The sequence below is a fragment of the Allobosea sp. GW821-FHT09G06 genome (assembly GCF_059416005.1).
Genome location: NZ_JBWKOI010000004.1, coordinates 1 through 52,630, shown reverse-complemented (window position 1 = coordinate 52,630; position 52,630 = coordinate 1). Strand labels below are relative to the sequence as shown.

The 52,630-nt window shown below is 66.4% G+C and carries 68 protein-coding genes, 1 tRNA gene and 1 pseudogene (1 of these 70 cut by a window edge); 15 read left to right on the top strand and 55 right to left on the bottom strand.

Annotation, left to right across the window (positions count from 1 at the left end; all coding sequences use genetic code 11):
- A protein-coding gene (locus AC07NY_RS19455; protein ID WP_494585181.1) for a DUF1489 family protein crosses the window boundary here: on the bottom strand, positions 1–75 show its 5' end (the start). It extends 363 nt beyond the left edge of the window; the window shows 75 of its 438 coding nt (coding positions 1–75); its start codon is at positions 73–75; the stop codon falls past the left edge of the window.
- A gap of 66 nt (positions 76–141) precedes the next feature.
- Positions 142–498, bottom strand: coding sequence for a VOC family protein (locus AC07NY_RS19450; RefSeq protein WP_494585180.1), 357 nt, complete (start codon positions 496–498; stop codon positions 142–144).
- A 34-nt stretch (positions 499–532) separates the two neighbouring features.
- Here AC07NY_RS19450 and AC07NY_RS19445 point away from each other — a divergent pair, with 34 nt between their 5' ends.
- Complete coding sequence (locus AC07NY_RS19445) at positions 533–1,300, top strand: SDR family oxidoreductase (RefSeq protein ID WP_494585179.1); 768 nt, start codon at positions 533–535, stop codon at positions 1,298–1,300.
- Positions 1,297–2,142, top strand: a complete 846-nt coding sequence (locus AC07NY_RS19440) for an aminoglycoside phosphotransferase family protein (RefSeq protein ID WP_494585178.1) — start codon at positions 1,297–1,299, stop codon at positions 2,140–2,142. Before AC07NY_RS19445 ends, AC07NY_RS19440 begins: the two co-directional genes overlap by 4 nt.
- A 190-nt stretch (positions 2,143–2,332) precedes the next feature.
- Here the strand turns inward: AC07NY_RS19440 and AC07NY_RS19435 are convergent, their stop codons facing one another.
- The 3 genes from AC07NY_RS19435 to AC07NY_RS19425 all read right to left on the bottom strand — a co-directional run bounded on the left by AC07NY_RS19435 (position 2,333) and on the right by AC07NY_RS19425 (position 5,904).
- Positions 2,333–4,318, bottom strand: a complete 1,986-nt coding sequence (locus tag AC07NY_RS19435; RefSeq protein WP_494585177.1) for an acetyl/propionyl/methylcrotonyl-CoA carboxylase subunit alpha — start codon at positions 4,316–4,318, stop codon at positions 2,333–2,335.
- Between the two features lie 31 nt (positions 4,319–4,349).
- The gene (locus AC07NY_RS19430; RefSeq protein WP_494585176.1) at positions 4,350–5,003 is read right to left on the bottom strand and encodes a cation efflux transmembrane domain-containing protein; all 654 of its coding nucleotides are present in this window, start codon (positions 5,001–5,003) and stop codon (positions 4,350–4,352) included.
- Positions 5,004–5,142: 139 nt separating this feature from the next.
- On the bottom strand, positions 5,143–5,904 hold the full coding sequence (locus AC07NY_RS19425; protein ID WP_494585175.1) for an SDR family oxidoreductase: 762 nt from the start codon (positions 5,902–5,904) through the stop codon (positions 5,143–5,145).
- A 153-nt stretch (positions 5,905–6,057) separates the two neighbouring features.
- On the opposite strand from AC07NY_RS19425, the gene AC07NY_RS19420 reads away from it, so the two are divergent.
- Positions 6,058–7,143 (top strand): Kelch repeat-containing protein, encoded by a 1,086-nt coding sequence (locus AC07NY_RS19420; protein WP_494585174.1) that lies wholly within the window; start codon positions 6,058–6,060, stop codon positions 7,141–7,143.
- A gap of 10 nt (positions 7,144–7,153) precedes the next feature.
- Here AC07NY_RS19420 and AC07NY_RS19415 read toward each other — a convergent pair whose 3' ends face one another.
- The gene (locus AC07NY_RS19415; protein WP_494585173.1) at positions 7,154–7,606 is read right to left on the bottom strand and encodes a winged helix-turn-helix transcriptional regulator; all 453 of its coding nucleotides are present in this window, start codon (positions 7,604–7,606) and stop codon (positions 7,154–7,156) included.
- A gap of 116 nt (positions 7,607–7,722) precedes the next feature.
- Here AC07NY_RS19415 and AC07NY_RS19410 point away from each other — a divergent pair, with 116 nt between their 5' ends.
- Complete coding sequence (locus AC07NY_RS19410) at positions 7,723–8,997, top strand: MFS transporter (protein WP_494585172.1); 1,275 nt, start codon at positions 7,723–7,725, stop codon at positions 8,995–8,997.
- 69 nt (positions 8,998–9,066) lie between these two features.
- Entirely contained in the window at positions 9,067–9,537 is a 471-nt protein-coding gene (locus AC07NY_RS19405) for a hypothetical protein (RefSeq protein ID WP_494585171.1), read from the top strand.
- Positions 9,538–9,552: 15 nt separating this feature from the next.
- On the opposite strand, the gene AC07NY_RS19400 is transcribed toward AC07NY_RS19405, so the two are convergent.
- The 3 genes from AC07NY_RS19400 to lipB all read right to left on the bottom strand — a co-directional run bounded on the left by AC07NY_RS19400 (position 9,553) and on the right by lipB (position 12,243).
- Entirely contained in the window at positions 9,553–11,160 is a 1,608-nt protein-coding gene (locus AC07NY_RS19400; RefSeq protein WP_494585170.1) for a carboxyl transferase domain-containing protein, read from the bottom strand.
- 112 nt (positions 11,161–11,272) lie between these two features.
- On the bottom strand, positions 11,273–11,473 hold the full coding sequence (locus AC07NY_RS19395; protein ID WP_492286577.1) for a hypothetical protein: 201 nt from the start codon (positions 11,471–11,473) through the stop codon (positions 11,273–11,275).
- Between the two features lie 65 nt (positions 11,474–11,538).
- The gene (gene lipB, locus AC07NY_RS19390) at positions 11,539–12,243 is read right to left on the bottom strand and encodes a lipoyl(octanoyl) transferase LipB (protein ID WP_494585169.1); all 705 of its coding nucleotides are present in this window, start codon (positions 12,241–12,243) and stop codon (positions 11,539–11,541) included.
- 137 nt (positions 12,244–12,380) lie between these two features.
- Between lipB and AC07NY_RS19385 the strand changes: the two genes are divergently transcribed.
- From AC07NY_RS19385 to AC07NY_RS19365, 5 genes and pseudogenes are all read left to right on the top strand, one after another.
- Positions 12,381–12,650 (top strand): FliM/FliN family flagellar motor switch protein, encoded by a 270-nt coding sequence (locus AC07NY_RS19385; RefSeq protein ID WP_257735169.1) that lies wholly within the window; start codon positions 12,381–12,383, stop codon positions 12,648–12,650.
- Between the two features lie 125 nt (positions 12,651–12,775).
- Positions 12,776–12,860: transfer RNA gene (locus tag AC07NY_RS19380), tRNA-Leu, on the top strand.
- Between the two features lie 219 nt (positions 12,861–13,079).
- Positions 13,080–13,853: pseudogene (locus tag AC07NY_RS19375) on the top strand (glycoside hydrolase family 25 protein); the annotation flags it as partial.
- 321 nt (positions 13,854–14,174) lie between these two features.
- Complete coding sequence (locus AC07NY_RS19370) at positions 14,175–15,143, top strand: glycoside hydrolase family 25 protein (protein ID WP_494585168.1); 969 nt, start codon at positions 14,175–14,177, stop codon at positions 15,141–15,143.
- Between the two features lie 95 nt (positions 15,144–15,238).
- The gene (locus tag AC07NY_RS19365; RefSeq protein ID WP_494585167.1) at positions 15,239–16,231 is read left to right on the top strand and encodes a CorA family divalent cation transporter; all 993 of its coding nucleotides are present in this window, start codon (positions 15,239–15,241) and stop codon (positions 16,229–16,231) included.
- A 3-nt stretch (positions 16,232–16,234) separates the two neighbouring features.
- Here the strand turns inward: AC07NY_RS19365 and AC07NY_RS19360 are convergent, their stop codons facing one another.
- The gene (locus AC07NY_RS19360; RefSeq protein ID WP_494585166.1) at positions 16,235–17,848 is read right to left on the bottom strand and encodes a M14 family metallopeptidase; all 1,614 of its coding nucleotides are present in this window, start codon (positions 17,846–17,848) and stop codon (positions 16,235–16,237) included.
- A gap of 110 nt (positions 17,849–17,958) precedes the next feature.
- Entirely contained in the window at positions 17,959–18,450 is a 492-nt protein-coding gene (locus tag AC07NY_RS19355; protein ID WP_494585165.1) for an ABZJ_00895 family protein, read from the bottom strand.
- Positions 18,451–18,680: 230 nt separating this feature from the next.
- Here AC07NY_RS19355 and AC07NY_RS19350 point away from each other — a divergent pair, with 230 nt between their 5' ends.
- Both AC07NY_RS19350 and AC07NY_RS19345 read left to right on the top strand, forming a co-directional pair.
- Entirely contained in the window at positions 18,681–19,853 is a 1,173-nt protein-coding gene (locus AC07NY_RS19350) for an isovaleryl-CoA dehydrogenase (RefSeq protein ID WP_306223973.1), read from the top strand.
- 14 nt (positions 19,854–19,867) lie between these two features.
- The gene (locus tag AC07NY_RS19345; protein WP_494585164.1) at positions 19,868–20,386 is read left to right on the top strand and encodes a gamma-glutamylcyclotransferase family protein; all 519 of its coding nucleotides are present in this window, start codon (positions 19,868–19,870) and stop codon (positions 20,384–20,386) included.
- Between the two features lie 163 nt (positions 20,387–20,549).
- Here AC07NY_RS19345 and AC07NY_RS19340 read toward each other — a convergent pair whose 3' ends face one another.
- The 3 genes from AC07NY_RS19340 to AC07NY_RS19330 form a co-directional block, all read right to left on the bottom strand.
- Entirely contained in the window at positions 20,550–22,349 is a 1,800-nt protein-coding gene (locus AC07NY_RS19340) for an ABC transporter ATP-binding protein (protein WP_494585163.1), read from the bottom strand.
- A gap of 324 nt (positions 22,350–22,673) precedes the next feature.
- Positions 22,674–22,847, bottom strand: a complete 174-nt coding sequence (locus AC07NY_RS19335; protein ID WP_494585162.1) for a hypothetical protein — start codon at positions 22,845–22,847, stop codon at positions 22,674–22,676.
- Positions 22,848–22,856: 9 nt separating this feature from the next.
- Entirely contained in the window at positions 22,857–23,270 is a 414-nt protein-coding gene (locus tag AC07NY_RS19330) for a rhodanese-like domain-containing protein (RefSeq protein WP_494585161.1), read from the bottom strand.
- A gap of 135 nt (positions 23,271–23,405) precedes the next feature.
- Between AC07NY_RS19330 and AC07NY_RS19325 the strand changes: the two genes are divergently transcribed.
- Together AC07NY_RS19325 and AC07NY_RS19320 are read left to right on the top strand one after the other, a co-directional pair.
- A complete protein-coding gene (locus AC07NY_RS19325; RefSeq protein ID WP_494585160.1) occupies positions 23,406–24,098 on the top strand; it encodes a DUF599 domain-containing protein in 693 nt (230 codons plus the stop codon).
- Complete coding sequence (locus tag AC07NY_RS19320; protein ID WP_494585159.1) at positions 24,095–24,364, top strand: DUF3253 domain-containing protein; 270 nt, start codon at positions 24,095–24,097, stop codon at positions 24,362–24,364. Before AC07NY_RS19325 ends, AC07NY_RS19320 begins: the two co-directional genes overlap by 4 nt.
- Position 24,365: 1 nt before the next feature.
- Here AC07NY_RS19320 and AC07NY_RS19315 read toward each other — a convergent pair whose 3' ends face one another.
- The 9 genes from AC07NY_RS19315 to crcB all read right to left on the bottom strand — a co-directional run bounded on the left by AC07NY_RS19315 (position 24,366) and on the right by crcB (position 32,469).
- Positions 24,366–25,154: a YdcF family protein gene (locus tag AC07NY_RS19315; RefSeq protein ID WP_494585158.1), complete on the bottom strand. Its 789-nt coding sequence runs from the start codon at positions 25,152–25,154 to the stop codon at positions 24,366–24,368.
- A gap of 103 nt (positions 25,155–25,257) precedes the next feature.
- Positions 25,258–25,764: a lysozyme inhibitor LprI family protein gene (locus AC07NY_RS19310; RefSeq protein ID WP_492286590.1), complete on the bottom strand. Its 507-nt coding sequence runs from the start codon at positions 25,762–25,764 to the stop codon at positions 25,258–25,260.
- Between the two features lie 50 nt (positions 25,765–25,814).
- Complete coding sequence (locus AC07NY_RS19305) at positions 25,815–26,435, bottom strand: glutathione S-transferase family protein (RefSeq protein ID WP_494585157.1); 621 nt, start codon at positions 26,433–26,435, stop codon at positions 25,815–25,817.
- 47 nt (positions 26,436–26,482) lie between these two features.
- Entirely contained in the window at positions 26,483–28,483 is a 2,001-nt protein-coding gene (locus tag AC07NY_RS19300; protein WP_494585156.1) for an acetyl-CoA carboxylase biotin carboxylase subunit, read from the bottom strand.
- Positions 28,484–28,738: 255 nt separating this feature from the next.
- Positions 28,739–29,191: a hypothetical protein gene (locus AC07NY_RS19295; RefSeq protein WP_494585155.1), complete on the bottom strand. Its 453-nt coding sequence runs from the start codon at positions 29,189–29,191 to the stop codon at positions 28,739–28,741.
- A gap of 278 nt (positions 29,192–29,469) precedes the next feature.
- Positions 29,470–30,147, bottom strand: a complete 678-nt coding sequence (locus tag AC07NY_RS19290; RefSeq protein ID WP_494585154.1) for an HAD-IA family hydrolase — start codon at positions 30,145–30,147, stop codon at positions 29,470–29,472.
- A gap of 68 nt (positions 30,148–30,215) precedes the next feature.
- Positions 30,216–30,716, bottom strand: a complete 501-nt coding sequence (locus AC07NY_RS19285) for a hypothetical protein (protein WP_494585153.1) — start codon at positions 30,714–30,716, stop codon at positions 30,216–30,218.
- A 104-nt stretch (positions 30,717–30,820) separates the two neighbouring features.
- Positions 30,821–32,089: an RluA family pseudouridine synthase gene (locus tag AC07NY_RS19280; protein ID WP_494585152.1), complete on the bottom strand. Its 1,269-nt coding sequence runs from the start codon at positions 32,087–32,089 to the stop codon at positions 30,821–30,823.
- On the bottom strand, positions 32,086–32,469 hold the full coding sequence (gene crcB, locus AC07NY_RS19275) for a fluoride efflux transporter CrcB (RefSeq protein ID WP_494585484.1): 384 nt from the start codon (positions 32,467–32,469) through the stop codon (positions 32,086–32,088). The genes AC07NY_RS19280 and crcB overlap by 4 nt, the downstream gene beginning before the upstream one ends.
- 116 nt (positions 32,470–32,585) lie before the next feature.
- Between crcB and AC07NY_RS19270 the strand changes: the two genes are divergently transcribed.
- A complete protein-coding gene (locus AC07NY_RS19270) occupies positions 32,586–32,930 on the top strand; it encodes a hypothetical protein (protein WP_494585151.1) in 345 nt (114 codons plus the stop codon).
- A gap of 5 nt (positions 32,931–32,935) precedes the next feature.
- Here the strand turns inward: AC07NY_RS19270 and AC07NY_RS19265 are convergent, their stop codons facing one another.
- From AC07NY_RS19265 to AC07NY_RS19110, 32 genes are all read right to left on the bottom strand, one after another.
- A complete protein-coding gene (locus AC07NY_RS19265) occupies positions 32,936–33,115 on the bottom strand; it encodes a hypothetical protein (RefSeq protein WP_492286598.1) in 180 nt (59 codons plus the stop codon).
- A 2-nt stretch (positions 33,116–33,117) separates the two neighbouring features.
- Entirely contained in the window at positions 33,118–34,425 is a 1,308-nt protein-coding gene (locus tag AC07NY_RS19260) for a replication-associated recombination protein A (RefSeq protein ID WP_494585150.1), read from the bottom strand.
- On the bottom strand, positions 34,422–35,858 hold the full coding sequence (locus tag AC07NY_RS19255; RefSeq protein ID WP_494585149.1) for a Do family serine endopeptidase: 1,437 nt from the start codon (positions 35,856–35,858) through the stop codon (positions 34,422–34,424). The genes AC07NY_RS19260 and AC07NY_RS19255 overlap by 4 nt, the downstream gene beginning before the upstream one ends.
- A 260-nt stretch (positions 35,859–36,118) precedes the next feature.
- The gene (rplQ, locus tag AC07NY_RS19250) at positions 36,119–36,535 is read right to left on the bottom strand and encodes a 50S ribosomal protein L17 (RefSeq protein ID WP_061967384.1); all 417 of its coding nucleotides are present in this window, start codon (positions 36,533–36,535) and stop codon (positions 36,119–36,121) included.
- Positions 36,536–36,648: 113 nt separating this feature from the next.
- On the bottom strand, positions 36,649–37,665 hold the full coding sequence (locus tag AC07NY_RS19245) for a DNA-directed RNA polymerase subunit alpha (protein WP_257731996.1): 1,017 nt from the start codon (positions 37,663–37,665) through the stop codon (positions 36,649–36,651).
- A 94-nt stretch (positions 37,666–37,759) separates the two neighbouring features.
- Positions 37,760–38,149 carry a 30S ribosomal protein S11 gene (gene rpsK / locus AC07NY_RS19240; protein ID WP_043237079.1) on the bottom strand — a complete coding sequence of 130 codons (390 nt, stop codon included), beginning with the start codon at positions 38,147–38,149 and terminating at the stop codon, positions 37,760–37,762.
- A 112-nt stretch (positions 38,150–38,261) separates the two neighbouring features.
- The gene (gene rpsM, locus AC07NY_RS19235) at positions 38,262–38,630 is read right to left on the bottom strand and encodes a 30S ribosomal protein S13 (protein WP_112581136.1); all 369 of its coding nucleotides are present in this window, start codon (positions 38,628–38,630) and stop codon (positions 38,262–38,264) included.
- 349 nt (positions 38,631–38,979) lie between these two features.
- The gene (locus AC07NY_RS19230) at positions 38,980–40,179 is read right to left on the bottom strand and encodes an ABC transporter substrate-binding protein (protein WP_494585148.1); all 1,200 of its coding nucleotides are present in this window, start codon (positions 40,177–40,179) and stop codon (positions 38,980–38,982) included.
- Positions 40,180–40,418: 239 nt separating this feature from the next.
- Positions 40,419–41,012, bottom strand: a complete 594-nt coding sequence (locus tag AC07NY_RS19225; RefSeq protein ID WP_492286602.1) for an adenylate kinase — start codon at positions 41,010–41,012, stop codon at positions 40,419–40,421.
- Positions 41,013–42,350: a preprotein translocase subunit SecY gene (gene secY / locus AC07NY_RS19220; RefSeq protein ID WP_257732000.1), complete on the bottom strand. Its 1,338-nt coding sequence runs from the start codon at positions 42,348–42,350 to the stop codon at positions 41,013–41,015.
- A gap of 259 nt (positions 42,351–42,609) precedes the next feature.
- Positions 42,610–43,086: a 50S ribosomal protein L15 gene (gene rplO / locus AC07NY_RS19215; protein ID WP_047582058.1), complete on the bottom strand. Its 477-nt coding sequence runs from the start codon at positions 43,084–43,086 to the stop codon at positions 42,610–42,612.
- A gap of 12 nt (positions 43,087–43,098) precedes the next feature.
- The gene (rpmD, locus tag AC07NY_RS19210; RefSeq protein WP_441470735.1) at positions 43,099–43,293 is read right to left on the bottom strand and encodes a 50S ribosomal protein L30; all 195 of its coding nucleotides are present in this window, start codon (positions 43,291–43,293) and stop codon (positions 43,099–43,101) included.
- A 10-nt stretch (positions 43,294–43,303) separates the two neighbouring features.
- Positions 43,304–43,867: a 30S ribosomal protein S5 gene (rpsE, locus tag AC07NY_RS19205; protein ID WP_047582054.1), complete on the bottom strand. Its 564-nt coding sequence runs from the start codon at positions 43,865–43,867 to the stop codon at positions 43,304–43,306.
- Between the two features lie 245 nt (positions 43,868–44,112).
- Complete coding sequence (gene rplR, locus AC07NY_RS19200; protein WP_492286603.1) at positions 44,113–44,475, bottom strand: 50S ribosomal protein L18; 363 nt, start codon at positions 44,473–44,475, stop codon at positions 44,113–44,115.
- 11 nt (positions 44,476–44,486) lie between these two features.
- Positions 44,487–45,020, bottom strand: coding sequence for a 50S ribosomal protein L6 (gene rplF, locus AC07NY_RS19195; protein ID WP_492286604.1), 534 nt, complete (start codon positions 45,018–45,020; stop codon positions 44,487–44,489).
- 38 nt (positions 45,021–45,058) lie between these two features.
- A complete protein-coding gene (rpsH, locus tag AC07NY_RS19190; RefSeq protein WP_047582049.1) occupies positions 45,059–45,457 on the bottom strand; it encodes a 30S ribosomal protein S8 in 399 nt (132 codons plus the stop codon).
- A gap of 14 nt (positions 45,458–45,471) precedes the next feature.
- Complete coding sequence (rpsN, locus tag AC07NY_RS19185; protein ID WP_199085556.1) at positions 45,472–45,777, bottom strand: 30S ribosomal protein S14; 306 nt, start codon at positions 45,775–45,777, stop codon at positions 45,472–45,474.
- Positions 45,778–45,813: 36 nt separating this feature from the next.
- Complete coding sequence (gene rplE / locus AC07NY_RS19180) at positions 45,814–46,380, bottom strand: 50S ribosomal protein L5 (RefSeq protein WP_492286605.1); 567 nt, start codon at positions 46,378–46,380, stop codon at positions 45,814–45,816.
- Positions 46,373–46,690, bottom strand: coding sequence for a 50S ribosomal protein L24 (gene rplX, locus AC07NY_RS19175; protein ID WP_377838317.1), 318 nt, complete (start codon positions 46,688–46,690; stop codon positions 46,373–46,375). The genes rplE and rplX overlap by 8 nt, the downstream gene beginning before the upstream one ends.
- Entirely contained in the window at positions 46,690–47,058 is a 369-nt protein-coding gene (rplN, locus tag AC07NY_RS19170) for a 50S ribosomal protein L14 (protein ID WP_038365406.1), read from the bottom strand. Before rplN ends, rplX begins: the two co-directional genes overlap by 1 nt.
- 209 nt (positions 47,059–47,267) lie before the next feature.
- A complete protein-coding gene (gene rpsQ / locus AC07NY_RS19165; protein WP_199085553.1) occupies positions 47,268–47,510 on the bottom strand; it encodes a 30S ribosomal protein S17 in 243 nt (80 codons plus the stop codon).
- Positions 47,511–47,520: 10 nt separating this feature from the next.
- Positions 47,521–47,733 (bottom strand): 50S ribosomal protein L29, encoded by a 213-nt coding sequence (rpmC, locus tag AC07NY_RS19160; RefSeq protein ID WP_047582036.1) that lies wholly within the window; start codon positions 47,731–47,733, stop codon positions 47,521–47,523.
- Between the two features lie 11 nt (positions 47,734–47,744).
- Positions 47,745–48,158 (bottom strand): 50S ribosomal protein L16, encoded by a 414-nt coding sequence (rplP, locus tag AC07NY_RS19155; protein WP_492286606.1) that lies wholly within the window; start codon positions 48,156–48,158, stop codon positions 47,745–47,747.
- Between the two features lie 18 nt (positions 48,159–48,176).
- Positions 48,177–48,908: a 30S ribosomal protein S3 gene (rpsC, locus tag AC07NY_RS19150; protein ID WP_149128654.1), complete on the bottom strand. Its 732-nt coding sequence runs from the start codon at positions 48,906–48,908 to the stop codon at positions 48,177–48,179.
- 10 nt (positions 48,909–48,918) lie between these two features.
- On the bottom strand, positions 48,919–49,302 hold the full coding sequence (gene rplV, locus AC07NY_RS19145; RefSeq protein ID WP_047582031.1) for a 50S ribosomal protein L22: 384 nt from the start codon (positions 49,300–49,302) through the stop codon (positions 48,919–48,921).
- A 3-nt stretch (positions 49,303–49,305) separates the two neighbouring features.
- The gene (rpsS, locus tag AC07NY_RS19140) at positions 49,306–49,584 is read right to left on the bottom strand and encodes a 30S ribosomal protein S19 (protein ID WP_265059847.1); all 279 of its coding nucleotides are present in this window, start codon (positions 49,582–49,584) and stop codon (positions 49,306–49,308) included.
- An 8-nt stretch (positions 49,585–49,592) separates the two neighbouring features.
- Positions 49,593–50,435 (bottom strand): 50S ribosomal protein L2, encoded by an 843-nt coding sequence (rplB, locus tag AC07NY_RS19135; protein ID WP_492286607.1) that lies wholly within the window; start codon positions 50,433–50,435, stop codon positions 49,593–49,595.
- Positions 50,436–50,445: 10 nt separating this feature from the next.
- Entirely contained in the window at positions 50,446–50,757 is a 312-nt protein-coding gene (locus tag AC07NY_RS19130) for a 50S ribosomal protein L23 (RefSeq protein WP_047582026.1), read from the bottom strand.
- A complete protein-coding gene (rplD, locus tag AC07NY_RS19125) occupies positions 50,754–51,374 on the bottom strand; it encodes a 50S ribosomal protein L4 (protein ID WP_492286608.1) in 621 nt (206 codons plus the stop codon). Before rplD ends, AC07NY_RS19130 begins: the two co-directional genes overlap by 4 nt.
- On the bottom strand, positions 51,374–52,102 hold the full coding sequence (gene rplC, locus AC07NY_RS19120) for a 50S ribosomal protein L3 (protein ID WP_257732007.1): 729 nt from the start codon (positions 52,100–52,102) through the stop codon (positions 51,374–51,376). Before rplC ends, rplD begins: the two co-directional genes overlap by 1 nt.
- Before the next feature lie 69 nt (positions 52,103–52,171).
- Positions 52,172–52,480 (bottom strand): 30S ribosomal protein S10, encoded by a 309-nt coding sequence (gene rpsJ / locus AC07NY_RS19115; RefSeq protein ID WP_043237115.1) that lies wholly within the window; start codon positions 52,478–52,480, stop codon positions 52,172–52,174.
- Between the two features lie 69 nt (positions 52,481–52,549).
- Positions 52,550–52,630, bottom strand: an 81-nt coding sequence (locus tag AC07NY_RS19110; protein ID WP_082617441.1) for an EF-Tu C-terminal domain-related protein, incomplete at its 5' end; no start/stop codon positions are given.

Genomic DNA, 52,630 nt, shown 5'->3' with positions numbered 1-52,630 from the left:
GCGCTCGGCAATCCAGTCCTCGAGATCGCTGATCGATTCGGCGCCGACGCAGAGCTTGAGCAGGTGAAGGGACATGGCCGCAAAATAGGCCTGTGCAAGCCGCCAAGCCAGTCTCCGCCGCGCTTCTCCACAGGCCGGCTGTCAGCCGCGGTGCGCCAGCACGTTGACCAGCCGGCCGAATGGATCGCGCAGGAAGAAGCGCCTGACGCCCCAGGGCTCGTGGACCGGGCCGTATTCGATCGGAAGTCCGGCGGCCTCGACCTTGCGCAACACGGCGTCGAGATCGTCGACCTCGATCGAGAGATCGGGAACGGGGGCGCCCGAGCCGCCCTCGCTGGCAAAGCTGAGCTGCGGGCCGGCCGAATCTCCATCCGCCGCGCAGGTCTGGATCCAGCCGTGATCCATGACGGGGTGCATATCGAAAATGTCGCCGTAGAAAGGTTTGGCCAGCCCCGGCTCGGCGGTTAGCATGTTCGCCACGATACGCTTCACCGTCATACTCATTTCCCCGACAGGCTACGGACGTTCCATCATGCGCGGACTTGCAGGCAAGGTCATACTCGTCACCGGTTCCTCGACCGGAATCGGCTTTGCGATGGCCGAGCGCCTCGTGGCCGAGGGAGCGAAGGTGCTGATCCATGGCCGCGACGCTGCCGAAGTCGACGCAGCCGTCGCGAAACTCGGCGCTGCGACATCAGGCGCGACCGGCGATCTCGCCGATCCCGCGACCGCGCAAGCCATCGTCGATGCCACTGTCGCCGCCTTCGGTCGCATCGACGGGCTCGTCAATAATGCCGGCATCTATCCGCGCGGCATCCTGACGGAGACCACCGCCGCCTTCTTCGACCATATGTTCGCGATCAATACCCGCGCCCCGCTGCTCTGCGCCGAGGCGGCGATCCGCGCCTTCCGGGCGCAGAAATCGCCCGGCGCCATCGTCACCGTGGGCTCGATCAACGCCTATTGCGGGCTCTCGAACCTCACCGTCTATTCGATGTCCAAGGGCGCGCTGATGACGATGACGCGCAACCTCGCCAATACGCTCGGCCCCGAGCGCATCCGCGCCAACCAGCTCAATGTCGGCTGGACCTGGACCGCCAACGAGGACGCGACGCAGCAGCGCGAGGGTCGCAAGCCGGGCTGGCAGAACCATCTGCCGCTGCGCGACGCCCCGACCGGCCGGATCATGCAGCCGGAGGAGATCGCCGCTCACACCGCCTTCTGGCTCTCGGAGGACAGCGCGCCGGTTTCCGGCCAGATCTACGAGGCCGAGCAATTCCCCGTCATCGGCCGCGGATGAGCCGGATTTCCGGGACGGTCTTCGCACCCTGGCTCGCCCGCTGGGGCCTCGTCGCGGACGGCAGGCCGATCAGGACTCATGCCAGCCACCTCCTGCCGGTCCTGCAAGGCGGCGCACCGGCCATGCTGAAGCTGCTCGAGGTCGAGGACGAGCGGCGCGGCTACCTGCCGCTGGAATACTGGAACGGCGACGGTGCCGCCCGCCTTCTCGCTCGCAGCGAAAACGGCGAGGCGATGCTGATCGAACGCGCCACCGGCACGCGCTCGCTGGCCGCCATGGCGCGCAGCGGCGCTACCGGTGACGACGAAGCCACCATCATCCTCTGCGATGCCATCACGGAGTTGCAGAAACCGCGCGGCCCGGCTCCCGCCCGACTGATCCCGCTCGATATCTGGTTCAAGGACCTGTTTCCGGCGGCGGTCAAGCATGGCGGCCTGCTCGCCCGTGCCGCTGCGGAGGCACGCGCGCTATTGGCCACGCAGCAGGATATCCTGCCGCTCCATGCCGACCTGCATCACGACAACGTCCTCGATTTCGGAGATCGGGGCTGGCTGGCCATCGATCCGAAATCGGTGATCGGCGACCGCGCCTTCGAGTACACGATCCTGTTCTGCGACCCCGATCTCGCCGATCCCGAACCTCCCGTCGCCGTCGCGCCCGGCGCCTTCGAGCGCCGGCTGGAGATCGTGCTGGCGAAATCGGGACTTAAGCGAGAGCGTCTGCTGCGCTGGATCATCGCCTGGTGCGGGCTGTCGGCAAGCTGGTTCCTCGAAGACGAAGACCCACTGGCAGAGATCAACTTGACGGTCCTGGCAAAGGCGGCTGCGGCGCTGGTCGACTAGCACTCCCTTCACCCCAATCCTCGTCATCCCGGATGGAGCGAAGCGGAAATTCGGGATCCATGCCTGAACCGTTCCGGAATGGATCCCGGATCGGCGTGGCTTCGCCGCTTGTCCGGGATGACACGAACAGGGACATCCGAAGCGGAATCAACTCCTCAGCAATCGCCCGCAAGCGATTCAGCCGAATCGCCTATTCCCCCAGCACGACCACCTTCGCGCCCTCGGCCACTTGGGCGCCGGGCTCGCCCGCGACCTCGCTGACGATGCCGTCGCGCGGGGCGGTCAGGACATGCTCCATCTTCATCGCCTCGACGATGGCGAGGCGCTGGCCCTTGGTCACGGCCTCGCCCGGTGCGACGAAGAGCGCGACGAGCTTGCCGTGCATCGGCGCCTTGACCACGCCGCCCGAGCCCGCCGCCGCATCGAGATCGACGCTGAACGGATCGAACAGCGAGACCGCCGTCTGCCGGCCGCGATGCAGCGCGAACCAGATGCCGCCCTCGCCTTCGGCGAGCGCGATCTCGTGCTCGCCCTCGCCGATCTCGTGGCCCGGCAGGCTGACGCGCGCATCGTCGCCATGCCATTCGATGCGGGCGTCGATGCGCTCGCCATCGACATTCAGCGGCAGCCCCAACGGCTGGCGCGGCATCAGCGAGAAGGCGTCGGGATCGAGCCAGGGCGAACGGGATTCGCCCTCAGCCCGGCCCGCCGCCGCGATCATGCCCGCCGCCTGCCGCTCCTCCTCGAGCTGCAAGGCCGCCGCCGCGACGGCCGCCGCATCGAGCGGCTGCGGCTCGGCGCCGAGCGCGCTGATATTGCGGTCGATGAAGCCGGTATCGAACGGCCCCTTCCGGAAGCCCTCCGCCTCAGTCAGCTTCTTCAGGAAGGCGAGATTGGTGCGCGGGCCGGCGACCACCGTCTCGCCCAGCGCCGCGCCGAGCCTGTCGAGCGCCTCGCCGCGCGTCGCACCATGGGCGATCACCTTGGCGATCATCGGATCGTAGAACGGCGTCACGGTATCGCCGGCCTCGACGCCGGTATCGATACGGATGCCCTCGCCTTCCGGAAATTGCAGGGCCCAGAGCTTGCCGGTCGAAGGCAGGAAGCCCTTTTCGGGGTCCTCGGCATAGAGCCGTGCTTCGACGGCATGGCCCTTGGCCGAGACATCAGCCTGCGTGAAGCCGAGCGGCTCGCCCGCCGCGACCTTCAACTGCAACTCGACGAGATCGAGCCCGGTGATCGCCTCGGTCACGGGATGCTCGACCTGAAGACGCGTGTTCATCTCCATGAACCAGAAACCGTCGGCCTTCAGCCCGTCGCGCCCGTCAGCGATGAATTCGACCGTACCGGCCCCGACATAGCCGACGGCCCTGGCGGCCTCGGTCGCTGCCTTGCCCATGGCGGCGCGGACCTCGGCGCTCATGCCAGGCGCCGGCGCCTCCTCGATCACCTTCTGATGACGGCGCTGCAGCGAGCAGTCGCGCTCGTAGAGATGGACGACATTGCCATGGCTGTCGCCGAAGACCTGGATTTCGACATGGCGCGGCGAGAGCACGTATTTCTCGACCAGCACGCGCGCATCGCCGAAGGCGTTCTTGCCCTCGCGTTGGGCGCTGGTCAGGGCGTCCGCGAAATCCTCCGCGCGATCGACCTTCTTCATGCCCTTGCCGCCGCCGCCGGCGACCGCCTTGATCAGCACGGGGTAGCCGATGCGCCCGGCCTCCTTCGCCAGGAAGGCGACATCCTGCTCGGCGCCGTGATAGCCCGGCACGACTGGCACGCTGGCTTTCTCGACCAGCGCCTTGGCGGCGTCCTTCAGGCCCATCGCCCGGATGGCCGAGGCCGGCGGCCCGACGAAGACGATGCCGGCCGCCGCGCAAGCATCGGCGAATTCAGCATTCTCCGAAAGGAAGCCGTAGCCCGGATGGATGCAGGCCGCGCCCGCCTCCTTCACCACGGCAAGGATCTTGTTCGCGTCGAGATAGCTCTCGCGGGCCGGGGCCGGGCCGATATGATAGGCCTCGTCCGCCATCTGCACGAACAGCGCCTCGGCATCGGCGTCGGAGTAGACGGCAATGGTGCGCAAGCCCAACCGCTTGGCAGTGCGGATCACCCGGCAAGCGATCTCGCCGCGATTGGCGATCAGGATGGAGGGCAGCTTGGCGGCGATCGTCATGGCGGCGGCATCCTCAGGAGACGTGCCGCCTTTATAGCCCGCCCGTGGCGTCTGTCTGCGCCTTGTTGCGCAAACCGGTTTGGGACGCTTCCGAATCCACGCTCCGCCGCAGCGAGCGCCAGATCGCCCATGTCGCCTGGAAGCAGATCCCGGCGACGACGAGGTCGAACAGATATTCCGGCCAGCGCACCGGCGCGACGCGGGCGGCGAGCCCGACCAGCGCGAAACCCGTCGTCGAGATCGTGTCGTTGCGGCTCGACAGCCAGGTCGCCTTGATGACCGGGTTCTGCTCGCGCCGGAAGCGCCAGAGCGCACCGACGACGAGGAAGGCGATGACGATGGCGCTCGCCGCCGCGAAGCCGAGCGTCCAGACCTCGATCGGCCGCGGCCGGACGATCTTGTCCCAGAGATCGTAGAGCGTATGCAATCCAGCGACCGCCATGACGGCGCCGATCGCGACGGCAGCCAGCCGCTCGATCCGCGCATCGCGTCCGAACACGACCGCGGCGATGCCGTAGAGCGCGACGTCATAGACCCAGTCGATGCCATCCTTGAAGAGCTGGGCATTGCCGATGGCAAGCGCCCAGACGACGGTCGCCACCGCCTGGACCAGGATGCCGAGCGCGATGCCCCAGATGGTCAGCGTGTAGGCGCGGGCGACGGCGGGCTCTGTTGTGACGCCCACCGCGCTATCAGGAGCATTCTCGATCGCCGCCATACGGCTCCCTGTCATTCTCGGGCACAGCGAAGCGGAGGCCCGAGAATCTCATCATCCATCTGGACGAGATGCCCGGGTCAAGCCCGGGCATGACGGGCCTGTCCGATCAGCCCCGCCCGACGAGCGGAGCCTTGGTCGCCATCACCGTGACGAACAGCACGTTCGCCTCGGGCGGCAGGCCGGCCATGTGCAGCACGGTCGTCGCAACATGCTCGACATCCATCACCGCCTCGACCTTGATCGAGCCGTCCGCCTGCGGCACGCCGGTGGTCATCTTGCGCGCCATCTCGGTCAGCGCATTGCCGATATCGACCTGGCCGACGGCGATGTCGTATTTGCGCCCGTCGAGCGCCGCCGTCTTGGTCAGGCCCGAGATCGCATGCTTCGTAGCGGTGTAGGCGACGGAGTTCGGCCGCGGCGCATGGGCCGAGATCGAGCCATTGTTGATGATGCGCCCGCCCTGCGGCTGCTGGTCCTTCATCGCCTTGAAGGCGGCCTGGGTGCAGAGGAACGGCCCGGTCAGATTGGTGTCGACGACCTTCTGCCAATCCTCCAGCGAGAGATCCTCCAGCAGCACGCCGCCCGGCGCGTTGACGCCGGCATTGTTGAAGAGGACATCGACCCGCCCGAACGCTTCCTTCGTCCTGGCGAACAGGTTCTCGACCGAGGCCTTGTCGGTGACGTCGGTTGAGACTGCCAGCGCCTGGCCTTTGTCGACGCCTGAGAGCGCGATCGTCTCCTCCAGCGCGTCCGCCCGGCGGCCGGCCAGCACAGTGCGATAGCCGTCCTTCAGGAAGGCGATGGCGACCGAGCGCCCCACGCCCGAACCGGCGCCGGTGATGATCGCGACCTTGTTATGTCCCGCCATGCGTTTCCTCGTATTTCCCTGGGCCTAAATCGTTTGAGATGGCGCCTGACCATAACTGGCGAAACCGCCCGGGGGAACCATGAGGCGGCCGGTATTCCATGCGCTTGCCGCCCGCCATCCGTGACGTATCGTTGTAGTCGGGAGGACGACGCGATGACCAGCCTGAACCGCCGCCATCTGCTTGCGGCCGGAGCCGCCGCGTTGGCCAGCCCGGCATTGGCCCAGCAGCAGGGCCACGAGCACCACGGCCCGCAATACGAGCGCCTGAACCAACCGGGCCGGATCGGGAAGCCCGAGCTCGCCGCAACGCAGAACGTCTTCGATTCGCCGGCCCCGAAGGCCGCCACACCCGGCCGCTGGAGCGCCAAGGCTCCCTTGCCGCTGCCGCGCTCGGAGATGGCCTGGGCGACAGCCTTCGAGGACAGGATGCATGTCGTCGGCGGCTATGGCGAGCAGCGCACGGACCGGGCCTATCACCATGTCTATGACGGCAAGGCCGACAAGTGGAACGACGGCGCGCCCCTGCCTCAGGGCGCCAACCATGTCGGCGTCGCCTTCCTCGACGGCAAGCTTTTCGCCATCGGCGGCTTCCTCGAGCAGAACCGCAAGCCGCACCCGCGCTGCTTCACCTATGATCCGAAGGCCGATCGCTGGGCCGAGATCGCGCCCCTGCCCCGTGCCGCCGGCTCTACCGCCGTCGTCGGCCTCGGCGGCGTCCTGCACGTCATCGGCGGCGCGATCGGCGAGACGACCGAGACCAAGCGCTCGATCGACTGGCATCTGGTCTACGATCCCAAGGCTGACCGCTGGAGCGAGCGCACGCCGATGCCGACCGCCCGCGACCACACCGGCACGCTCGCCATCGGCAACCTGATCCATGTCATCGGCGGGCGCGTCGACTCCTTCCACACCAACTCGAACCTGCACCATTCCTACGATCCGGCGGCGGATAAATGGACGATGCGCACGCCGATGCCGACGGGCCGCTCCGGCCATGGCGCCGTGCTCTATCGCGGCAAGGTCTTCGTCATGGGCGGCGAAGGCACCAACCGCGTCTTCGGCCAGATGGAAGCCTATGACCCCAAAAGCGACGGCTGGGAGCAATATGCGCCGATGCTGACGCCCCGCCACGGGCTGGGTGCCGCGCTGGTCGGCGACGCGGTCCATGTCGCCGGCGGCGGCCCGGTCATGGGCGGCGGCGTGCAAAGCGCCGTGCACGAGGCGTTTTCGCTGGGTTGAGTTCGCTCGCTCAGTCTTTCTCAGGCACTTTCAGGATGACGGCCTGATCCGGCCCGATCGCGCGCCCATCCTCGGTGCGGACATCGAGGCGGACCGACAGACCGGTCTCGCGCTCGACCAGGCGCGAGCGCTCCTCCTCAGGTGCGAAGAGATGGCGCTCGCCGAATTGCCGCAGCGCGACCATCACCGGGAAGAGGTCCTTCCCCACCGCCGTCAGGCGATACTGCATGCGCACGGCGCCGTCGCCGACAGGCACGGACTCCAGAATGCCGTTCTCAACCAGAGCCTTGAGCCTGTCCGTCAGGATGTTCTTGGCGATGCCGAGGCTCTTCTGGAACTCGCCGAAGCGGGTCATCCCGTCGAAGGCATCGCGGACGATCAACAGCGACCACCAGTCGCCGATCACATCGAGGGAGCGCGCGCTCGGGCAGTAATCGCCCTTGAGGCTCGTACGGGCGACCATCAGAGCGGCCTCCGCCTGCTTCTCATTCGCATCGCCATTTTCGGTTGCATCATAAAACCAATACCATTACAGCTCATGTCGGTTTCATTATAAAACCAAACCACCCGGAGTCTGCAATGAAATTGGTCCAGGACGCGGCGCCTCCGGCGCCCGCGAACGAACGCGCACGCGCCCAGAGCTGGGAGGCATCCGCCCCGCAGCCCACCTTGAACAGCCGGACGATCCTGCTCTTCGCTGTCGCCAGCGGGCTCGCGGTGGCGAATGCTTATTTCGCCCATCCCCTGCTCGATGTGATGGCCGATGATCTTGGCCTGTCGCGCACCGTTGCGGGGTTGATCGTCGGCGCGACCCAGCTCGGCTACGGGCTCGGCCTGCTTCTGCTCGTCCCGTTGGGCGACCTGCTCGACCGCCGCGAGCTCATCGTCGGGCAATCAGTGCTTTCGGTGCTGGCGCTCGCCAGCGTCGGCTTCTCGCAATCGGCCGCGATGCTCCTCGGCGCGATGGCTGCGGTCGGGCTTCTGGCAGTCGTGACACAAGCGCTCGTCGCCTACGCGGCGAGCCTCGCGCGGCCCTCCGAGCGGGGCCATGTCGTCGGCATCGTCACGAGCGGCATCGTGATCGGCATCCTGCTGGCACGAACCGTCGCCGGCGCCCTGACCGATCTCTCCGGCTGGCGAACCGTGTACTTCGTCTCGGCCGTGCTCACGCTGGTGATCGCGCTCCTGCTCTGGAAGGCATTGCCAAGGCAGGAGCGCAGCGCCACCGGCCTCTCCTACGGCCGCCTGATCGCCTCGCTGGTCACGCTGATCGTCGAGGAGCCGGTGCTGCTTATCCGCGGCATCATCGCCATGCTGATCTTCGCGAACATCACGACGCTGCTCACGCCGCTCGTTCTGCCGCTGAGCGCACCGCCCTTCTCCTTCTCCCATACGCAGATCGGCCTGTTCGGGCTGGCGGGCGTGGCCGGCGCGCTGGGGGCCACCCGTGCCGGGCGCTGGACCGACCGGGGCCACGGCCAGCGCACGACCGGCATCGCGCTCGGATTGATGCTGCTGTCCTGGCTGCTGATCGCCCAGCTGGATCATTCGATCCTCTCGCTCGTCGCTGGCGTGCTGATCATCGATTTCGGGCTCCAGGCGGTCCATGTCACCAACCAGGCGATGATCTACCGGGTCAGGCCGGAAGCCCAGAACCGCCTGACAGCGGCCTATATGGTCTTCTATTCGATCGGCAGCGCAGCGGGTTCATCTCTGTCGACCGTCGTCTACGCCCATGCCGGCTGGACAGGCGTCTGCGCACTCGGCGCTGCGATCAGCCTGACCACGCTGCTGTTCTGGGCCGCCACGCGCAAGGCCATGCCGGCCGGAGCCACGATGCCGCTCCGGCCCTGAAATGAGCCGTCGACAGGTGGGAGCGGATGATGTCCTGATGCCGGCGACCTGCAACGGAGATCGCCCACTGTGCTCCGCACCCTGATACTGCTCGCCCTGCTGACGATGGCGCCGGCTCTGCGCGCCCAGGAGCCGGCCGTCGAGCTCGCCGGCATCGGCTCCGCACCGATCCGGCTCTCGTCGCAATCCCTCGCGGCCCTGCCTGTCGCCGAGCGTGAGGTGACCTTCGAGACCTCGAAGGGACCGGCGACGCGGCGCTACAAGGGTGTGCTGCTCTGGGATGTCCTGCAGGCGAACAAGGCGTTCGACGGCCTGAAGCCCGTCGAGCAATTGAAGAAGACCTTCCTCGTCAGCGCGAAGGACGGCTACCAGATCGCCTTCTCGGTCGGCGAGATCCATCCCGATTTCGGCAACCTGCCGCTGATTCTCGTCTCGGCGGTGGACGGCAAGCCGCTGGACGGTGGCTGGCGCCTCGTCGCCCCCGGCGACAAGCGCGGCGCGCGGGCGGTCTACGAGGTCGTGAAGATCGAGTTGCGGTGAGAGGCGCTTCGCCTCTCACATCCGGAACACGCCGAACTTCGTCTCCGGCACCTCGGAATTGAGCGTCGCCGAGAAGGCCAGCGCCAGTACGCGGCGGGTCTCGGACGGCAGGATGATGCCGTCGTCCCAGAGCCGGGCCGTGGCAAAGTAGGGCGAGCCTTCTTCTTCGTAGCGATTGCGGATGGGCGCCTTGAAGGCCTCCTCGTCGGCCGCCGGCCAGCTCTTGCCCTCGGCCTCGATATTGTCGCGGCGCACGGTCGCGAGCACGCTTGCCGCCTGCTCGCCGCCCATCACCGAGATCCGCGAATTCGGCCAGGTGAACAGGAAGCGGGGCGAATAGGCCCGGCCGCACATGCCGTAATTGCCGGCGCCGAAGGAGCCGCCGACCAGCACGGTGATCTTCGGCACCCGCGCCGAGGCCACCGCCGTGACCAGCTTGGCGCCGTCCTTGGCGATGCCGCGCGTCTCGACATCGCGCCCGACCATGAAGCCGGTGATGTTCTGCAGGAAGAGCAGCGGAATGCGCCGCTGGCAGCAGAGCTCGATGAAATGCGCGCCCTTGACCGCGCTTTCCGAGAACAGGATGCCGTTATTGGCGATGATGCCGACCGGGATGCCGTGAATGCGGGCGAAGCCCGTCACCAGCGTCGTGCCGTAGAGCTTCTTGAACTCGTCGAACTCCGAGCCGTCGACGAGCCGCGCGATCACCTCGCGGATATCGTACTGCTTCTTGAGATCGGTCGGCACCACGGCTTCGAGCTCGGCCGGGTCGTAGAGCGGTTCGACCGGCTCGGCGATGTCGATATCCGGCCGCTTGACGCTGTTGAGATTGCCGGCGATCCGCCGGGCGATCGCCAGCGCATGGGTATCGTCGCCGGCGTAGTGGTCGGCGACGCCGGAGAGGCGGGCATGCACATCGGCACCGCCGAGATCCTCGGCCGAGACGACCTCGCCGGTCGCGGCCTTCACCAGCGGCGGGCCGCCGAGGAAGATCGTGCCCTGCTTCCTGACGATCACCGTCTCGTCCGACATCGCCGGCACATAGGCGCCGCCGGCGGTGCAGGAGCCCATTACCACCGCGACCTGCGGGATGCCCTCGGCCGAGAGCGTTGCCTGATTGTAGAAGATGCGGCCGAAATGCTCGCGATCGGGGAAGACCTCGGTCTGATGCGGCAGGTTGGCGCCGCCGGAATCGACGAGATAGATGCAGGGCAAGCGATTCTCGCGCGCGATCTCCTGCGCCCGCAGATGCTTCTTCACCGTCATCGGATAGTAGGTACCGCCTTTGATCGTCGCATCGTTGCAGACGATCATGCATTCGCGCCCGGCGACGCGGCCGATGCCGGCGATCATGCCGGCGGCATGGACATCGCCCTCATACATGCCGAAGGCGGCAAGCGAACCGATTTCGAGGAAGGCCGAGCCCGGATCGGTCAGCCGCAGCACGCGCTCGCGGGGCAGAAGCTTGCCGCGCGCGGTGTGGCGTTCGCGGGACTTGGCGTTGCCGCCGAGCGCGGCGGTGGCGCGATGTTGCTGGAGTTCGCCGCGCAATCCGGCCCAGGCTTCGGCATTGGCGCGCGTCTCGGCCGAATTCAGATCGACCTTGCTCTCGATGACAGGCACGGGCGCGCTCCTCGACGACAATCTCTGCCGAGTTTATGGCGCGCCGCGTCGAAAACGCCAACCGGCGCGGACGCACGGACGCGGCCGTGCAAATCCGCGCCGCTGGATCGGCTTATTCCTTCATCTTGTTGATCGAGCCGGTCACCGACGGCGCGGCGACCGCACCGATCGCGCCACCGGCAATGGCTCCGATCGGCCCGCCGACGAGTGCGCCGGCTCCCGCGCCGGCCGCCGCACCGGCGATACGCTGGTCGGTCGTGTTGCAGCCTGCGAGCAGCACGGCGAGGCCGCCGGCCAGAAAAAAGCTTCGCATTGTCGTCCCCATCTTCAACCCAACCCCGGCCGAAGATGGCGGCGCCATGGCTAACGGATGGTAAATCAGGCCTGAACGGTCGGGCCAAACACGCGCTCGAACGCCTCGCGCAGCACCGAATCGACCTCCGGCATCGTCACCGGCAAGCCGAGATCGACCAGCGAGGTGACGCCATACTGGCTGACACCGCAGGGCACGATCCCGTCGAAATGCGACAGGTCCGGCTCGACATTCAGCGAAATGCCGTGGAACGAGACCCAGCGCCGCACGCGGATGCCGATCGCCGCGATCTTGTCCTCGGTGTCGGCGCCCTTGGTGGGCCGGCGCACCCAGACGCCGACGCGATCCTCGCGCCGCTCGCCACGGATATTGAAATCGTCGAGCGCGCCGATCAGCCAGCCTTCCAGCGCGGCGACGAAGCGGCGCAGGTCCGGCTGGCGCCGCTTCAGGTCGAGCATGACATAGGCCACGCGCTGGCCGGGGCCGTGATAGGTGAACTGCCCGCCCCGACCGGACCGGAACACCGGGAATCGCTCCGGCGCGATCAGGTCCTCGTCGCGGGCGGAGGTGCCGGCGGTATAGAGCGGCGGATGCTCGACCAGCCAGACGCGCTCGCGCGCCAGCCCGTCCGCGATCAGCCCGGCGCGGGCCTCCATCTCGGCGACGGCCTCGTCATAGCCGACAAGCCCCTCCGTCACAACCCATTCGACCGGCTCGGACTCCCCTTCCGGCAGGAAGGAGACGGCCAGTTCTTCACGCATCTTCACCATGGCTTAACCATGTTCCGCTCAAAGTTTCCGGGCTGGCGACACACCGGCCCGACCCGCGGAATGCCTCTTGCGCCCAAAACCGGCGGGCAGGCAAGTTTCGCTGGTCCAATTCTGAAGTAGGGTTCCGGAGGCAGGACTTGAAGGCCGATCTCGATCTCGTCCCGGTGGAACTCACGGTGGTGCTCGGCCAGACCGAAATGCCGATCTACAAGCTGCTGCGCCTCGGCCGCGGCGCGATCATCGAGCTGAACACCAGCGAGACCGACGAGGTCCAGATTCTCGCCAACAACCACCCCTTCGCCAAGGGAATCGTCGTGGTCAGCGGCGCCCGAATCTCCGTCGAGATCACCCAGATGCTCAAGCGCCCGACGATCTACACCCTGCAGACCGTCGCCGACGCCGCCTGAACCCGCCGATCTGGGGAAAAATCGCGGTTCTGCGTTTTTCCTTGATGACACCCTTGTGGCAGCGGATTCGATTTGCTAGATCGGCGCCGCTCCCTGGTTGCACCGCCCGCAACCGGAACCGAGCTGCGGTCGTGGCGGAATTGGTAGACGCACTACCTTGAGGTGGTAGCGGGGAGACCCGTGGAGGTTCGAGTCCTCTCGACCGCACCAAATTCGGATGAAAATCCAACGAAAGGCGACCCTCGGGTCGCCTTTCGTGTTTCCGGGCAATGTCAACGACTTCGGCTCAAGCCTTCAGATTTCGTGTCAGCTGCGATTCGCCTCCCGGCATCGGCACGCGGCTTCGTCCCGCCCAAGTTCGGGCTGACAGGTGGCAGAACTTTGGTAACGTAAACCAGCCATCAAACATTCCCAGCAATTCTCCGCGACATGAACGCTCGCCGCATGCCCCGTTTCCGTGCCCTGCCCCTCCTGGCCGTCGCCGCTTTCGCGGCGCTCGGCGGCTGCGTGGCGCTCGACAACTACCCGTCGAAGGGCGATGCCCGGCCGCATCCCGGCGTCGCGACGGCGCATCAATACCCGATCCACGGCATCGACATCTCGCGTTGGCAGGGCGAGATCGACTGGAACGCCGTGAAGGCGGCCGGTACCCGCTTCGTCTACATGAAGGCGACCGAGGGCGGCGACCATGTCGACCCGACCTTCCGGCGCAACTGGGAAGGCGCGCGCCGCGCCGGCGTTCCGCGCGGCGCCTATCATTTCGTCTTCTGGTGCCGCCCGGCCCATGAGCAGGCGGTCTGGTTCAAGCAGCAGATCCCGAACGATCCCGACGCCCTGCCCCCGGTGCTCGACGTCGAGTGGAACGGCCATTCGCGGACCTGCCCGCAGAAGATCGACCGCGAGCTCGCCCGCGAGAAGATCGCGCTCATGCTGACCGAGCTGGAGCAGCTCACCGGCAAGAAGCCGGTGATCTATACCGACATCACCTTCCATCGCGAGGTGCTGGAGGGGCAGTTCAATAACTACCCCTACTGGATCCGCTCGACGGCCGCGCTGCCGGAGACCCGCTACAGCAACCGGCCCTGGGCCTTCTGGCAGTTCACCACCACCGGCCGCGTCCCCGGCATCCGCGGCGATGTCGATCGCAACGCCTTCTTCGGCAGCGAGAGCCAGTTCGCCGGCTGGCTGCGCGGCGAGTACGATATCGGCACGCGCCGCTGGGACAAGCGCGAGGGGCCGGCCCAGCCCGCTCCCGTCCAGCAGCAGCCGCTGCCTCCTCCCTCCGCGCCCGAGCCGCAGCAGCCGAGCGACGTGCCCGTCGCACGCATCCCAGGCAGCGTGCCCGCCGTCGCCTCGACCATGCGGGCGATCGACAACCAGGTCGAGCCGGTCGTCCTCGACTGAGCGGACGGGCGAAATCGCGCCGGTTAACCAAGGCTGAAATTCATTCTTAGACTGCGCCGCAATTCTAACCGGCGCTTAACCACGCTCCTCGCATCTGGACCTGTGATGCAGGAGAAACACATGCCAGCGCGCAAGCTGACCGGCGGACGGATCGGGCTGAAAGCCCTCGCCCTCATGGCCCTGATGATAGGTCTCGTCGAGCCGGCGCAGGCGCTCTATCCGAAGAAGGGCGACAGCTCGCCCCATCACGGCGTCCGCGATGCGCGGCGCAAGGTGATCCAGGGCATCGACGTCTCCCGCTGGCAGGGCGAGATCGACTGGGCCCGCGTCAAGGATGCCGGCACGCGCTTCGCCTTCATCAAGGCGACCGAGGGCGGCGACCATCTCGATCCCAATTTCAAGCGCAACTGGGCCGAGGCGAAGAAGCACGGCGTCGCCCGTGGCGCCTATCATTTCGTCTGGTGGTGCCGTCCCGCCAAGGATCAGGTGCGCTGGATCAAGAAGCACATCCCGCGCGATCCCGATGCGCTGCCGCCGGTGCTCGATGTCGAATGGCAGAACGACTCGCAATGCACCCGCAAGATCTCGAAAGAGCTAGCCATGGCCAAGATCAACGAGATGCTGAAGGGCCTGCGCGAGCATACCGGCAAGAAGCCGGTGATCTATACCGACATCAATTTCCACGAGGACGTGCTGGAGGGCGAGCTCAACGACCACCCGTTCTGGCTGCGCTCGACGGCGGCGCCGCTGGCGAAGCGCTATGAGCGCGACCGCTGGGAATTCTGGCAGTTCACCACCACCGGCCGCGTGCCGGGCATCACCGGGGATGTCGACCGCAACGCCTTCTTCGGCAGCGAGCGCGAGTTCGAGGCCTGGCGCCAGGGCCGCTTCGACATCGGCACGCGCAAATGGCACGGTGGCGAGCCGAAGGTCGCGCAGCGCACACCGCCCCCGACTCCGGCCGGCCTGCGCGCGCCGCAGGATGCCGGCGGCACCAGGCTGAAATTCGCCCCGCCCGGCCGGATTCCCAACGCCCGCACCGCCGATAACCGCCGAGCCGACGTGACCGGCTCGATCGGCCGCGACTAAAGACAGCTTTGCCGGCTGTCATGCCGCCGTCATATCCGCGGCGCCCTTAGGCGCCGCGCCGCCGGAGAGGTCCGTGGCGACAGCGGAAGCCCGGCATGCTCAGCGATCTCCAATCCCAATCCGGCATCATCTGGGCCTATCGCTTCGACGCGGACGGAGAGCCCACCCGCATCCCGCGCGACGAGATGCCGGATCTCACCCCCGCCGTGGGCTTCGTCTGGCTCCATCTCGATCTCGTCCATACCCGCGCGCAGAGCTGGGTCGCCGAACAGGACCTGCCGGATGCGACGCAGGAAGCCTTCCTCTCGCATGAGCCGCACCAGCGGCTCGACCACTCCGCCAATCTCGCCTGGGGCGTCTCGCACGACCTGATCCGCGACATCGCCGACAAATCCGAGGATGTCGGCGCGCTGCGCTGGATCATCGGCGAGAGCTTCCTGCTGACCGGGCGGCGCGAGGCGCTGCATTCGATCCGCATGACCGCCGAGGCGCTCGATCGCGGCGAGCCGGCCGCAAGCCCGGCTGGGCTGTTCGAGCAGATCATCGAATACATCATCGACGACGTGACCGACGCGGTCGTGCGCCTCGTCGACGAGACCGACAGCGTCGAGGACCATATCCTGCTCGACCGCCTGCATGACGGCCCGCAGCGCGTCGGCGCGGTCCGGCGCACCGCGGTGCGCCTGCATCGCCAGCTCAGCGGCCTGCATGTCCTGTTCCGCCGCTTCGCCGAGACCCAGTCCGGCCGCAGCGCGCCCGATGCCGTGAAGGCTGCGGCGACGCGACTGCTCCAGCGCGTCGACGGCCTGCATCACGATGTCCAGTCTGTGCAGGATCGCGCCAGGTTGCTGCAGGACGAGATCGCCGCCCGCTCGGCCAGCCGCACCAACCGGCAGCTCTACGTGCTCTCGCTGCTGACGGCACTCTTCCTGCCCGCGACCTTCATCACCGGCCTGTTCGGCATCAACGTGAAGGGCCTGCCCTGGGTCGAATCGGAGGCCGGCGCGGTCTTCGTGGCGCTGACCTGCCTCGCCGCCGCGCTGTTGACCCTCGTCCTGCTCCGGCGCCGGGGCGTGATCGGGAGCTGAGACTTACGGCTTGGCCAGCGCCGCGCCCGGCCGCTCGCTGATGCGCAGGACATCGAGCACGCCACCCGCCTCCACCGGCAGCACTTTGTTTGCCGCAAGCCCGGTCTGGCTCTCGGGCTCCAGCATCACTGGCAGCAGGGCCGCGAGAGGCTGATCGAGGCCGATATACACATCGCCCGGCGCGAGCTGCACCGAGGCCGCCTCGACTGCATAGCTGCCCTTCACGATCTGGCCCGCTCCGGTATCGTCGCCCCGCCCATCCTCCTTGGCGCCCATCTCGACCTTGACCACCCGGTAGCGCTCGCCCGGTACCGTCGCGGCGTTGGTCACCGTCTCGGTCTTGAGCCCCAGCCGCTGCAACGCCTCGATCGCCTCAACCGCCTTCGCCGGCAGCACGTAGCCCGCCGGGCGCGGCCGCATCAGCACCGGCTCGATATCGAGCGAGGACAGCCATTTCACCTCGACCGGCCGGTCCTGCCCGGTCGCCGGATCGATAAAGGTCAGCGTGCGCTGCTCCGCCTTTTGCCGCGCCGTCACGATGAAGGGCGTTCCCGGCTTGATCGCAGCGACCTCGGCCTCGGCCTTGCGGGTCGCGGCGAGGATATCGCCCGGCCGCTGCGCCGCGAGCTTGAGCACGGCTTCGGAGGCGATGACATGGGCCTGCACCCGCCGCCCCAGATGTGCCCGGCCGATGCCGATGCCGCGCGTTTCCAGCAGGAGGCTGACCGCATTGCGCAGGCCGGCGATGTTGCGGCCGGTATCGGCGCCGATGCTGCCCATCGCCACCGGCGAGGCCGGGTTCGCGCCATCGGTCGTGTGATACCACTCATAGGTGACGCCGGCCGTCTCGAAGGCCGTCCGCAGCGCCGGCAGCACGACATCGTCCTGGATCTGCTTCAGGGCCGGCGCGAGATTCGGCACCGTCGCCGCCTGAATCATCCCGTCGACCTTGACCATCCCGCCGACCTTCTCGACCCAGCGGCCGGCCACGGTGAATTCATGGCAATCGAGCAGGATGTCGGGGCGGTAGCGCGTGAACAACTCGGCGATCGCCCGGATTTCCGGCGTGCGCAATTGCGTATGGTCGCGATTGGGGTCGACACCGTTAGCCAGCGCCCGGCGGTAGCGATCCGCCCCGTCCGGATTGCCGCGCGGGATGATGACGACATCGATCGACTCAAGCAGCGGCGTAAGCGTGCCCGCTCCAAGCCGCTCCGCCAGCACGAGCATCGCCTCGCCGCCGGCCGGCTCGTTGCCGTGCTGCTGGCCGATCAGCATCACGACGGGCCGCTGGCCCTTGCCGATCGTGTCGAGGCCATGGCGCGAGAACACCAGCGCGGGCATGTCGCGCCCTTCCTGCGTCTTGGCGATGATCGAGAGCGTCATCTGCGGCGCCCGCTCCTTCAGCGCCGTCACGAAGGCCATCATCTCGGCCTGGCCGGTGAAATCGGTCTTGCCCGGCGCGAAGGCCGGCGTCGTGAACGCGACCTGCGGGTCGGGATAGCGCTCGGCCACCGCCGGGCTCTCGCGATAGGCGCTTTCCGGCTTGAACTGCGCCAGCGCGCCGCCCCCCAGAGCCACCGCGAGACCGGCTGCGAGGATGATCCGACCGTTCATGGCGCGCTCCCGCCTGGGATATGGGAGAGCTATCCTAAGTCCGCGCGCGAACAGCCTGCAACATCCTCGATGACCGGGTCGCCGCCTTGGCTTGCGAGGACACTTGATGATCAAGCTTGAGCCTTCGCCGCCCGCTGCTGCGTGCGCTTCTCCTCGGCCTTGGCGCCCCAGAAGATCGCGCCGCGGATGAGCAGGAACTCCAGCACGAAAATGCCGATAACCGCCCCGGCGATGAGCAGCTGATCGCTGCTGCGATAGCGCGCGATGCTGGCGAAGCCGCCGGGCATCGATCCGGCGACGACGAGCACGAAGACGGCCTGCAGCACGAAGGTCGCGAGCGCGCAGAGCAGCGCGACCGACCAGGCGCGGCCGGACGGCGGGCGGGCCTGCTCTCGTCTGAACCAGATCTGCCCTGTCCACGAAGCAGCGCTCCAGATCAGGATGAGGCCCAGCGCGCCCGTGCTGCCCGGTGACTGCTTGAAATAGGATTCAAGCGCCATGATCGCGATGTTGAGGACGATCACCCCCGCGACGAGAAAGGCGATGAAGCGCAGAAGGAGGGCCCCATTGGACATGGGCGACACGGTCGAGGGCTGAGACATGCGGAAACTCCGGGCAGGCATGGTGCGCCCTGCGGCTACGCTGGCCGGCAAGGCGGGTAAAGCCCGGGCACTGCATAGGGGGCAGGCTCTTCGAAGGCTCCAACCCGTGCGAAACCGCCCACATCGCCCGCTGCTCCACTCGGCCTGACACCGGCATTCCCGATCTGTAAGCTTGCTGCAAAGCGGCCGGCATCCAGGCTGCGCAAAACTGTTCGACCCGGGAGGACATCATGCTCGCCAACGCGCCGCGCCCGTTCAATTTCGACCTCGGCGAGACCGCCGACGCGATCCGCGACACGGTCCATGCCTTCGCGCAGGAGAAGATCGCCCCGCGCGCCGAGGAGATCGACAAGACCAACCAGTTCCCGCGCGATCTCTGGCCCGAGATGGGCGCGCTCGGCCTGCACGGCATGACGGTCGAGGAAGAGTATGGCGGCACCGGACTAGGCTATCTCGAGCATTGCATCGCGGTCGAGGAGGTGTCGCGCGCCTCCGCCTCGGTCGGCCTCTCCTACGGCGCCCACTCGAATCTCTGCGTCAACCAGATCAGCCGCAACGGCAACGAGGCGCAGAAGCGGAAATACCTGCCCAAGCTGATCTCGGGCGAGCATGTCGGCGCGCTCGCCATGTCCGAGCCGGGCTCGGGCTCGGACGTCGTCTCGATGCGCACCCGCGCCGACAAGAAGGGCGACCGCTACGTCCTCAACGGCAACAAGATGTGGATCACCAACGGCCCGATCGCCGAGACGCTGGTGGTCTACGCCAAGACCGATCCGGAAGCCGGGCCGCGCGGCATCACCGCCTTCCTGATCGAGAAGGGCATGAAGGGCTTCTCGACCCACCAGAAGCTCGACAAGCTCGGCATGCGCGGCTCCGACACCTGCGAGCTCGTCTTCCAGGATTGCGAGGTGCCGGAGGAGAACGTGCTCGGCACGGTCGGGCGCGGCGTCAACGTGCTGATGTCCGGCCTCGACTACGAGCGCGTCGTGCTGGCGGCTGGCCCGCTCGGCATCATGCAGGCGGCGCTCGACGTGGTCATGCCCTATGTCCACGAGCGCAAGCAGTTCGGCCAGTCGATCGGCGAGTTCCAGCTCGTCCAGGGCAAGGTCGCCGACATGTATGTCGCGATGAATTCCTGCCGCGCCTATGTCTATGCCGTCGCCAAGGCCTGCGACCGCGGCGAGACCACCCGCGAGGACGCTGCCGGCGCCATCCTGATCGCGGCCGAGAAGGCGACACAGGTCGCGCTCGACGCGATCCAGCTCCTCGGCGGCAACGGCTATATCAACGACTACCCGACTGGGCGCCTGCTGCGCGACGCCAAGCTCTACGAGATCGGCGCCGGAACGAGCGAGATTCGGCGGATGCTGATCGGCCGGGAGCTGTTCAACAAGACGAAGTGAGGCTAGAGGGCCTCATGCCCCTTTACTTCGCCTACGGCCTCAACATGGACCCGGTCGGGATGGCCGAGCGCTGCCCGAAGGCGCGCCCGCTCGGCCCGGCCCGCCTGCCGCGTCACCGCTTCATCGTCACGCGCGACGGCTACGCCTCGGTGATCCGCGATCCCCGCGAGGAGGTCCATGGCGTGCTCTGGGACTGCTCGCTCAGCGACATGCGCGTCCTCGACAAGTTCGAGGAACTGGCCAGCGGGCTCTATGTGAAGATCAGCCAGCCGGTGATCGTGCCGGGCGGCGCCAAGCGCGCGCTGATCTATATCGGCCGCTCCGGCGATCCCGGACGGCCGAAGCCGGGCTACATGGAAGCCGTCATCACCGGGGCAAAACATTTCGGCCTGCCAGAGACTTACGTCACCGGCTTGAATCGTTTTCTGACGAAACCGAATTTCGATCTGAAGGGCTTGAATCAGGATGCGAACGCGCCGCTGCCGCCCGGCCCGGTGAAAGGCGTCAGGCCCAGGGCTCTCGCGCCGAAATGACGCGCTCTCCCTTCTCCCCCTGCGGGAGAAGGTGGCTCCGCGCAGCGGAGACGGATGAGGGGTCGCGCAACCTCGAACGTCAGCGCAACGACGCTAACGATCAAGCTCGCGAGACCCCTCACCCCATCCCTCTCCCACAGGGGGAGAGGGGGCAAGTCGAGCCTTACGCCGCCAGCCCCTTCGCCAGCTCGCTGACCTGCTTCTCGAACAGCGCGCGATAGGCGCCGTCCTGCCGGGTCAGCAGGGCCTCGTGCGGCCCCTCCTCGATCACCCGGCCGCGATCGAAGACCAGGATGCGGTCCATGGCCCGCACCGTCGAGAGACGATGCGCGATCACGATCGTCGTGCGGCCCTCCATCAGGCGCTCGATCGCCTGCTGGATCAGCGCCTCCGATTCCGAGTCGAGGCTCGAGGTCGCCTCGTCCAGGATCAGGATCGGCGCATCGGCCAGGAAGGCGCGGGCCAGCGCGACACGCTGGCGCTCGCCGCCCGAGAGCTTGATGCCGCGCTCGCCGACGAGCGTGGCGTAGCCCTTGGGCAGGCGCATGATGAACTCATGCGCATTGGCGAGCTTCGCCGCCTGCTCGACCTGCGCCAGGCTCGCGCCCGGCCGGCCATAGGCGATGTTCTCCGCCAGCGAGCGGTGGAACAGCACCGGCTCCTGCTGCACGATCGCGATCTGCTGGCGCAAGGACGCCTGCGTGACGCCGGCGATATCCTGCCCGTCGATCGCGATGCGGCCTCCGGTCACGTCGTAGAGCCGCTGCACCAGTTTGACGAAGGTCGTCTTGCCGGAGCCCGAGCGGCCGACGAGGCCGACTTTCTCGCCGCCACGGATGGTCAGCGAGAAATCGCGGTAGAGCGGATCGTGATGGCCCCCGTAATGGAAGGTCACGTCCTCGAAGGCGATCTCGCCCGCGGTCACGCCCATCGCCACCGCGCCCTTCCGGTCCGGCACGCCATAGGGAAGATCGTGCATCCAGACGAGCTCCTCCATGTCGTTGACCGAGCGCTGCAGGTTGTGGACGTGCTGGCCGACATCGCGCAAATAGCCATGCACCACCGCATAGGCCGTCAGCACGAAGGCGACATCGCCGGGCGAAGCCTGCCCGTTCGCCCAGAGCCAGATCACGAGGCCGATCACCGCCGCGCGCAGCACCAGCAGCACGACGTTCTGGCCGGTGCCCGACCAGGTGCCGCGAATCCAGGCGCGCCGCGTCCTGAGGCTCCACTTGGAGACAACCGTCGCCAGCCGCAGGTCCTCGCGCGCCTCGCCGCCATAGGCCTTCACCACCGGGTTGCAGGTGATGGCATCGGCCAGCGAACCGCCCAGACGCGTGTCCCAGGCGTTGCCAAGCCGCGCCGCCGGCGCGACGAAGCGCAGCGAAAGCGCCAGCGTCAGCCCGATATAGGCGAGAGCACCGAGCGCCACGACGAGCCCCATCGCCGGCCAGTGCCAGGCCAGCACCGCCGTCATGCCGAGCAGGATGACGAGCGACGGCAGGAGCGCGATCAGGACCGTGTCGGTCAAGAGGTCGAGCGCCCACATGCCGCGCGTGATCTTGCGCACCGTCGAGCCCGCGAAATTGTTCGCGTGCCAGTCGGTCGAGAAGCGCTGCAGGCGCGCGAAGGCCTCCTGCGAGACGTCGCTCATCGTGCGCAGCGTCATCGTGGTGATGCCGGTGAAGGCGAAATGCCGCCCGATCACCATGATGGCGGCCAGCACCATCATCGCGCCGAGCGCCCACAGCGCCGCCTCAGCGCCGCCAGAGCCGGCAGCGCCCGACACCGCATCGACGAGGCGACCGGCATAGACCGGCGTGAACAGCTCGGCGAGCGTCGCGACAATGGTGACGCCGGCAACCCAGGCGACCTGCCCGGGCTGGCGCGCCCAATGCTTGAAAGTGAAGCCGAGAACGGCCCGGAACGGCTCGCGCCGCCCGGTTTGAGTATCGTGAGACATAGCGTCATTCGGCGCCAGGACGGCCGCCGACTCCGAAATCAGGCGAAGACGACGACGCGCGCCGGCTTCGGCAATGAAAGACAAAGTTTGGAAAAAGGCTCAGGAGACTGCCCGGAGGCGGGCCTCGTGCGAGACCGACCTAGTGCCGGGTTGGTCGCATGGGAGTGGCTGCGGTGTTGATAAGTTTCATTCAGCCCTCCCTTTCTTGAGTTGGAGCCAAGGTGGAGGAAGATGCCTGATTGTTGGGCAGCGCGCAAGCCCGCCTCCCATGCAATGGCTGCACGAGGCGTCTTCGCCCAATTCAAGGCAGAGTTGTACGCCGGCTTACCAGAACAGCGCGAAGAGCCGGATCGCGATCACCAGCAGGAAAGCCGCGATGATCGTGCCCAGCACCTGCTGGCGTTTGGCGTGATTGGGCCAGCGCCGCGCGAGCAGCTTGCCCAGCGGCTTGCGGAAGATGAAAGCCGCGACCAGCAGAACGATGATGATATGCGACAAGATTCGCTCTCAGCCCTTCTTGTCGCCGGCGGTCATGTCGACCGGCGCGCCCGCCTTCTTCCAGGCTGAGAACCCACCAGCCACATGAGCGACCGGCCTCAGCCCCATCTCCTGCGCGGCCTGCGCAGCGAGCGCCGAGCGCCAGCCACCGCCGCAGAAGAAGACGAAGCGCTTATCCTGCTGGAAAACCGGCTTGGCATAGGGGCTTTCCGGATCGATCCAGAATTCCAGCATGCCGCGCGGACAATGGAAGGCGCCGGGCATCCGCCCTTCCCGCTCCAGCTCGCGGGGATCGCGCAGGTCGACGAAGACCGCGGCGTCGCTGCCATGCAGCGCCTGCGCCTCTTCGACGGAGAGCGTCTCGATCCGGCTCTCGGCCTCCGCGACCAGCGCCTTGTAGCCCTTGGTGATGGTCTGCGGCATGGCGAATGCCCTCCCCGAATCCGGCCGCACCGTGGCGGCTCGCCGGTGCAGCGTCAATGCCATCAGGCTTGTCGCCCGCGCGGCTTCGTCACAAGCTGCTTGCCTCTCCGGCTCCCGAAATGGCAGAGCGGCAGCATGCTCGGTTTCAGCAATCTGGACGTCATCGCGCTCGCGTTCTTCGCCGCCTCCTGGATCGGCTACCACTATGTCGTCGAGCTCGGCCCGCACGCCGCCCGGACGCTGAACATGCGGATGAACCAGCGCCGCGCCCGTTGGATCCGCGAGGCTGCGGGCCGCGAGGTGCGGATCGTCGACACGCAAGTGATGGGCGGTTTGCAGAACGGCACCGCCTTCTTCGCCTCGACCTCGCTGCTTGCGATCGGCGGCACGCTCGCCCTGCTGAACGCCACGGACCGCGCCGTGGCCATCTTCAGCGACCTGCCCTTCGTGCCGGTGACCCTGCGCTCCGTCTGGGAGGTGAAGATCATCGGGCTCGTCGGCATCTTCGGCTATGCCTTCTTCAAGTTCGCCTGGGCCTACCGGCTGTTCAACTACTGCGTCATCCTGGTCGGCGCCCTGCCACCGTTCGACAGCAAGGACGAGCAGGCGATGGCCCATGCCGTGTACGAGACGATCGAGATGAACATCGCCGCCGGCCGGCATTTCAACCGCGGCCAGCGCGCCTTCTTCTTCGCGCTGGCCTATCTCGGCTGGTTCCTTGGGCCGGTCACCTTCATCGGCTTCACCGGTGCCGTGCTGATCGCGATGTATCGCCGCCAGTACGCCTCCGACGCCGCCCGCGTCTTCACCTATCCGAGTGGGCCATGAGCATCGAACCCGAAGCGATCGAGAGCACCATCCTCGACCTGCTGGCGCAGCGCGAAGCGGGCCTGACGATCTCGCCGATGGATGTGGCCCGCCGCCTTGGCGGGGACCATCCTGACGGCTGGGGGCCTTTGATGCAGCCCGTACGACGGGCCGCCGTGAAGCTGATGAAGGAAGGCCGGCTCGTCATCACCCGCAAGGGCCGCCCGGTCGATCCCGACGATTTCCGCGGCGTCTATCGGCTCGTGCTGCCCGTGGCTGTGCCCTGAGTTACGGCGCCGGGAAGAGCTCGTCGGTATAGCCCGCAAGCCGGTACGCCACGAGGCCGACCCATTCCTTGAAGCCGTTATCGGCGATTTCGAGCGCTCGTGGCGCGCGGGCGTAGGGCCGCACGAAATCGCCGGCCTTCCCGCTCGACCAGAAATCGACCGGAAAGGCTTCGACCGCGAAGCCGGCCTTGCGGAACACGCCGATCGAGCGCGGCATATGCCAGGCCGATGTCACCAGAAGCCAGCGCTCACCGGGCTTGGGGTCGACGAGGTTGCGCGTGAAAATGGCGTTCTCGCGCGTGTTGCGCGACTTGTCTTCAAGGATAAGCCGGGCGGGCTCGAGTCCCAGCCCTTCGAATAGCAGCTTCGCCCCATCCGCTTCGGTCACGACGACGTTCGAGGTGAGACTGACGCCTCCGCCAGTGAAGACGACCTTCGCCTGCGGATGCAGCCGCGCCAGCTCGACCGCCTTGGTCATGCGCGACGCCGATGCGTTCATGGCGACATCGCCTCGCGACATGCCGACGGCGCCGCCGAGCACGATGATGCCGGTCACCGGCCCCTTGCGGGCATCCTGCTGCGGGAAACGGTCCTCCAACGGCCTCAGCACGGCGCGCGGCAATGGGCTGAACGCCATCAGGCCGAGCGCGGTGAGCGAGATCAGGCCGATCCAGCGCGCCGGGCGTGCGAAGCGCGTGAAAGCGAGCAGCGCCGCGAGGCCCGCAAGCAGGATGGCAAGATTGACCGGCGACAGGACGAACCAGACGAGTTTTGAGAGAACGAAGAACATCGTGGGCCCGGACCGAGGGAAGACCGCTCAAGTCCTATCGGCAAATGCTGACGGCTTTCTGAACCGGGGCGTCCCGAAAGCGCCTTCCGGGATCGGCGCGCGATCAGCGAATGATCTGCGGCGGCGATTGCGGGCGTCGCCCGCCGGCCTGCGGCAGGGCCTTCGCGAGCTCGATCGCGCGGCCGGCGACCTCCCGCAATTCGCAGCCGGCCTGCCGCCCGGCCTGCAGCGCCTCGCGCTGGGTCGCGCCGTAGAAGGCGCATTTCTGCGTGACATAGCTCTCCCAGGCGAGCTGCAAAGCGGCAAGCCGGCTGCGCTGGCCGCCATCGAGCCCGCGTCCCGTGACTTGCAGGGCAAGCGTCAGGCGCTCGCGCCACGCCGCCTCCTCGCGCCGGGCGCAGGCTGCCTCGGCGCCGCGTTGATCATTGCTGGCTGCACGCACGCAGGCGACGGCCACCGTACCGATGCAGGCTGATTGCGAGGAGCCCGCATCGCGCAGGCAGCCCGAGAGCGCCGCCAGATCGGTTTGCAGAGTCGGGGAGGTCTGTGCCACCGCCGGCGCGGTCGCAGCGAGGCTGCACAGAAGCAGGATCGTCCGAAAAGCGCTCATGCCACCATCATGCCAGCGGCAACGCATTGATCAAGCGGGTCGTTGCGACCTCACGCGATCGGCAACGGCAACGCGGCCTGCGCCGCCGGTCTCGCGAAGAGCGTTTCATACCAGCGCTGGACCTGCGGCCGCGCGATCCGCTCGACCGGCATATTGAGCCAGCGATGCGCGCCACAGCCCGCCGCGATATCGGCCATGCCGAAGCGCTCGCCTGCCAGGAACGGCCGATCCGCCAATTGAGCCTCGAGGATGGCCATCAGCGCCTCGGCACGGGCCACGCCCTCGGCGATCACCTTCGGCTCGGTGAAGGCCGGGACCTTGCGCACCACGCCCCAGAGCACCGGCGCCAGCGCCGGCTGCAACTCGGACTGCATCCAGTCGATCCAGCGATCGGCCAGCACCCGCCGCGCCGGGTCCTCCTCCCAGAGCACGCCCGAGGCATAGCGGGCCGCGAGATAGCGCAGGATGCTGCTCGATTCCCAGAGGACGAGCTCGCCATCGCGCAGCACGGGAATCTGCCGGTTCGGGTTCATCGCCACGAATTCGGGCGTATCGAGCCCGCCGAACGGCCCGCCGACATCGATGCGCTCGAAAGCCTGTCCGGCTTCGCCCGCGGCCCAGACCACCTTCTGGACGTTGATCGAGCTCAACCGCCCCCAGATCGTCAGCATGACAGATTCCTCAATCGCATCGCCCGCCGGAAGCGGCAGCGATATCCTCAGGCGAATTCCATGATGACGGCGTCGACCGCGAGGGAGTCGCCCTCCTTCGCCAGGATCTTGGCGATGGTGACGTCCTTCTCGGCGCGCAGCACGTTCTCCATCTTCATCGCCTCGACCATGGCGAGCGGCTCGCCCGCCTTGACCTCCTGCCCGACCGTGACCCCGATCGACTTGACCAGGCCCGGCATCGGGCAGAGCAGGAACTTGCCGGTATCGGCCGCGACCTTCTCCGGCATCAGCGCGGCGAGTTCCGCCTCGCGCTGCGTATAGACATGGGCATTGGCATAGGCGCCGGCATGGCCGAGCGCGACGCCGTTCAGGATCGGCCTGACCTGCGCCGCGACCTTCACCCCGTCCAGCGTGCCGTGCCAGACCGGCTCGCCCGGCACCCAGTCGCTGGCGACGCTGACGCTGCGGCCCTGGAAGGCGATAACCACCGCCCCGCCCCGCTCCGTCACCTCGCCCTCAAAGCGCTCAGGCCCGAGCTGCACGATGCGCAGGCGGTCGAAGGAGACCTTGCGCCAGCCTTCCATCTGCGCCGAGACGTTGCGCTTGCGCTGGTTCATGCGGTGGTCGCAGGCGATGGCGATCGCCGCCATGCGCTGCGCCGTCTCGCCCTGCGGCACCGGCAGCGAGAAGCCCTCGGGGAACTCCTCGGCGATGAAGCCGGTGGAGAGATTGCCGGCAATCCAGCGCGGATGCTGCATCACCGCGGCGACAAAGGGGATGTTGTGGCGGATACCGTCGATGGCGAAAGCATCGAGCGCGCGCGCCTGCGCCTTGATCGCGGCCTCGCGCGTCGGTGCATGCGTGACGAGCTTCGCAATCATCGGGTCGTAATAGATCGAGATCTCGCCGCCCTCGAAGACGCCGGTGTCGTTGCGCACCATCGCCTCGCCATCCGGCCCCTCGCTCGGAGGCCGATAGGTCACGAGCCGGCCGGTCGAGGGCAGGAAGTTGCGGGTCGGATCCTCGGCATAGACGCGGCTCTCCACCGCCCAGCCATCGAGCTTCACATCCGCCTGCGTGATCGCGAGCTTCTCGCCGAAGGCCACGCGGATCATCTGCTCGACGAGGTCGATGCCGGTGACCATCTCCGTCACCGGATGCTCGACCTGAAGACGGGTGTTCATCTCGAGGAAGTAGAACGACTTGTCCTGCCCGGCGACGAACTCGACCGTGCCGGCCGAGTCGTAGTTCACGGCCTTGGCCAGCGCGACCGCCTGCTCGCCCATCTTCTTGCGGGTCGCCTCGTCGAGCAGCGGCGACGGCGCCTCCTCCAGCACCTTCTGGTTGCGGCGCTGAATCGAGCATTCGCGCTCGCCGAGATAGATGACGTTGCCGTGCTTGTCGCCGAGAACCTGGATCTCGATATGGCGGGGATCGACGATGAACTTCTCGACGAAGACGCGGTCGTCGCCGAAGGAGGACGCCGCTTCCGACTTGGCACGGGCGAAGCCCTCCGCCACCTCAGCCGAAGAATGGGCGATGCGCATGCCCTTGCCGCCGCCGCCGGCCGAAGCCTTGATCATCACGGGATAACCGATCTCGTCGGCGATGGTCACGGCATGCTCGGGGCTCTCGATGATGCCGAGGAAGCCCGGCACGGTGGAGACCTTGGCCGCGGCCGCCGCCTTCTTCGATTCGATCTTGTCGCCCATAGCCGCGATCGCGCCGGGATTGGGGCCGATGAAGACGATGCCGTTATCCTTCAGTGCCTGGGCAAAGGCCTCGCGCTCGGACAGGAAGCCATAGCCGGGATGCACGGCCTCAGCGCCCGTTGCTTTGCAGGCATCGATGATCTTGTCGATCAGCAGATAGGACTGGGCGGCGGGTGCGGCGCCGATATGCACGGCCTCGTCGGCCATCTCGACATGCAGCGCATCGCGATCCGCGTCCGAATAGACGGCGACCGTCTTGATGCCCATCCGCCGCGCCGTCTTGATGACACGGCAGGCGATCTCGCCGCGGTTCGCGATCAGGATCTTCGAGAACATGCGCGGCCACTCCCGGCTTCAGACCAGACTGCAATAGCCGGGGTCTATGGGATGCCGCAACTGCCGTCCACCGATGCGAAAGTCGGCTATAGGCCAAGCCGTTGTGCAAGGATGCACAGGCTCGGGCGCCGAGTTAATCGCGGGAGCGCCTCCCCAACGCCGTCATGCCCGGCCCTGACCCGGGCATCTTTCACCGGAAGGGGCTCCCTCTTCCGGCCTGAGCTTCCCGGGTCAAGCCCGAGATTGACGCCTAGCTCAGCTCGCGAGCAGGACGATGCGCGGGGCGGCGCCGACGCCGGCCCGGATCACATCCTTCGCCGCGCCCTTGGCGAAGGCGAAGGCGAGCAGCGTCTCGTCGCAATGCTCGGCCTCACGAACGATCTCGCTGGCGATGCGCTGGGCCGTCGCGGTGGGCCCCTCGCCGGCCGAAAGCGTCGTCACCAGCCAATGCGCCTTGTCGCGGTCGATCACACCGGTCGGGCGGTTCTCCCAGACGGCGAAGTCGACGACCAGCGCCACGAGGTAATCCGCGTAAGCCTTGCAGTTGAGCGGCACGGCTCGGTCGAGCGCGATGAGAACATCGACGATATCCCGCGTGATGACGATATCGCTCAAGATGTCACGGTGAAGCATCTTGACGTCTTCTTCGTCGATCGCGCGGCGATCCATCACGCGATCGACGAATTCACGAAGCTCATGATCCATCATGTTCGAACCCCTGTCCGGCGTTGTTTTGTGCCGGTACGTTCCTGCTGTGGGAACACCATGCACCCCGCCTCGGCATCAGGTGGTTAATGCGCAAATCTGAACGGTTATTCAGGTTAAACGGAACTGAGTCGGCGTGGTTGCGAGGATGTTACTGGGCCGCGGCATGTTGCCGGAATCCTCCCGGCGAACGGCAGCGGCCGAACGCCCGGACAGCAAGCCGCACAGGCAGGTTCGGACGGCGATGAATCCCGCCTGGAAAGGCAAAGCTTCGGGCGGCTCTACGCCGCCACGGCCTTGGACAATCCCAGCGCCGCCGGCAGCTCCGGGAACGCGCGCAGGACATGCCGGGCGCCAAGCGAGACGAGCTTCTCGACCGGCTGGAAGCCCCAGGACACGGCGACAGGCACCACGCCGGCAGCGACCGCCATCTCGATGTCGAAGGAGCTGTCGCCGACCATCGCCGTGCGCGCGGGCGCAGCTCCCGTCTCCGCCATCGCCCGCTGGATCATGCCGGGATGCGGCTTCGAGGGCGCATCGTCGGCCGACTGCACCGTGTCGAACAGCCCCTGCCAGCCATGCCGGGCGACGATGAACTCGGCGCCCTTGCGCGACTTGCCGGTGGCGACGCCGAGCTTCAGCCCGCCATGGCGCTTGAGTTCCGCCAGCGTTTCCGCGACGCCTGCGAAGAGCGGCTCGTCCAGCGACGGATCGCTCTCCGCCTGCACCCGCATCGCGCTGAAGACCTGGCGATAGGTCTCGGTCAGCAAATCGTCCGGCTCGGCAAGCCCGGCGAGCTGCGCCATCGCGATATCCAGGGTCAGTCCGACGATGCCCAAGCCCGCCTCACGTCCCGGATGAACCCGCCCGCAGCGCCTGAAGGTCTCATACTGCGCTTCGAGGATGATCGCCTCGGAATTGATCAGCGTGCCGTCGAGATCGAAGATGATGAGGTCCATCCCGGCGCTTTAGCCCGGATCGCCCCGGCAATCCACTGCAGGCCCGGCATGGCTCCATCCCACGAAGCTCAGCCCTTGGCCTCGCGGGCACAGCTCTCCACCGCCTTGCGCAGATCGGCGCCATCGAGCCCCTTGCCCCGCGCCTCCTTGCGGCATTCGGAGCGCTGCGCGAGGTCCGGCCGCTTGCCGTTGAAGCAGGCGGTCAACGCCGCGATGCGCGTGGAACCTTCCAGCTTGCGCGCGTCGACCTCTTCCTTGCAGGCGGCCCGCGCCGCGACCGCGGTCGGCTTGCCATCGCGGGTCACGCCGTCACGGGCATAAAGCTGGACGCCCGGGAACTTGCCCTGCATGCAGATGCGCATCGCGGCGCGCAGGTCGTCACCGGTCAGAGCGACATTCTCGGACACGCAATCCTGCCGGGCCTTGGCCCGCTCAGCCCGCGGAATCGGCTCATCCGCAGATGTCGCAGCAGGTGTCGGCGCAGGCGCTTTGGCCGGCGCGGCATTCTGCGCCTGTGCGGCTCCGCCAAGGCCGAGAACGAAGGCGGTAACGATCAAAACCGAACGCATGGTCAGCCCCTCCGATGACGAGAACATAGTTAGAACAGAAAGCGTTTTGTTCCGCAACTGTTCTCTTACGTTTCGTCATCACCCGAGGAGAGGCAAGAGAGGCGTCACTCGTCCGGTGCCTCGACGATCGGGTCGTAAGGCGCGTCGTCGAAGCCGAGCAGGTTCCAGCTCTGGCGCATATGCGGCGGCAGCGGCGCGCTGACATCGATCGTGCCCTTGCCGCGCGGATGCGGCAGCACGATCCGCCGCGCCAGCAGGTGCAGCTTGTTCTGGATGCCGCCCGGCAGCTCCCAGTTCTGGATGTTGAAGTATTTGGGGTCGCCGATGATCGGATGGCCGATATGGGCAGCATGAGCGCGCAATTGATGCGTGCGCCCGGTCACCGGCTTCAGCGAGAGCCAGCCGAGCTTCTGCGCCGCCGTCTCGACCACCGCATAGTAGGTCACGGCATGCATCGCGCCATCGTCGCCATGCTTGGCGACGGCCATGCGCTGGTCGCCGTCATAGGCCTCTTCGCGCGCGAGATAGGTCGAGACCCGGCCCTGGCGCACGCGCGGCACGCCCGCGACCAGCGCCCAGTAGACCTTGCGGGCCGAGCGCGAGCGGAAGGTCTTGGCCAGCGTCGCCGCCGCGAAGCGCGACTTGGCGATGACGAGGCAGCCGGCCGTGTCCTTGTCGAGGCGATGGACGAGGCGCGGCTTCTGCCCGTCCTTGGCCGTCAGCGCTTCCAGCATCTGGTCGACATGGCGCGTCGTGCCCGAGCCGCCCTGCACGGCGAGGCCGGCCGGCTTGTTGAGGACCATGACGTCGTCGTCTTCATAGAGCGTGATCGAGCGCAGGAAACCGATCGTGTCAGCATCGGCCTTGGCCGAGCGCGGGCGCTCCGCCTGTTCCTCCAGCTTCAGCGGCGGGATACGTACGGTCTGGCCCTCGCTGAGCCTGTCCTTGCTATCGGCGCGCTTGCCATCGACGCGCAACTCGCCCTTCCGGACGATGCGCTGGATATGGCTGAAGGAGAGCTGCGGGAAACGCGACTCAAGGAAGCGGTCGATCCGCATCTCGTTCTCGTCGGGCGTAACCACGAGCTGCTGCACGCCGGTCGAGAGCACCTTGGCGGTCTCGGCCTTGACCTCGGCACGGGTCGGCTTGGGAGCTTCCTCCACGGGCCGCGGACGGACAGCGCGCTGCACGCGCTCCTCGCCGCCGGCCGGGCGCGCCGCAGCGCGGCGCCGGGCATCATGGCTCGGCCGCTTGCCGCGCGGAGCGCCGGCCGATGGCGGCTTGCCGCCACGAGGGGAGTTGCCGGCACCCTTGCCGCCCGTACCTTTGCCGCCAGCGCCCTTGCTGCCGGGGCCTTTGCCGCCCGTCTTCATGACATGCTCCGCATCACAGCAAGACCACCGACCAGCGCCGCCAGCGACAGCACGACCGAGCCGATCACATAGGTGGCAGCCAGCATCGCCTCGCCGCGCTCCCAGAGCAGGACGGCATCGAGCGAGAAGGCCGAAAAAGTGGTGAACCCACCGAGGATGCCCGTCGCCAGGAAGAGGCGCAGGTCCTGCGGCATGCCTTCGCCGGCGCGGAAGGCAAACCAGCCGGCGACCAGGCCCATCAGCGCCGAGCCGATGACGTTGATGGCCATGGTCCCATAGGGAAAGCCCATGCCGAACCAGCGCGGCGACACGACATTGATGCCGTGGCGCAGGGCGCCGCCGATGCCGGCGCCTACAAAAACGAAAGCGGTGGAGATCATCGCTGTGGAATAGAGCGCACAGCCGCCTTGCACAAACGAAATCCGCCGCAATTGCACGGCTTCCGTGCAGCCGGGCATCAGCAATGCGCCCGAAAGCAGCGATGGGAATGCAAACGATGGGTCTTCGGTCTCAAATCGGCAAAGCGGGGCTCGCCGCCGCCATGGTCGCCCTCACCAGCACAGCCGTCCTAGCACAGCAGAGCAGCGGCACGGACTGGCCGACGGAGAAATGCAACCGCTACAAGAAGGCCTATGACCAGTCGATCGCCTATCTCGGCAAGAAGGGCCTGGGCGCTGAGTTCCTTGCCAGCCACGATGCCTTCCTGGCTTCTAACTGCCAGGCCCGCGCCGAGGTCTGCGCGCGCAGCAAGGAGGAGCTGGAGCTGGCCAACCGGCTCGTCCTGATGGCGATGAACAGCGGCATGTCCGGCACCTTCCTGCCGTTCACCTGCCGCCGCTGAACCAGCTACCGCCCCCGCCGCTGCCGCAGCCAGGGATGCACATAGAGCTCGAAGGCGATGGTCAGCACGATGAAGACCAGCGCGATCACGAAGGCCACGACCCAGTAAGAGACATCGTCCTTCGGGACGAACCAGCCCGCGATAATCGAGGGCACGATCAGGAGCAGGCGCGCCAGCAATTGCATCCCTACTCTCCCCGCTCCTGCCGCAGCCGTTCCCAGTATTCCAGCCGCTTGCGGATTTCGCGTTCGAAGCCGCGCTCGGGCGGATCGTAGAAGCGCTGTCGGCCGAGCGCATCCGGCCAATAGTTCTGTCCGGAGAAGGCGTCGGGCTGGTCGTGGTCATAGGCGTAGTTGGCGCCGTAGCCCTCCTCGCGCATCAGCTTGGTCGGCGCGTTGAGGATGGTCTTGGGCGGCGTCAGCGAGCCCCGCTCCTTCGCGACCCGCACGGCCGCCTTGTAGGCGTTATAGGCCGCGTTCGATTTCGGCGCGGTCGCCAGATAGATCACGCAATTGGCGAGCGCGAGCTCGCCCTCGGGGGTGCCGAGCTGCTCATAGGTCTGCGCCGCGGCGCGGGCATGCAGCAGCGCCTGCGGATCGGCGAGCCCGATATCCTCGACGGCCATCCGCACCAGCCGCCGCGCCAGGAAGCGCGGATCTTCGCCGGCATCGAGCATGCGCGCGAAATAATAGAGCGCCGCGTCCGGGTCGGAGCCGCGGATCGTCTTGTGGAGGGCAGAAATCAGGTTGTAGTGCCCGTCCTGCGTCTTGTCATAGATCGGCGCACGGCGCTGGACGACATCGGAGAGGCCGTGCTCGTCGAGGATTTCACCGGGCTTCGCGGCCCGCCAGATTTCCTCGGCCAGCGTCAGCACGGCACGCCCGTCGCCGTCGGCGAAACGCGCCAGCGCCAGCCGCGCTTCCGGCGTCAGGGGCAGTTCGCGGCCTTCCAGAACCTCGGCCCGGCCGAGCAGGAAGAGCAGTGAGCCCTCGTCCAGCGACTTGAAGGTCAGCACCCGCGCCCGTGACAGCAGAGCCGCGTTGAGCGCGAAGGACGGATTTTCCGTGGTCGCGCCGATCAGCGTGATCGTGCCGTCTTCCATGACCGGCAGGAAGGCGTCGAGCTGGGCGCGGTTGAAGCGATGGATCTCGTCGACGAAGAGCAGCGTGCCCCGGCCGCCGAGCCTGCGCCCGCGCGCCGCCTCGAACACCTTCTTGAGATCGGCGACGCCGGAGAAGATCGCGCTGATCTGCTCGAAGCCGAGATCGACGAGCCCCGCGAGCAGCCGCGCCACCGTCGTCTTGCCGGTGCCGGGCGGGCCCCAGAAGATCAGGCTGCCGACCGTGCCGGAGGCGACGAGCCGCGTCAGCGCGCCGTCTGGCCCGGTCAGGTGCTCCTGCCCGGCGACCTCGGCCAGCGTCGTCGGCCGCAAACGGTCGGCAAGGGGCCGTGGGCCGGACTTGTCCAGCCCCGAGGCTGCGAACAGGTCGCTCACCCCGGGAAGACCGAGGTGATCGTCTGGCCGTTGCGGATGATCGTCACCTCCCAGGCGCGTTTGCGGTCCTTGAGGATCGATTCGACCTCGCGCGAAGTTGTCATCTGCTCGCCGTTCAGCGCCTTGATCATGTCGCCCTTCAGGAAGCCGACATTGGCGGCTGTGCTGCCCTCCTCGACCTCGCTGACGACGACGCCCTCGTTGCCGGTATCGACCGAGAGCTCCTCGGCCAGCGCCGGCGACATGTTCCCGACGGTCAGGCCGGCGAGCGGCGAGCGGCTGGTCAGCTTCACCATGTCGCGCGGCCGGGTCTCGGGCGCGGCGACGAGCTTCACCGGGATCGAGATGCGCTTGCCGGCGCGCAGCACGGTCAGCATCGTCGTGCCGCTGATCGGCCGGGTGGCGAAGCGGTAGCCGAAGGATTCGGGATCATCGACCGCAAAGCCGTCGACCGAGAGGATGACGTCCGAGCGCTTCAGGCCGGCCTGGTCCGCGGGGCCCTTCTCGACCACGCTGGCGACGACGGAACCAGCCGGCCGGTCGAGCCCGAGCCCATCCGCGACATCGGCCGTCAGGACCTGTAGCCGCGCCCCGAACCAGGGACGCTTCACCGTCTTGGCGCCGCTCTTGGCGCTCTCGACGACAAGGCGCACCATCGCCGAGGGAATAGCGAAGCCAATGCCGACGCTGCCGCCGGTGCGCGAATAGATCGCGGTGTTGATGCCGACGACGCGACCCTTCATGTCGATCAGCGCGCCGCCCGAATTGCCGGGATTGATCGCCGCATCGGTCTGGATGAAGGACTGCGCGTCGCCGACGCCGATCTGCGTGCGCGCCAGCGCCGAGACGATGCCCTGCGTCACCGTCTGGCCGACGCCAAAGGGATTGCCCATGGCGAGCACGATGTCGCCGACCTGGAGCTCGTCGGTATCGGCGAGCTCGATCGCGGTCAGGTTCTTCGCGTCGGCGAGCTTGAGCACGGCGAGATCGGTCCGCGGGTCGCGCAGCAGGATCGTCGCCTCGACCTCGCGCTTGTCGGCGAAGGCAACCTTCACCTCGCTCATATTCTCGATGACGTGGTTGTTCGTGACCACGAGCCCTCCGCCGGCATCGACGATGACGCCGGAGCCCAGCGAGCGCTGCACCCGCTCGCGCGGCACGCCGAAGCCGCCATCGCCGAAGAAGCGGCGGAAGAACGGATCGTCCATGAAGGGGTTCTGCGGACGCTTCTCGACGCGCGCGCCATAGACGTTCACGACCGCGGCCTGCGTCTGCTTGACCAGCGGCGCGAAGGAGAGCGTCACCTGCTCGCGCGTCTCGGGCACCTGGCGCTGCTGGGCGACAGCCGGCGATGTCGCAACGCCCGCCATCAGGGCACTAGCGAGAGCCGCTGCCGCCAAAGCCGTCCTCTTGCCTGCAAAGCGATGGGTCATGCTCATCCTCATCCTGACGCCCCGCGTCCGCGGGGGCATCCTCGCTGCATCTTGCCGGAGCTATACCGCATGGCGACGCTCCGGTTCCGTACCGACATGTCGTGCAATCGCGCCCCGGCGGCAAGAGCCAAACCTGCCTTTCACGAGAAGCGCCAGGATCGGGGCGCTGTTGCGGCGAAAACGCCCTGCCAGACGGGTGCAGACAAAAAAAGAGGCGGCCCCGAGGCCGCCTCTTCAGAGATTCGCTAGAGCAAAGCCGATCAGGCGGCTTCGTCTTCCGCCGTGAAGACCGGGCCGGAATCCTTGCCCTTGGCGTCGACGTCGCGATCGACGAACTCGATGATCGCCATCGGGGCGTTGTCGCCGAAGCGGAAGCCCGCCTTCATGATGCGGAGATAGCCGCCGTTGCGCTCCTTGTAGCGCGGGCCGAGGACCGCGAAGAGCTTGCCGACCAGCTCGACATCCTTGATCTGCGCGATCGCCTGACGGCGGGCGTGCAGGTCGCCGCGCTTGCCGAGGGTGATGAGCTTCTCGACGACCGGACGCAGATCTTTCGCCTTGGGCAAAGTGGTGGTGATCTGCTCGTGCTTGATCAGGGCCTGAGCCATGTTGGCGAACATCGCCTGGCGATGCTCAGCCGAGCGGTTGAAACGACGACCGCGGAAACCGTGACGCATTGTTTGGCTCCTTCGTTGCTTACGGCCGCCGTGCCACGGTACGGCCGTTCCTTATGCTCCGGCTCGGATGAGTCGGGCGGGGTTGGCGCGGGATGCCTCCCGCGCCGTTAGACTCAGTAGTGCTCCTCGAAGCGCTTCGCGAGCTCTTCGATGTTCTCCGGCGGCCAGCCCTGGACGTCCATGCCCAGGTGCAGGCCCATGGTCGCCAGCACTTCCTTGATCTCGTTCAGCGACTTGCGGCCGAAGTTCGGGGTGCGCAGCATCTCGCCCTCGGACTTCTGGATGAGGTCGCCGATATAGACGATGTTGTCGTTCTTGAGGCAGTTCGCCGAGCGGACCGAGAGCTCGAGCTCGTCGACCTTCTTGAGCAGCGCCGGGTTGAAGGGCAGCTGCGGCGCGGTCGAGACGGCCTCTTCCTTGCGCGGCTCCTCGAAGGTGATGAACACCGCGAGCTGGTCCTGCAGGATGCGGGCGGCGAGCGCCAGCGCGTCCTCGGGGGTGACCGAGCCGTTGGTCTCGATCGCCAGCGTCAGCGAGTCCTTGTCGAGGTTCTGGCCCTCGCGGGTGTTCTCGACGCGGTAGGAGACCTTCTTGACCGGCGAATACAGGCTATCGACCGGGATCAGGCCGATCGGCGCGTCCTCGGGACGGTTCTGCTCGGCCGGGACATAGCCCTTGCCGGTGTTGACCGTGAACTCCATGCGGATCTCGGCCCCGTCGTCCAGCGTGCAGAGCACGAGGTCCGGGTTCAGGATCGAGACGTCGCCGATGGTGTTGATGTCGCCGGCGGTGACGGTGCCCGGGCCGGACTTGCGCAGGGTCATGCGCTTCGGACCCTCGCCCTGCATCTTGACCGCGACGGCCTTGATGTTGAGGACGATATCGGTGACGTCCTCACGGACGCCCGGGATCGAGGAGAACTCGTGGAGGACGCCGTCGATCTGGACGGCGGTCACGGCCGCGCCCTGGAGCGACGACAGCAGCACGCGACGGAGCGCATTGCCGAGCGTCATGCCGAAGCCGCGCTCGAGCGGACGCGCAACCACAGTCGCCTGACGCTTCGGGTCGTCTCCGACCTTCACTTCGAGCTTGTTCGGCTTGGAAAGATCCTGCCAGTTCTTGCTGATCACGACCGCACTCCTGGTGCTGAATTCATCTGGCGGCCACCGCCGCCCCGGACAGGCGCCCGCCCCTGCGGGCGCCTTCAAGGCTACAAGTCAGGCGTCAGACGCGACGGCGCTTGCGCGGGCGGCAGCCATTGTGCGGGATCGGCGTCACGTCGCGGATCGAGGTCACAGTGAAACCCGCGGCCTGGAGAGCGCGAAGAGCCGACTCGCGGCCCGAACCCGGACCGGTCACCTCGACCTCGAGGGTGCGCATGCCGTGCTCGGCAGCCTTGCGGGCGGCGTCCTCGGCGGCGACCTGAGCGGCGTAAGGGGTCGACTTGCGCGAGCCCTTGAAGCCCATCGTGCCGGCCGACGACCACGAGATCGTGTTGCCCTGCGCGTCGGTGATGGTGATCATGGTGTTGTTGAACGAGGCGTTCACATGCGCGACGCCGGAGACGATGTTCTTGCGTTCGCGACGACGGACGCGCTGGGCTTCCTTGGCCATATCTCTTCTTCCATCCTTCAGGCGCGCCCGTCATGCCAGGCGCTGGGGATGCCGGCGGCCCGAGAGGACCGGCCGGCGTATAGACAACGGGCCGACTAGCGGCCCGCCGAAATCACTTCTTCTTGCCGGCGATCGGCTTCGCCTTGCCCTTGCGGGTACGGGCGTTGGTGTGCGTGCGCTGACCGCGGACCGGCAGCGAGCGGCGATGACGCAGGCCGCGATAGCAGCCGAGGTCCATCAGGCGCTTGATGTTCATCGAGACTTCACGGCGCAGATCGCCCTCGACGAGGTAGTCGCGATCGATCGTCTCGCGGATCTGCAGGACTTCGGCGTCGGTCAGCTGGTTGACGCGGCGCTCCGGCGCGATGCCGACCTTCTCGACGATCTCCTGGGCCTTGGCCGCGCCAATGCCGTGGATGTACTGCAGGCCGATGACGACGCGCTTGCCGGTGGGAATGTTGACGCCCGCGATACGAGCCATGATCTCATCTCCATGTCGGCCGAAGCACCCGATGGCACCCCGGCGGTGGGGAAAATCCTGCGTCCGGTGGAGGCCGGCTCGTGCAGGACGTTGAACGGCTCCACGCGATAATGCGACGTCGTCCCTTCTCGCGAAGGCAACGGCATCGCTCCCATGAAACCGGATTGCGGCTCGTTAACGGGTTGGCCGCAACGAGTCAACCCGTCGCAACCAAGAAACATGCCAAGGCCGGTGAAGTGGCCGAAGCGCTGCGAGGTCAAGGCGGTAGCCGCGATTGCTATATAAGGGCTCCGTCATTCCAGGCAAGCGGCGGAACCGCGCCCGGAACGACGGACTCAAGCGCGAACCCTTACTTCTTCACCAGGCTGCACTTGCTCTCCGAGAGCGGCGCGATGATCTCGGCCGCCGGAATCTTGCGGACGACCTTGAAGTAGTCCCACGGCGCCTTCGAATTGGTGGGCTTCTTCACCTCGACCAGCAGCATGTCGTTCATCAGCCGACCATCCTCGCGGACCTTCGCTCCCGGCGCGTAGAAATCCTCGACCGGCATTTCCTTCATCTTGGCCGCGACCGCGGGGCCGGCCGCCGTGCCGGCCGCCTTCACGGCCTTGAGATAATGCAGCACCGACGAATAGACGCTGGCCTGGATCATGCCCGGCATCTTCTTGGTCCGCGCCATGTAGCGATCGGCGAAGTCGCGGCTCGGCTTGTCGGCGTCATGGTAATAGGCGGTCGTGGTGATCAGCCCCTTGGCCTTGTCGAGGCCGAGGCCGTGGACGTCGCTCAGCACCACGACCATGGCGGCGAGCTTCTGCCCGCCATCGACCAGGCCGAACTCGCCCGCCTGCTTGATCGAGTTGATCGTGTCCGTGCCGGCATTGGCGAAGGCGACGATCTTGGCCTTCGAGGCCTGCGCCTGCAGCAGGAAGGATGAGAAGTCCGGCGTCGACAACGGCGCGCGCACCGTGCCCAGCGTCTTGCCGCCATTGGCCTTCACGATCGATTCGATATCGGCGGTGAGCTGATGGCCGAAGGCATAGTCGGCGGCGATGATGTACCAGCTGTCGCCGCCTTCGCGCAGGACCGAGAGCGCCGTGCCCTTGGCCGAGGTTGCCGTGTCGAAGGTCCACATGAAGCCGGTCGGCGAACAGTCTTCGTTGAAGAGGCGCGTCGTCGCGGGGCCGTTATAGAGCGCGATCTTCTGCTTTTCCTTGGCGATGCCGGCCACCCCCAGCGCAACGGCGGAGTTGGTGAGGTCTGCGATCGCGGTAACGCCATCGACATCGTACCAGCGCCGCGCCAGCCCGACGGCGATGTCCGGCTTGTTCTGATGGTCGCCCGAGACGATCTCGATCGGCTTGCCCAGCACCGAGCCGCCGAAATCCTCGATCGCGAGCTTCGCCGCCTCGACCGAGCCCAACCCGCCGAACTCGGCATAGTTGCCCGACTGATCGTTGAGGATGCCGATCTTCACCGCGTCCTGTGCCCGCGCCGCTGCCGGCATCAGCGCCAGCGTGCTCGCGACCAGCAATGCACCAAACCTCGTCATGCGCCTGCTCCCTGTCCTGCCTCCGGACCCGGAAAGACATTTCGTCACCCGGTCGACGGACGCTTGCCACCGCTTTGCGCGGATTGAGCCTCAGCACATCCGCCGGGGGTGGGCCTGTCAACGCACGGGCAGGCCGATAAAAGGCAAAGGCATCCACGCAAAAGCGCACCGCGGAAACGAAGAACCCGGCCGGACCGTGAGGTCCGCCCGGGTTCGAACGGGTTCCGCTGGAGAGCCGATCAGCCCTGAGCGGCGACCGAAAGCGCGTCCGTGATCGCCTGCGAGACATCGTCGATCGGCTGCATGCCGTCGATCGCCGTCAGCTGGCCACGCTTCTCGTAATAGGGCGCGACCACGGCCGTATCGCGGTTATAGGCTTCGAGCCGGGTCTTGAAGACCTCCGGATCGTCATCCTTGCGCACCGGCTGCCCGGCCGCCCTCGCCTCCTCGGCGCGGCGGACGATGCGGTCGACGAGCTTGGTCTGGTCGACCTTGAGCTCAAGCACGGCGTCGAGCTTCAGGCCCTTGCCGTCCAGCATCCGGTCGAGCGCTTCGGCCTGCGCCAGCGTCCGCGGGAAGCCGTCGAGGATGAAGCCCTTCTTGGCATCCGCCTCTTCGATACGGTCGGCAACGATGCCGATGACGATCTCGTCCGAGACCAGCCCGCCCGCATCCATCACGGCCTTGGCCTTCTGGCCGACCGGCGTGCCGTTGGCGACGGCCGCGCGCAGCATATCGCCAGTGGAAAGTTGCGGAATGCCGTGCTTCGCGACGATGCGCGCCGCCTGAGTGCCCTTACCCGCCCCCGGCGGCCCCAGGAAAATCAACCGCATTTAGCGCCTCGCTCCTCGCAACTTGGCCTTCTTGACCAGCCCCTCGTACTGATGGGCCAGCAGATGTCCGTGAACTTGCGCCACGGTGTCCATCGTCGTCGTCACCACGATGAGCAGCGAAGTGCCGCCCAGCAGGATGATCGGGATCTGAGCATAGGTGATCATGAACTCGGGGATAAGGCAGACAATCGTCAAATATCCTGCGCCGAGAACGGTGATGCGCGTGAGGATGCGGTCGATATGCTCGGCGGTCCGCTCGCCCGGCCGGATGCCCGGCATGAAGCCGCCATGTTTCTTGAGATTGTCGGCCGTCTCGACCGGATTGAACACGATCGCGGTGTAGAAGAAGCAGAAGAAGATGATCAGCGCCGCGTAGAGGATCATGAACAGCGGCCGGCCATGCGCCAGATAGGTCGCCATGGTCGACAGGAAGCCGGTGCCGCCCGAGGCCTGCTGGAAGCTCGCGACGGTCGTCGGCAGCAGCAGCAGCGACGAGGCGAAGATCGGCGGGATGACGCCGGCGGTGTTGAGCTTCAGCGGCAGGAACGAGGTCTGGCCCTCATACATCCGGTTGCCGACCTGACGCTTCGGATAGTTGATCAGCAGGCGGCGCTGGGCGCGTTCCATGAACACGCAGAAGGCGATGACGCAGATCGCCATCACGAGCACGCCGAGCAGCAGGCCGGTCGAGATCGCGCCCTGGCGGCCGAGCTCGAAGGTCTGGGCAAGCTGCGAGGGGAACTCGGCGATGATGCCCGCGAAGATGATCATCGAGGTGCCGTTGCCGATGCCGCGGCTGGTGATCTGCTCACCCAGCCAGAGCAGGAACATCGTGCCGCCGACCAGCGTGATCGTCGTGGAGAGCAGGAAGAACGGCCCCGGCTGCAGCACGAGATTGCCCGAACCCTGCAGGCCGACGCCGATCGCATAGGCCTGGAACACGGCCAGCACGAGGGTCAGGTAGCGGGTGTACTGGTTCAGGGTCTTGCGGCCCTGCTCGCCTTCCTTCTTCAGCGCCTCGAAGCTCGGCACGACGCTGGAGAGCAGCTGCACGATGATCGAGGCCGAGATGTAGGGCATGATCGCCAGCGCGAAGATCGCGAGGCGCCCGACCGCGCCGCCCGAGAACATGTTGAACATGCCGAGCATGCCGGATTGGGTCTGGCGGAACAGATCGGCCACCGCATCCGGGTTCATGCCGGGCAGCGGAATATAGGTGCCGAGCCGGTAGATGACCAGCGCGCCCAGCGTGAACCAGATTCGCTTCTTGAGTTCATCCGCCTTGGCGAAAGCCCCGAAATTGAGGTTCGCCGCAAGCTGTTCAGCCGCCGATGCCATGCGTCCGGTCCCTGGGTCTCAAACTGGTCCAAGATCATCGCGCGTCCTACCGGACGCGGTAACGATGATCTATCTCATTGTCGGAGCATCGGATCGATCCGAAAAGTGGATTCCACTTTTCGGTCCGATGCTCTGGAAGCACATCTGCCAACGCACGCGTGCGTGCTGTCTGCGGATTCGTGCCTTGCGTCAAACAGTCAAACGGCGGCCAAGGCGCTGGGCCCGGCCGCCGTTCGCAAACGTCATGTAGGCGTTCGGATCACGCCTGTGAAGCGGCAGCCAGAATCTTGACTGAACCGCCAGCCTTCTCGATCGCAGCGACGGCCGACTTGGACGCGCCCGCGACTTCGAAAGCAAGCTTGGTCTTGAGCTCGCCGACGCCCAGAATCTTGACGCCGTCCTTGGCCTGGCGGGTGATGACACCGGCGGCGACGAGCGCCTCGATGGTCACGGTGCCCTTGGCATCGAGCTTGCCGGCTTCCACCGCCTGCTGGATGCGACCGAGGTTCACCTCGTTCAGATCCTTGGCGAAGAGGTTGTTGAAGCCGCGCTTCGGCAGGCGACGATACAGCGGCATCTGGCCGCCTTCGAAGCCCTTGATGGCGACGCCGGCGCGCGAGGTCTGACCCTTCACGCCGCGGCCACCAGTCTTGCCCTTGCCGGAGCCAATGCCACGGCCGACGCGGATGCGCTGCTTCAGAGCGCCTTCGTTGTCACGAATCTCGTTGAGTTTCATGTGTCGCCCTCCTCACTTAGCGTCGATGACGCGCACGAGGTGCTTCACCTTCTCGACCATGCCACGCACCGCGGGGGTGTCCTGGAGGGTCGAGCGGCGGCGGATCTTGTTCAGGCCGAGACCGATGAGGGTCTGGCGCTGGGTGGCCTCGCGGCGGATCGGCGAACCGATCTGCTCGATGGTGAAGGTCTTCTCAGCCTTTGCCATGGTGTCCCCCTCACGCTTCCGCGGCCGCATCCGTGCCGGCATCGCGGCGACGGGTCTGCAGGGCCGAAACCTTGAGCGAGCGACGAGCCGCGACCGAGCGCGGGCTGTCCTCGTTCTTCAGCGCGTCGAAGGTGGCGCGCACGAGGTTGTACGGGTTGGAGGAGCCGAGCGACTTCGACACGACGTCCTGCATGCCGACCGCCTCGAAGACGGCGCGCATCGGGCCGCCGGCGATGATGCCGGTACCAGCGGGAGCCGCGCGCAGCACGACCTTGCCGGCGCCGTGGCGGCCCTGCACGTCGTGATGGAGGGTACGGCCCTCGCGCAGCGGAATGCGGACGAGGCCGCGCTTGGCAGCTTCAGTCGCCTTGCGGATCGCCTCGGGAACTTCACGAGCCTTGCCGTGGCCGAAGCCGACGCGGCCCTTCTGGTCGCCGACGACGACGAGCGCGGCGAAGCCGAAGCGACGACCACCCTTCACCACCTTGGCGACGCGGTTGATGTGGACGAGCTTGTCCACGAATTCGGAAACTTCCGTTTCCCGGTCTTTACGCTCACGCGGCTCTCTAGCCATGTGTCTGTCCTCTTACTTGCGCGGACGAGGATCGAAGCCCCGCCGCTCGCTCGAGCCTAACCCCGTGCGTCATTGCGCGGGGAAGCTGAGCATCGGACCGAAAAGTGGGTACCACCTTTCGGAAATTTCCGATGCTCCAAGCACCAATCGATCATCGTGACCGCAACCGTTCGGGCGCACGATGATCGAGAAACGGATACCGCCCGGCTGGCGCGCGAACGCCGGCCGGGCGAAACCCGATAACCTCAGAAGCTGAGACCAGCTTCGCGGGCCGCATCGGCCAGCGCCTTGACGCGGCCATGGTACATGTAAGGGCCGCGGTCGAAGACCACTTCCGTCACGCCGGCCTTGACCGCGCGCTCGGCGACGATCTTGCCGATCTGGCCGGCGGCCTCGACATTCGCGCCGGACTTGATCTGCTCGCGCACATCCTTGTCCCGCGACGAGGCGGAAGCGAGGGTGACCCCGTTCACGTCGTCGATGACCTGGGCGTAGATCTGCTTGCCGGTGCGGTGCACCGACAGGCGCGGGCGACCATTGGCAACCGCCTTGATCGCGCGGCGGACGCGGGCCTTGCGGCGCGCAGTCACATCGTTCTGCTTGCTCATGGCTGGCGTCCTTACTTCTTCTTGCCTTCCTTGCGGAAGATGAATTCGCCGGCGTACTTGACGCCCTTGCCCTTGTAGGGCTCGGGGCCACGATAGTCGCGGATCTCCGCGGCAGTCTGGCCGACGACCTGCTTGTCGATGCCGGTGACGACGATTTCCGTCGGCTTCGGCGTCACGATCGCGACACCGGCCGGGATTTCGTAGTCGATGTCGTGGCTGTAGCCGAGCGACAGCTTCAACACCTTGCCGTTGACGGCGGCCTTGTAGCCGACGCCGTTGATCTCAAGCTTCTTCTCGAAGCCGGCAGTGGTGCCGACGACGAGATTGTTGATGCGGGCGCGCGAGGTGCCCCAGAGCGCACGGGCGCGCTTCGACTGCGAGCGCGGCTGAACCGCGATCGCGCCGTCCTCCAGGGCAACCGACACGTCGTCGGGAACCGTGAAGGAGAGCTCGCCCTTCGAGCCCTTGATCTTGACCAGCTGGCCGGTGACCGTGGCGGTGACGCCCGCGGGAACCGAAACCGGCTTCTTACCGATACGAGACATTTGGATCTCTCCTGAAAGTGAGCGGGGCGCCTGTAAGGTCAGAAGACCTTGCAGAGCACTTCGCCGCCCACGTTCTGCTCGCGGGCCACATGATCGGCCATCACGCCACGCGGGGTCGAGACGATCGTCACGCCAAGGCCATCGGCCACGCGCGGCATGGTCTCGACCGACGAGTAAACGCGGCGGCCGGGCTTCGAAACACGCGAGATCGACCGGATGACCGGCTGGCCCTCGTGATACTTCAGCTCGATGTCGAACTCCGTACGGCCGTTGCCGAACTCGGTCTGGCTGTAGCCGCGGATATAGCCCTCGGACTGCAGCACGTCGAGCACGCGGGCGCGCAGCTTCGAGCCAGGGGTGGAAACGCGGGACTTGCGACGCATCTGCGCATTGCGGATGCGGGTCAGCATATCGCCGAGCGGATCAATGATTGCCATTGTTCCAGTCCTCCTTACCAGCTCGACTTGACGAGGCCGGGAACCAGCCCCTTGTTGCCGAGCTCACGCAGCGCGACACGCGACATCTTGAGCTTGCGATAGAACGCGCGCGGACGACCCGTGACTTCGCAGCGGTTGCGAATACGGATCTTGGCCGAGTTGCGCGGCAGTTCAGCCAGCTTCAGGCGGGCGAGGAAACGCTCGTCCATGGGCTGGTTGTCGTCATTGGCGATCGCGAGAAGGCGAGCCCGGCGGCCGGCGAATTTCTTCACCAGCTTCCTGCGGCGCTCGTTATTCTCGACGGAGCTTTTCTTAGCCATCGATCTCTCCTGGTTTCCGCGTATGAACGCTTAGGTTCACTGCCGGAACGGGAAGTTGAAGTGCTTGAGCAGAGCGCGTGCCTCGTCGTCCGACTTCGCAGTCGTGCAGACGATCACGTCCATACCCAGGACCTGGTCGACCTTGTCGTAATTGATCTCGGGGAACACGATGTGCTCCTTGATCCCGAGCGCGAAATTGCCGCGCCCGTCGAACGACTTGGGGTTGAGGCCCCGGAAGTCGCGCACGCGCGGCAAGGCGATGGTGACGAGCCGGTCGACGAACTCGAACATCTTGGTCTTGCGCAGCGTGACCTTACAGCCGACCGCCATGTTCTCGCGCAGCTTGAAGCCGGCGATGGCGAGGCGGGACTTGGTGATGACCGGCTTCTGGCCGGCGATCATGGCGAGGTCGCCGGCTGCAACATCGACCTTCTTGCGGTCGGCCGTCGCTTCACCAACGCCCATGTTGATGACGATCTTCTCGATCGTCGGCACTTCCATGACGTTCTTGTAGCCGAATTCGGCGATCATCGCGGGACGGACGACGTCCTCGTAATGCTTCTTCATGCGCGGCGAGAGCGCGCCCTGCTGAGCCTCAGCCATCGATCAGATCCCCCGAACGCTTGGCGAAACGGACCTTGCGGCCGTCATCGAGCACCTTGAAACCGACGCGGGTCGGCTTGCCGTCCTTGGGATCGGCCACGGCGATATTCGACAGGTCGATGGTGGCCTCTTTCGAGATGATGCCACCCTCGGACGTCTGCGACTGCTTGGTGTGCTTCTTGACGAGGTTGACACCACGCACGACGGCGCGGGCATCCTTCGGCAGAACCTGCAACACTTCGCCCGACTTGCCCTTGTCGCGACCAGCGAGCACGACGACCTTGTCGCCCTTCTTGATCTTAGCAGCCATCACAGCACCTCCGGCGCCAGCGAGATGATCTTCATGTGGTTCTTGGCGCGCAGCTCGCGCGGAACCGGTCCGAAGATACGCGTGCCGACCGGCTCCTTCTGGTTGTTGATCAGCACGGCCGCATTGCGGTCGAAGCGGATCACCGAACCGTCCTGGCGCTTGACGTCCTTGGCGGTGCGAACGACGACCGCCTTCATGACGTCGCCCTTCTTCACGCGACCGCGCGGAATGGCTTCCTTGATCGAAACGACGATGATGTCGCCAATGCGGGCATAGCGCCGCTTCGACCCGCCGAGAACCTTGATGCACATCACGCGACGCGCGCCGGAATTGTCGGCGACGTCGAGATTCGTCTGCACCTGGATCATGGCCTTGATCCTTCCAATCTGTGTATCAGCGCGGTTTCCCGGACCGCATCAGCGCCGCCCGGGACTACGACTGACGGGGGTCGATCGCCCCCTGGCCTCAAACAAAACACGATCCGCAAAAGTGGTTTCCACCTTTGCGGAGAAACATGTCCGGCTTCTTTCCTGCCCCGCCCTGCCCCTGATTCGGGGCCGGGCGAAGCCGTCTCGAATCACGCCTTGGGGGCGTCCTCGAGCACAACCCAGCTTTTCAGCTTGGAAATCGGCTTGGACTCCTCGATCCAAACCGTGTCGCCGACCTTGAACGAGCCCGCCTCATCATGGGCGTGATAGTTCTTCGTACGGCGCACCGTCTTCTTGAGGAGCGGGTGCGTATAACGCCGCTCGACCTTGACCACAACAGTTTTGTTCTGCTTGTCGCTGACGACGACGCCCTGCAGTACGCGCTTAGGCATTATTCTCTCCTCACGCGCTCGCCGCGACGGTCTTCGACCGCTGCAGCGTCTTGATGCGGGCGATGTCCTTGCGCACTTCAGTGACGCGCGCGGTGTTCTCGAGCTGCCCGGTGGCCTTCTGGAAGCGCAGGTTGAACTGCTCCTTCTTGAGCTTCAGGAGCTCGTCCTGGAGCTGGTCCGTGCTCATGGCCTTCAGGTCGGACTGACGCTGTGTGATTTTCATCTTGCCCTCCCTCACTCGGCAATGCGCTGGATGAAGCGCGTCTTGATCGGCAGCTTGGCGGCCCCGAGACGGAGTGCCTCGCGGGCGATATCCTCGGGCACGCCGTCGAGCTCGAACATGATCCGGCCCGGCTTGACCTTGGCCGCCCAGAACTCGGGCGAACCCTTGCCCTTACCCATGCGGACTTCGGTCGGCTTCTTCGAAACCGGCACGTCGGGGAACACGCGGATCCAGACACGGCCGACGCGCTTCATGGCACGGGTGATCGCGCGGCGGGCCGCCTCGATCTGCCGGGCGGTGACGCGCTCGGGTTCCTGGGCCTTCAGGCCGAACTGGCCGAAGTTGAGGTCCGTGCCGCCCTTGGCGACGCCGGAGATGCGTCCCTTGAACTGCTTGCGGAACTTGGTGCGTTTTGGTTGCAGCATGGCTCTTCTCGATCAGCCTTACGCAGCCTGCTCGCGACGATCGCGATCGCGGTGATCACGGTCACGACCGCCGGAGCGGCCGCCCTCGTCGGAGAGGCGCTTGTCCTGGGCCATCGGGTCGTGTTCCAGGATCTCGCCCTTGAAGATCCAGACCTTGATGCCGCACGTCCCGTAGGTCGTGAAAGCGGTGGCGACGCCGTAATCGACATCGGCGCGCAGCGTATGCAGCGGCACGCGGCCCTCACGGTACCATTCGAGGCGGGCGATCTCGGCGCCGCCGAGACGGCCCGAGCAGTTGATGCGGATGCCCTCGGCGCCCAGACGCATCGCCGACTGCACGGCGCGCTTCATGGCGCGACGGAAAGCGACGCGGCGCTCGAGCTGCTGGGCGATCGAGTCGGCGACGAGCGTCGCGTCGATCTCGGGCTTGCGCACCTCGACGATGTTGATCGTCACGTCGGCCTTGGTGAGCTTCGAGACTTCCTTGCGGAGCTTCTCGATGTCGGCACCCTTCTTGCCGATCACCACGCCCGGACGAGCCGAGTGGATGGTGACGCGGCACTTCTTGTGCGGACGCTCGATGATGATCTTCGAGACAGCGGCCTGCTTCAGCAGCTTCATGAGCGCGGCGCGGATGGCCATGTCTTCATGAAGCAGCTTGCCGTACTCGCCCTTGTTGGCGAACCAACGCGAGTCCCAGGTGCGGTTGATGCCGAGGCGAAGGCCGATCGGATTGATTTTCTGACCCATCGTTCTCTCCTCAGGCCTTCGCAGCCTGCACTTCGCGCACCACGATCGTGATGTTCGAGAACGGCTTCAGGATACGGGCGCCACGGCCGCGGGCGCGGGCGTGGAAGCGCTTCATGACAAGCGCCTTGCCGACGAAGGCCTGTGCCACGACGAGATCGTCGACATCGAGATCATGGTTGTTCTCGGCGTTGGCGATCGCGCTCTGGAGGCACTTGCGCACATCGAGCGAGATCCGCTTGCGCGAGAACTCGAGATCGGCGAGCGCGGTCGCGACCTTCTTGCCACGGATCAGCTGAGCGACGAGGTTCAGCTTCTGCGGCGAGACGCGAAGGTTGCGAGCGATCGCAGTGGCTTCGTTCTCGGGCAGCGCACGGGGGGCGGATGCTTTACCCATGGCTTACTTCCTCTTCGCCTTCTTGTCGGCAGCGTGGCCGTGGAAGGTGCGGGTCGGCGAGAACTCGCCGAACTTATGACCGACCATCTCCTCGGACACGTTCACCGGCACATGCTTATGGCCGTTGTAGACGCCGAACGTCAGACCGACGAACTGCGGCAGGATCGTGGAGCGACGGCTCCAGATCTTGATAACTTCATTACGAGCCGAGGTCCTGGCGACCTCGGCCTTCTTCAGGAGGTATCCGTCGACGAACGGACCTTTCCAAAGCGAACGCGCCATGACGGACCTCAGTTCTTCTTCTTGCGGGCGTGACGGCTCGACACGATGAACGTATCGGTCCGCTTGTTCGAGCGGGTCTTCTTACCCTTGGTCGGCAGACCCCAGGGCGTGACCGGATGACGGCCACCCGAGGTCCGGCCTTCACCACCGCCGTGCGGATGGTCGACCGGGTTCATCGAGACACCGCGGTTATGCGGACGGCGGCCGAGCCAGCGCGAGCGACCAGCCTTGCCGTCGTTCCGGTTCATGTGATCCGGGTTCGAGACGGCGCCGACGGTAGCATAGCACAGGCCCGAGATCAGGCGCTGCTCGCCCGAGTTCAGGCGGACGATGACGTAGCCCTGGTCGCGACCGACGATCTGGGCATAGTTGCCGGCCGAACGGGCCAAGGCGCCGCCCTTGCCGATCTTCAGCTCGACATTATGCACGATCGTGCCGATCGGCAGCGAGCCCATCGGGGCCGCGTTGCCGGGCTTCACGTCGACCGAGTCACCCGCGAGGACCGTGTCGCCGACAGCCAGGCGCTGCGGCGCCAGGATGTAGGAGAGCTCGCCGTCCTGATACTTGATCAGGGCGATGAAGGCCGTGCGGTTCGGATCGTACTCGATCCGCTCGACGGTCGCCGGGATGCCGGCCTTGCCGCGACGCTTGAAGTCGATGAGACGCAGCGTGCGCTTGTGGCCACCGCCGCGGAAGCGGACGGTGATGCGGCCGAGGTTGTTGCGGCCGCCCGAGGAGCTCTTGCCCTCGGTCAGCACCTTGACCGGCTTGCCCTTGTAGAGCTCGCTGCGGTCGACGATCACGAGCTGGCGAAGGCTCGGCGTGATCGGCTTGAAGTTCTTCAAAGCCATGATGCTTCCCTCACAGGCCCGTGGTCACGTCGATGGAGTGGCCCTCTTCGAGGGTCACGACCGCCTTCTTGACGTCCGAACGCTGGCCGGGACGGCCACGGAACATCTTGACCTTGCCCTCGGTGACGATCGTGTTGACGCTCTTCACCTTGACGTCGAAGAGCTTCTCGATCGCCGCCTTGATTTGCGGCTTCGTTGCGGTCTTGGCAACCTTGAAGACGACCTTGTTATGCTCGGAGAGCATCGTCGCCTTCTCGGTGATGACCGGCGCCACGATCACATCGTAGTGGCGCGGGTCGAGGTTCTTGGCGGACTGGCTCATTTGAAGCGCGCCTCCAGCGCATCGACGGCCGCGCGCGTCAGGACGAGCTTGTCGCGACGCAGGATGTCGTAAACGTTGATGCCCTGGACCGGCAGGACGTCGACGTTCGGGATCGAACGGGCCGCCAGGCCGAAGTTCGTGTCGATCTCGGCGCCGCCGATGATCAGCGCGCTCGACAGGTCGAGCTTGCCGAAATGGCCGAGCAGCACCTTGGTCTTCGGCTCGGACAGCGTGACGTCATCGATGATGATGATGCCGGCATCCTTGGCCTTGGCCGAGAGCGCGTGGCGCAGGGCGAGAGCGCGGACCTTCTTGGGAAGATCATGGCCGTGGTCGCGCAGGACCGGGCCGAAGGCCTTGCCGCCGCCGCGGAACTGCGGAGCCGAAGCCGCGCCGTGGCGAGCGCCGCCGGTGCCCTTCTGCTTGTAGATCTTCTTGCGGGTGCGATCGACTTCCGAGCGGCCCTTGGACTTGTGAGTCCCGGCGCGGCGCTTGGCGAGCTGATAGCGGACCATGCGGGCAAGCAGATCGGCGCGCGGCTCCAGGCCGAACACCTCATCCGACAGCTCGACCGAACCGGCCGACTTGCCTTCAAGAGTGGTGATATCGAACTTCATCACGCGTTCTCCTCAGCCTGGGCCGCAGGAGCCTCATCCGCCTTGCCCTCGCCGGAAACCTTGAACTTGCCCGGCAGCGGCGCATCCTTCGGCAGAGCGCGCTTGACGGCGTCACGGACGTGAATCCAGCCGCCGGCGACGCCAGGAACGGCACCCTCGACGAGGATCAGGCCACGCTCGGCGTCCGTCTGGACGACGCGCAGGTTCTGCGTGGTGACGCGCTCGGCGCCGAGATGGCCCGGCATCTTCTTGTTCTTGAAGGTCTTGCCCGGGTCCTGACGGCCACCGGTCGAACCGATCGAACGATGCGAGACCGACACGCCGTGCGTGGCGCGCAGACCGCCGAAGTTCCAGCGCTTCATACCGCCGGCGAAACCCTTACCGGTGGTGGTGCCGGAGACGTCGACGAACTGGCCGACGACGAAGTGGTCCGCGGTCAGCTCGGCGCCGACGGGGATCAGCGCGTCATTGCTGACGCGGAACTCGACCACCTTGCGCTTGGGCTCGACCTTGGCGACCGCGAAATGACCGCGCTCAGCCTTCGAGACATTCTTCACCTTCGCCTGGCCGGAGCCCAGCTGCACGGCCACATAGCCGTTCTTCTCGATCGTGCGATGCGCGACGACCTGGCAGTTGTCGAGCTTCAGCACGGTGACCGGGATGTGCTCGCCGGCATCCGTGAAGATGCGGGTCATCCCGACTTTCTGTGCAATCACACCGGAACGCATCGGTGCATACCTTCCTTTGGGGTCATGTCCATCCGGGTTCGCCGGAAACAGAGGACCCGTTTAATCGGATCAGAGCTTGATTTCGACGTCGACGCCGGCGGCGAGATCGAGCTTCATGAGGGCGTCGACCGTCTGGGGGGTCGGGTCGACGATGTCGAGAACCCGCTTGTGGGTCCGCATCTCGAACTGCTCGCGCGACTTCTTGTCGATGTGGGGCGAGCGGTTGACGGTGAACTTCTCGATGAGCGTGGGCAGCGGAATCGGTCCGCGGACCTGAGCGCCCGTCCGCTTCGCGGTCGACACGATCTCGCGCGTCGAAGCGTCGAGGATGCGGTGGTCGAACGCCTTGAGGCGGATCCGAATGTTCTGACCGTTCATGGTCTTAGTTCTCCGTGACGTGAGAAAAGGCAAAGGCCCCGAAGGGCCCTTGCCCCTCACGCAAACGCGTTACGCGATGATGCTGGCGACGACGCCGGCGCCGACGGTGCGACCGCCTTCGCGGATGGCGAAGCGCAGCTTCTCTTCCAT

Coding starts and splice junctions, on each gene's coding strand:
- rpsQ (WP_199085553.1), bottom strand. CDS start 47,510: ATGCCTAAGCGCGTACTGCAGGGCGTCGTCGTCAGCGACAAGCAGAAC.
- AC07NY_RS19315 (WP_494585158.1), bottom strand. CDS start 25,154: ATGTTCTTCGTTCTCTCAAAACTCGTCTGGTTCGTCCTGTCGCCGGTC.
- AC07NY_RS19290 (WP_494585154.1), bottom strand. CDS start 30,147: ATGGACCTCATCATCTTCGATCTCGACGGCACGCTGATCAATTCCGAG.
- rplX (WP_377838317.1), bottom strand. CDS start 46,690: ATGGCTGCTAAGATCAAGAAGGGCGACAAGGTCGTCGTGCTCGCTGGT.
- AC07NY_RS19355 (WP_494585165.1), bottom strand. CDS start 18,450: ATGTCTCAGCCCTCGACCGTGTCGCCCATGTCCAATGGGGCCCTCCTT.
- rplR (WP_492286603.1), bottom strand. CDS start 44,475: ATGAGCAAGCAGAACGATGTGACTGCGCGCCGCAAGGCCCGCGTCCGC.
- rplQ (WP_061967384.1), bottom strand. CDS start 36,535: ATGCGTCACGGTTTCCGCGGTCGTCGTTTCAACCGCTCGGCTGAGCAT.
- AC07NY_RS19295 (WP_494585155.1), bottom strand. CDS start 29,191: ATGATGGATCATGAGCTTCGTGAATTCGTCGATCGCGTGATGGATCGC.
- AC07NY_RS19130 (WP_047582026.1), bottom strand. CDS start 50,757: ATGAGCCAGTCCGCCAAGAACCTCGACCCGCGCCACTACGATGTGATC.
- AC07NY_RS19435 (WP_494585177.1), bottom strand. CDS start 4,318: ATGACGATCGCCGCCAAGCTGCCCTCCATCCTGATCGCCAATCGCGGC.
- rpsE (WP_047582054.1), bottom strand. CDS start 43,867: ATGGCTAGAGAGCCGCGTGAGCGTAAAGACCGGGAAACGGAAGTTTCC.
- secY (WP_257732000.1), bottom strand. CDS start 42,350: ATGGCATCGGCGGCTGAACAGCTTGCGGCGAACCTCAATTTCGGGGCT.
- rpsC (WP_149128654.1), bottom strand. CDS start 48,908: ATGGGTCAGAAAATCAATCCGATCGGCCTTCGCCTCGGCATCAACCGC.
- AC07NY_RS19445 (WP_494585179.1), top strand. CDS start 533: ATGCGCGGACTTGCAGGCAAGGTCATACTCGTCACCGGTTCCTCGACC.
- AC07NY_RS19305 (WP_494585157.1), bottom strand. CDS start 26,435: ATGCTGACGATCTGGGGGCGGTTGAGCTCGATCAACGTCCAGAAGGTG.
- rplE (WP_492286605.1), bottom strand. CDS start 46,380: ATGGCTGAGGCTCAGCAGGGCGCGCTCTCGCCGCGCATGAAGAAGCAT.
- AC07NY_RS19285 (WP_494585153.1), bottom strand. CDS start 30,716: ATGCGTTCGGTTTTGATCGTTACCGCCTTCGTTCTCGGCCTTGGCGGA.
- rpmC (WP_047582036.1), bottom strand. CDS start 47,733: ATGAAAATCACACAGCGTCAGTCCGACCTGAAGGCCATGAGCACGGAC.
- rpsS (WP_265059847.1), bottom strand. CDS start 49,584: ATGGCGCGTTCGCTTTGGAAAGGTCCGTTCGTCGACGGATACCTCCTG.
- AC07NY_RS19415 (WP_494585173.1), bottom strand. CDS start 7,606: ATGGTCGCCCGTACGAGCCTCAAGGGCGATTACTGCCCGAGCGCGCGC.
- rpmD (WP_441470735.1), bottom strand. CDS start 43,293: ATGGCAAAGGCTGAGAAGACCTTCACCATCGAGCAGATCGGTTCGCCG.
- AC07NY_RS19230 (WP_494585148.1), bottom strand. CDS start 40,179: ATGACGAGGTTTGGTGCATTGCTGGTCGCGAGCACGCTGGCGCTGATG.
- rplD (WP_492286608.1), bottom strand. CDS start 51,374: ATGAAGTTCGATATCACCACTCTTGAAGGCAAGTCGGCCGGTTCGGTC.
- AC07NY_RS19270 (WP_494585151.1), top strand. CDS start 32,586: ATGGGTCTTCGGTCTCAAATCGGCAAAGCGGGGCTCGCCGCCGCCATG.
- AC07NY_RS19450 (WP_494585180.1), bottom strand. CDS start 498: ATGACGGTGAAGCGTATCGTGGCGAACATGCTAACCGCCGAGCCGGGG.
- rpsH (WP_047582049.1), bottom strand. CDS start 45,457: ATGGCAATCATTGATCCGCTCGGCGATATGCTGACCCGCATCCGCAAT.
- AC07NY_RS19330 (WP_494585161.1), bottom strand. CDS start 23,270: ATGCCGCAGACCATCACCAAGGGCTACAAGGCGCTGGTCGCGGAGGCC.
- AC07NY_RS19310 (WP_492286590.1), bottom strand. CDS start 25,764: ATGAGCGCTTTTCGGACGATCCTGCTTCTGTGCAGCCTCGCTGCGACC.
- rpsN (WP_199085556.1), bottom strand. CDS start 45,777: ATGGCTAAGAAAAGCTCCGTCGAGAATAACGAGCGCCGCAGGAAGCTG.
- AC07NY_RS19425 (WP_494585175.1), bottom strand. CDS start 5,904: ATGGCGGGACATAACAAGGTCGCGATCATCACCGGCGCCGGTTCGGGC.
- AC07NY_RS19320 (WP_494585159.1), top strand. CDS start 24,095: ATGAGCATCGAACCCGAAGCGATCGAGAGCACCATCCTCGACCTGCTG.
- AC07NY_RS19360 (WP_494585166.1), bottom strand. CDS start 17,848: ATGAACGGTCGGATCATCCTCGCAGCCGGTCTCGCGGTGGCTCTGGGG.
- rplP (WP_492286606.1), bottom strand. CDS start 48,158: ATGCTGCAACCAAAACGCACCAAGTTCCGCAAGCAGTTCAAGGGACGC.
- AC07NY_RS19345 (WP_494585164.1), top strand. CDS start 19,868: ATGCCCCTTTACTTCGCCTACGGCCTCAACATGGACCCGGTCGGGATG.
- rpsK (WP_043237079.1), bottom strand. CDS start 38,149: ATGGCCAAGGAAGCCCAGCGCGTCCGTCGTCGCGAACGCAAGAACATC.
- AC07NY_RS19440 (WP_494585178.1), top strand. CDS start 1,297: ATGAGCCGGATTTCCGGGACGGTCTTCGCACCCTGGCTCGCCCGCTGG.
- lipB (WP_494585169.1), bottom strand. CDS start 12,243: ATGGTGAAGATGCGTGAAGAACTGGCCGTCTCCTTCCTGCCGGAAGGG.
- rplB (WP_492286607.1), bottom strand. CDS start 50,435: ATGGCTTTGAAGAACTTCAAGCCGATCACGCCGAGCCTTCGCCAGCTC.
- rplO (WP_047582058.1), bottom strand. CDS start 43,086: ATGAAACTCAACGAGATTCGTGACAACGAAGGCGCTCTGAAGCAGCGC.
- rpsM (WP_112581136.1), bottom strand. CDS start 38,630: ATGGCTCGTATCGCGGGCGTCAACATTCCCACCGGCAAGCGCGTCGTC.
- AC07NY_RS19265 (WP_492286598.1), bottom strand. CDS start 33,115: ATGCAATTGCTGGCGCGCCTGCTCCTGATCGTGCCCTCGATTATCGCG.
- AC07NY_RS19395 (WP_492286577.1), bottom strand. CDS start 11,473: ATGCGAAGCTTTTTTCTGGCCGGCGGCCTCGCCGTGCTGCTCGCAGGC.
- rplV (WP_047582031.1), bottom strand. CDS start 49,302: ATGGGTAAAGCATCCGCCCCCCGTGCGCTGCCCGAGAACGAAGCCACT.
- AC07NY_RS19255 (WP_494585149.1), bottom strand. CDS start 35,858: ATGACCCATCGCTTTGCAGGCAAGAGGACGGCTTTGGCGGCAGCGGCT.
- AC07NY_RS19420 (WP_494585174.1), top strand. CDS start 6,058: ATGACCAGCCTGAACCGCCGCCATCTGCTTGCGGCCGGAGCCGCCGCG.
- AC07NY_RS19340 (WP_494585163.1), bottom strand. CDS start 22,349: ATGTCTCACGATACTCAAACCGGGCGGCGCGAGCCGTTCCGGGCCGTT.
- rplC (WP_257732007.1), bottom strand. CDS start 52,102: ATGCGTTCCGGTGTGATTGCACAGAAAGTCGGGATGACCCGCATCTTC.
- rpsJ (WP_043237115.1), bottom strand. CDS start 52,480: ATGAACGGTCAGAACATTCGGATCCGCCTCAAGGCGTTCGACCACCGC.
- AC07NY_RS19365 (WP_494585167.1), top strand. CDS start 15,239: ATGCTCAGCGATCTCCAATCCCAATCCGGCATCATCTGGGCCTATCGC.
- AC07NY_RS19350 (WP_306223973.1), top strand. CDS start 18,681: ATGCTCGCCAACGCGCCGCGCCCGTTCAATTTCGACCTCGGCGAGACC.
- AC07NY_RS19300 (WP_494585156.1), bottom strand. CDS start 28,483: ATGTTCTCGAAGATCCTGATCGCGAACCGCGGCGAGATCGCCTGCCGT.
- rplN (WP_038365406.1), bottom strand. CDS start 47,058: ATGATCCAGGTGCAGACGAATCTCGACGTCGCCGACAATTCCGGCGCG.
- AC07NY_RS19370 (WP_494585168.1), top strand. CDS start 14,175: ATGCCAGCGCGCAAGCTGACCGGCGGACGGATCGGGCTGAAAGCCCTC.
- AC07NY_RS19225 (WP_492286602.1), bottom strand. CDS start 41,012: ATGCGGTTGATTTTCCTGGGGCCGCCGGGGGCGGGTAAGGGCACTCAG.
- AC07NY_RS19410 (WP_494585172.1), top strand. CDS start 7,723: ATGAAATTGGTCCAGGACGCGGCGCCTCCGGCGCCCGCGAACGAACGC.
- AC07NY_RS19325 (WP_494585160.1), top strand. CDS start 23,406: ATGCTCGGTTTCAGCAATCTGGACGTCATCGCGCTCGCGTTCTTCGCC.
- rplF (WP_492286604.1), bottom strand. CDS start 45,020: ATGTCTCGTATCGGTAAGAAGCCGGTTTCGGTTCCCGCGGGCGTCACC.
- crcB (WP_494585484.1), bottom strand. CDS start 32,469: ATGATCTCCACCGCTTTCGTTTTTGTAGGCGCCGGCATCGGCGGCGCC.
- AC07NY_RS19280 (WP_494585152.1), bottom strand. CDS start 32,089: ATGAAGACGGGCGGCAAAGGCCCCGGCAGCAAGGGCGCTGGCGGCAAA.